This is a genomic window from Pseudoduganella danionis (assembly GCF_009720775.1).
In the GTDB taxonomy this organism is placed as follows: domain Bacteria; phylum Pseudomonadota; class Gammaproteobacteria; order Burkholderiales; family Burkholderiaceae_D; genus Rugamonas; species Rugamonas danionis.
This window is the reverse complement of sequence record NZ_WNKW01000001.1, coordinates 631,735-689,405: the sequence shown is the minus strand read 5'-3', so window position 1 is coordinate 689,405 and position 57,671 is coordinate 631,735. Positions and strand designations below refer to the sequence as shown.

At 62.6% G+C, this 57,671-nt stretch carries 39 protein-coding genes (2 of these 39 only partly in view); 19 read left to right on the top strand and 20 right to left on the bottom strand.

The window, feature by feature from the left end; all coding sequences use genetic code 11:
• Window positions 1–1,646, bottom strand: the 5' portion of a protein-coding gene (locus GM655_RS02930) for a TonB-dependent receptor (protein ID WP_229632348.1). It extends 1,120 nt beyond the left edge of the window; only the first 1,646 of its 2,766 coding nucleotides appear in the window; the start codon lies at window positions 1,644–1,646; its stop codon lies off the left edge, out of view.
• 617 nt (window positions 1,647–2,263) lie between these two features.
• Here GM655_RS02930 and GM655_RS02925 point away from each other — a divergent pair.
• Entirely contained in the window at window positions 2,264–4,138 is a 1,875-nt protein-coding gene (locus GM655_RS02925) for a glycoside hydrolase family 13 protein (protein ID WP_155433112.1), read from the top strand.
• Window positions 4,135–7,614 carry an alpha/beta hydrolase-fold protein gene (locus GM655_RS02920; protein ID WP_371866695.1) on the top strand — a complete coding sequence of 1,160 codons (3,480 nt, stop codon included), beginning with the start codon at window positions 4,135–4,137 and terminating at the stop codon, window positions 7,612–7,614. Before GM655_RS02925 ends, GM655_RS02920 begins: the two co-directional genes overlap by 4 nt.
• A 24-nt stretch (window positions 7,615–7,638) precedes the next feature.
• Here GM655_RS02920 and GM655_RS02915 read toward each other — a convergent pair whose 3' ends face one another.
• From GM655_RS02915 to GM655_RS02900, 4 genes are all read right to left on the bottom strand, one after another.
• The gene (locus tag GM655_RS02915; protein ID WP_155433111.1) at window positions 7,639–9,261 is read right to left on the bottom strand and encodes a methyl-accepting chemotaxis protein; all 1,623 of its coding nucleotides are present in this window, start codon (window positions 9,259–9,261) and stop codon (window positions 7,639–7,641) included.
• Between the two features lie 134 nt (window positions 9,262–9,395).
• Entirely contained in the window at window positions 9,396–9,914 is a 519-nt protein-coding gene (locus tag GM655_RS02910; RefSeq protein ID WP_155433110.1) for a GNAT family N-acetyltransferase, read from the bottom strand.
• 144 nt (window positions 9,915–10,058) lie between these two features.
• Complete coding sequence (locus GM655_RS02905) at window positions 10,059–11,345, bottom strand: amidohydrolase family protein (protein ID WP_155433109.1); 1,287 nt, start codon at window positions 11,343–11,345, stop codon at window positions 10,059–10,061.
• Window positions 11,346–11,357: 12 nt separating this feature from the next.
• On the bottom strand, window positions 11,358–11,606 hold the full coding sequence (locus GM655_RS02900) for a DUF2164 domain-containing protein (RefSeq protein WP_155433108.1): 249 nt from the start codon (window positions 11,604–11,606) through the stop codon (window positions 11,358–11,360).
• A 175-nt stretch (window positions 11,607–11,781) separates the two neighbouring features.
• Here GM655_RS02900 and GM655_RS02895 point away from each other — a divergent pair, with 175 nt between their 5' ends.
• The 4 genes from GM655_RS02895 (at window position 11,782) to GM655_RS02880 (ending at window position 18,456) form a co-directional block, all read left to right on the top strand.
• The gene (locus tag GM655_RS02895; RefSeq protein WP_155433107.1) at window positions 11,782–12,408 is read left to right on the top strand and encodes a phasin family protein; all 627 of its coding nucleotides are present in this window, start codon (window positions 11,782–11,784) and stop codon (window positions 12,406–12,408) included.
• A 178-nt stretch (window positions 12,409–12,586) separates the two neighbouring features.
• A complete protein-coding gene (locus GM655_RS02890) occupies window positions 12,587–14,341 on the top strand; it encodes an ATP-binding cassette domain-containing protein (protein ID WP_155433106.1) in 1,755 nt (584 codons plus the stop codon).
• Window positions 14,331–16,139 carry an ABC transporter ATP-binding protein gene (locus GM655_RS02885; protein ID WP_155433105.1) on the top strand — a complete coding sequence of 603 codons (1,809 nt, stop codon included), beginning with the start codon at window positions 14,331–14,333 and terminating at the stop codon, window positions 16,137–16,139. Before GM655_RS02890 ends, GM655_RS02885 begins: the two co-directional genes overlap by 11 nt.
• A gap of 196 nt (window positions 16,140–16,335) precedes the next feature.
• Entirely contained in the window at window positions 16,336–18,456 is a 2,121-nt protein-coding gene (locus GM655_RS02880; protein ID WP_308807394.1) for a diguanylate cyclase, read from the top strand.
• Window positions 18,457–18,509: 53 nt separating this feature from the next.
• On the opposite strand, the gene GM655_RS02875 is transcribed toward GM655_RS02880, so the two are convergent.
• On the bottom strand, window positions 18,510–18,962 hold the full coding sequence (locus GM655_RS02875; RefSeq protein WP_155433104.1) for a hypothetical protein: 453 nt from the start codon (window positions 18,960–18,962) through the stop codon (window positions 18,510–18,512).
• A gap of 167 nt (window positions 18,963–19,129) precedes the next feature.
• Between GM655_RS02875 and GM655_RS02870 the strand changes: the two genes are divergently transcribed.
• A complete protein-coding gene (locus GM655_RS02870; RefSeq protein WP_155433103.1) occupies window positions 19,130–20,227 on the top strand; it encodes a M29 family metallopeptidase in 1,098 nt (365 codons plus the stop codon).
• On the opposite strand, the gene GM655_RS02865 is transcribed toward GM655_RS02870, so the two are convergent.
• Window positions 20,224–21,174, bottom strand: coding sequence for a LysR family transcriptional regulator (locus tag GM655_RS02865; protein WP_229632347.1), 951 nt, complete (start codon window positions 21,172–21,174; stop codon window positions 20,224–20,226). The two genes, GM655_RS02870 and GM655_RS02865, sit on opposite strands and share 4 nt — an antisense overlap.
• A 117-nt stretch (window positions 21,175–21,291) precedes the next feature.
• Here GM655_RS02865 and GM655_RS02860 point away from each other — a divergent pair, with 117 nt between their 5' ends.
• Window positions 21,292–22,131 (top strand): phytanoyl-CoA dioxygenase family protein, encoded by an 840-nt coding sequence (locus tag GM655_RS02860; RefSeq protein ID WP_155433102.1) that lies wholly within the window; start codon window positions 21,292–21,294, stop codon window positions 22,129–22,131.
• A complete protein-coding gene (locus GM655_RS02855; protein WP_155433101.1) occupies window positions 22,131–22,946 on the top strand; it encodes a sugar phosphate isomerase/epimerase family protein in 816 nt (271 codons plus the stop codon). The genes GM655_RS02860 and GM655_RS02855 overlap by 1 nt, the downstream gene beginning before the upstream one ends.
• On the opposite strand, the gene GM655_RS02850 is transcribed toward GM655_RS02855, so the two are convergent.
• Together GM655_RS02850 and GM655_RS02845 are read right to left on the bottom strand one after the other, a co-directional pair.
• Window positions 22,937–24,850, bottom strand: a complete 1,914-nt coding sequence (locus tag GM655_RS02850; RefSeq protein WP_155433100.1) for a CHASE domain-containing protein — start codon at window positions 24,848–24,850, stop codon at window positions 22,937–22,939. The two genes, GM655_RS02855 and GM655_RS02850, sit on opposite strands and share 10 nt — an antisense overlap.
• A 12-nt stretch (window positions 24,851–24,862) precedes the next feature.
• The gene (locus tag GM655_RS02845) at window positions 24,863–25,978 is read right to left on the bottom strand and encodes an HD domain-containing phosphohydrolase (protein ID WP_155433099.1); all 1,116 of its coding nucleotides are present in this window, start codon (window positions 25,976–25,978) and stop codon (window positions 24,863–24,865) included.
• 149 nt (window positions 25,979–26,127) lie between these two features.
• On the opposite strand from GM655_RS02845, the gene GM655_RS02840 reads away from it, so the two are divergent.
• From GM655_RS02840 to GM655_RS02800, 9 genes are all read left to right on the top strand, one after another.
• On the top strand, window positions 26,128–26,580 hold the full coding sequence (locus GM655_RS02840; RefSeq protein ID WP_155433098.1) for a MarR family winged helix-turn-helix transcriptional regulator: 453 nt from the start codon (window positions 26,128–26,130) through the stop codon (window positions 26,578–26,580).
• An 8-nt stretch (window positions 26,581–26,588) separates the two neighbouring features.
• A complete protein-coding gene (locus GM655_RS02835; protein ID WP_155433097.1) occupies window positions 26,589–27,326 on the top strand; it encodes a 2OG-Fe dioxygenase family protein in 738 nt (245 codons plus the stop codon).
• 332 nt (window positions 27,327–27,658) lie between these two features.
• Window positions 27,659–28,342 (top strand): CerR family C-terminal domain-containing protein, encoded by a 684-nt coding sequence (locus GM655_RS02830; RefSeq protein WP_155433096.1) that lies wholly within the window; start codon window positions 27,659–27,661, stop codon window positions 28,340–28,342.
• A gap of 2 nt (window positions 28,343–28,344) precedes the next feature.
• Window positions 28,345–29,862, top strand: coding sequence for an efflux transporter outer membrane subunit (locus GM655_RS02825; protein ID WP_155433095.1), 1,518 nt, complete (start codon window positions 28,345–28,347; stop codon window positions 29,860–29,862).
• A gap of 12 nt (window positions 29,863–29,874) precedes the next feature.
• Entirely contained in the window at window positions 29,875–31,035 is a 1,161-nt protein-coding gene (locus GM655_RS02820; protein ID WP_155433094.1) for an efflux RND transporter periplasmic adaptor subunit, read from the top strand.
• Window positions 31,036–31,044: 9 nt separating this feature from the next.
• A complete protein-coding gene (locus tag GM655_RS02815) occupies window positions 31,045–34,191 on the top strand; it encodes an efflux RND transporter permease subunit (protein WP_155433093.1) in 3,147 nt (1,048 codons plus the stop codon).
• Between the two features lie 40 nt (window positions 34,192–34,231).
• Window positions 34,232–34,687, top strand: coding sequence for an AraC family transcriptional regulator (locus GM655_RS02810; protein WP_155433092.1), 456 nt, complete (start codon window positions 34,232–34,234; stop codon window positions 34,685–34,687).
• Between the two features lie 90 nt (window positions 34,688–34,777).
• On the top strand, window positions 34,778–35,890 hold the full coding sequence (locus tag GM655_RS02805; protein ID WP_196308694.1) for a glycosyltransferase family 9 protein: 1,113 nt from the start codon (window positions 34,778–34,780) through the stop codon (window positions 35,888–35,890).
• A 134-nt stretch (window positions 35,891–36,024) separates the two neighbouring features.
• Window positions 36,025–37,146, top strand: coding sequence for a branched-chain amino acid ABC transporter substrate-binding protein (locus GM655_RS02800; RefSeq protein WP_155433090.1), 1,122 nt, complete (start codon window positions 36,025–36,027; stop codon window positions 37,144–37,146).
• A gap of 23 nt (window positions 37,147–37,169) precedes the next feature.
• Here GM655_RS02800 and GM655_RS02795 read toward each other — a convergent pair whose 3' ends face one another.
• Both GM655_RS02795 and GM655_RS02790 read right to left on the bottom strand, forming a co-directional pair.
• Window positions 37,170–38,276: a response regulator gene (locus GM655_RS02795; protein ID WP_155433089.1), complete on the bottom strand. Its 1,107-nt coding sequence runs from the start codon at window positions 38,274–38,276 to the stop codon at window positions 37,170–37,172.
• Between the two features lie 48 nt (window positions 38,277–38,324).
• Window positions 38,325–41,960 (bottom strand): response regulator, encoded by a 3,636-nt coding sequence (locus GM655_RS02790; RefSeq protein WP_229632346.1) that lies wholly within the window; start codon window positions 41,958–41,960, stop codon window positions 38,325–38,327.
• A 224-nt stretch (window positions 41,961–42,184) separates the two neighbouring features.
• Here GM655_RS02790 and GM655_RS02785 point away from each other — a divergent pair, with 224 nt between their 5' ends.
• Window positions 42,185–45,247, top strand: a complete 3,063-nt coding sequence (locus tag GM655_RS02785; protein ID WP_155433087.1) for a two-component regulator propeller domain-containing protein — start codon at window positions 42,185–42,187, stop codon at window positions 45,245–45,247.
• On the opposite strand, the gene GM655_RS02780 is transcribed toward GM655_RS02785, so the two are convergent.
• The 9 genes from GM655_RS02780 to GM655_RS02740 all read right to left on the bottom strand — a co-directional run.
• Window positions 45,230–45,994, bottom strand: a complete 765-nt coding sequence (locus tag GM655_RS02780; protein ID WP_155433086.1) for a YoaK family protein — start codon at window positions 45,992–45,994, stop codon at window positions 45,230–45,232. The two genes, GM655_RS02785 and GM655_RS02780, sit on opposite strands and share 18 nt — an antisense overlap.
• Window positions 45,995–46,135: 141 nt before the next feature.
• Window positions 46,136–46,750, bottom strand: a complete 615-nt coding sequence (locus tag GM655_RS02775) for a response regulator (RefSeq protein ID WP_308807393.1) — start codon at window positions 46,748–46,750, stop codon at window positions 46,136–46,138.
• Complete coding sequence (locus GM655_RS02770) at window positions 46,747–47,868, bottom strand: sensor histidine kinase (RefSeq protein WP_229632345.1); 1,122 nt, start codon at window positions 47,866–47,868, stop codon at window positions 46,747–46,749. Before GM655_RS02770 ends, GM655_RS02775 begins: the two co-directional genes overlap by 4 nt.
• A gap of 19 nt (window positions 47,869–47,887) precedes the next feature.
• A complete protein-coding gene (locus tag GM655_RS02765; RefSeq protein ID WP_155433085.1) occupies window positions 47,888–49,699 on the bottom strand; it encodes a CIA30 family protein in 1,812 nt (603 codons plus the stop codon).
• A gap of 111 nt (window positions 49,700–49,810) precedes the next feature.
• The gene (locus GM655_RS02760; protein ID WP_155433084.1) at window positions 49,811–51,871 is read right to left on the bottom strand and encodes a glycoside hydrolase family 97 protein; all 2,061 of its coding nucleotides are present in this window, start codon (window positions 51,869–51,871) and stop codon (window positions 49,811–49,813) included.
• 4 nt (window positions 51,872–51,875) lie between these two features.
• Window positions 51,876–54,827, bottom strand: a complete 2,952-nt coding sequence (locus GM655_RS02755; RefSeq protein ID WP_155433083.1) for a GH92 family glycosyl hydrolase — start codon at window positions 54,825–54,827, stop codon at window positions 51,876–51,878.
• A gap of 52 nt (window positions 54,828–54,879) precedes the next feature.
• Complete coding sequence (locus GM655_RS02750; protein ID WP_155433082.1) at window positions 54,880–55,872, bottom strand: LacI family DNA-binding transcriptional regulator; 993 nt, start codon at window positions 55,870–55,872, stop codon at window positions 54,880–54,882.
• 155 nt (window positions 55,873–56,027) lie between these two features.
• Window positions 56,028–57,128 (bottom strand): carbohydrate-binding family 9-like protein, encoded by a 1,101-nt coding sequence (locus GM655_RS02745; RefSeq protein WP_155433081.1) that lies wholly within the window; start codon window positions 57,126–57,128, stop codon window positions 56,028–56,030.
• A gap of 18 nt (window positions 57,129–57,146) precedes the next feature.
• A protein-coding gene (locus tag GM655_RS02740; protein WP_155433080.1) for a sugar MFS transporter crosses the window boundary here: on the bottom strand, window positions 57,147–57,671 show its final stretch. The gene runs 729 nt beyond the window's last position; 525 of the gene's 1,254 nt are visible here — the last part of the coding sequence; the start codon falls outside the window, past its right edge — the gene reads right to left on this strand; its stop codon occupies window positions 57,147–57,149.

Below are 57,671 nucleotides of genomic sequence, written 5' to 3'. Positions count from 1 at the left end.
GACCAGTCTTTCGCCAGCACGCTTGCATCTACCCACTTAGCCATGGTGTAGATCGAACCCAGAGTGCCGGTTGGGTCGAACGAAACGATAGGAATGCCGGTGGTACCTGCAGTCGCCACTTCGCTGCCTGGAACGGTTGCGGTAGCGTAGCCGCCGGTGCCCTTCACAACCAGACGACCTTCTTCGCCGTAGCGTACTTTGTCACGCTTGGTGTAGTTCAGGCCGAACTGCACGGCAGCCACTGGGCCCCATTCCACTTGCTGGCGACCGGACAGGCGGATTGCATCGATCTTGTCGTCCACGTTAGGCAGCGCTACATAGCCAGCCTGTGGCGAGTTAGGACCACCACCCCAGCCGTCGGTGTCGGTCAGGAAGGTTTGCGAGCGGTTCGAGTAGTCGAAGCTCGAGGTCAGCTTCATGCCTGCCAGGTTTTTGCCGTCGAAACCGGTCCACGACAGCGAGCCGATTTGCGAAGCAGGCACATTACCAGCCTGGCCCGCAGTGGTTTCATAACGCGAGGCGTTCTTGGTGGCTTTCGAGTGCGACAGGTCGCCGGTCAGGGTCCAGTCAGCGACTTTGAGCTGGGTGTTCCAGCCGATCGCCGTCAGTTTGTCGTCGGCCGATTCTTTGTGGTTACGTACGTCGCCCTTGAAGTTGCTGTAGGTACCGCTGGTCACTACACCATTCTGCACGGTGGCATTGCTCAGAACACCAACTGGGTCGTAACCGCCCCACGAACCGCCGATCGAACCTTCCAGACCGGTTTTCTTCAGGCTGGTGCTACCGGCCGAGTAGAACAGATCGACCGAAGTCTTGAAGTCTTTGTTAGGACGGTATTGCAGCATGGCGGAAACGCCATCGCGATTGTTTTTCGACGTTTCGGTATCCGCTTTGAAACCGGAAGGAACAACTACTTTCTGACCATTGTAGTCTACCGTCTCGGTGCCGCCGCCTTCGAATTTCTGCTGGCCGCCGCCGTTTTCTTTGTAGCTGGTGATACCCACTGCCACACCGATAGTGCGGTTAGCGAATTGGTCCACATAGCTGAAGGTGTAGCGCTTGCCGTCGCCTTCTGGCGAGCCGGAACGCACGCCGGTGCGCTCGTTGCGGATACCGGCAGCCAGCACGCGCTTGCCGAAGTCCAGCGGCTGCACGGTGCGCAGGTCGATGGTCGAAGCCAGACCCTGACCGATCACGGTCGCGTCCGGGGTTTTGTAGATCATGGCGCTGCCGATCAGTTCCGCTGGGAACAGATCGAATTCAGGGCTACGGGCATTGCCGGTCGACGCCATTTCGCGGCCGTTGACCAGAGTACCGTTGAAGCTCGGTGCCAGACCGCGCACGCTGATGTCGGCTGCCTTGCCCGAACCGCGGCTACGCTGGGCGGTGACGCCTGGCAGACGGGCGATCGATTCCGCCACGCTGGAATCCGGCAGCTTGCCGATGTCTTCAGCGGAGATGGCTTCAACGATGGAGGTGGAATTCTTCTTGATCGAGATCGCTGCTTCGATACCGCGCCGGATACCGGAAACGACCACGGTCTGTACGTCGGCCGATTTAGCGTCGGCTTGAGCGGCCGTTACGTCTGCAGCCTGAGCTGCTTCGCCTTGCGCAGCTTCTTGCGCGTAGACGTTGCTCGCCATCATAGACAGGAATACAGCGCAGCCAGCTGCGACTGGATTCAACTGGAACGCAGCGCTTTGACGGCGCTTATTCGCGAAAATACTCATTTAATGTCCCCTCAACACACGACACAAAACATAATTCCCGCAAACATCAGCCGCTCCGCAAGCCGGGGCGTCTCAAACTACACGGGATCCAAGGAAAAACAACGTTCTTAAGACGTTCTGGAAAGAATTTTGTACTAAAACTAGATTCTGTGTCAAACAAAAGCACGGCCGACTACGCCTTAAAACGCGCATACAAGCGGGTTTCCCTAGCGAACAAGGGTGACTCGTTGTATTTCGGCTACAGGACAATAGCGTTAAACTTGTAGTGGAACTACAGATTTCGAGCTAAGACCACTTTTTTCTGCAAGAATTTTTCACCGTCCATCCGTTCAAATGGCACTAAACACGCCAGCAGAGGGTGGCTGGAAGACAAAAATCGGGCAAACTTTGTATTTTGACTAAAATTGCTTTTCTATTCGGCCACTATTTGCGCACCTTTTTGACGCAAACTATTGGCAAATAAAGCAAAATGGCCAAAAGACAAAGAAAAACACGCCTTGTAGTACGACTACTCATCTAAAAATGGAGACTGCATGAACAAGCGCCTGCTGCTGGCCGCCCTCGCCAGCCTGACTCTGGGCAGTGCCCGCGCCGATTACCGCATCGATCACATGGAACCGCCGAGCTGGTGGACCGGCATGCACGAGCGCAGCCTGCAGCTGATGGTGCATGGCCCGCAGATCAGCCAGTTACAGCCCACCCTGCACTATCCGGGCGTGCAGATCACTTCCGTCGAAAAGGTGGCCAATCCCAATTACCTGTTCATCAATCTGCGCATCGGCGCTCAGGCCCGCGCCGGCGAACTGGACCTGACATTCAGTGCGCGCGGCGAGCAGGTGCGCGGCGCGGCGGCCCCAGAGCTGCACTACCGCTATCCGCTGCAGGCGCGCGTGCAAGGCTCGGCCCAGCGTCAGGGCTTTGGCCGTGCCGACGCTATCTATCAGGTCATGCCGGACCGTTTTGCCAATGGCGATACGGCCAACGACAACGCGCCGGACATGCGCGAACAGGCGCAGCGCAGCGAAGGCTCCGGCCGCCATGGTGGCGATCTGCGCGGCATTAGCGACCATCTCGACTACATCGCTGCCATGGGCTACACCCAGCTATGGCCTACCCCGCTGCTGGAATCGAATATGCCGGCCTATTCCTATCACGGCTATGCGGCTACCCACCACTACCGCATCGACCCGCGCTACGGCAGCAACGAGGACTACCGCGCCATGGTGGCGCAGGCGCGCAGCAAAGGGCTGGGGGTGATACAGGATGTGGTGCTCAACCACATCGGCAGCCAGCACTGGTGGCTGCAGGACATGCCGGAGCCGGACTGGCTGACCTATCAGGGCAAGTTCGTCCCCACCGAACACCACCGCGTCGCCGTGCAGGATCCGTATGCCTCGCAACAGGACAAGCGCAACTTCACCGAAGGCTGGTTTGTCGAAAGCATGCCGGACCTGAATCAGGCCAATCCCCATGTGGCGCGCTATTTGATCCAGAACACGCTATGGTGGATCGAGTATGCCGGCCTGTCCGGCCTGCGCGTGGATACCTACAGCTATTCCAACACAGATTTCCTGAGCCGCTGGTCGGGCGCCGTGATTGCCGAGTATCCGCGCCTGAATCTGGTGGGCGAAGAATGGAGTCCGCACATTCCCGTGGTCGCACACTGGCAGCGCGGCAAGCGCAATGCCAACGGCTACGTATCGCACATGCCCAGCATGATGGATTTCCCGCTGGCCGACGTGCTGCGCCGCGCACTGGCCGCACCCGATGATGGCGACTACAGCCTGACCAGCCTGTACGAAGCGCTGTCGCAGGACTATCTGTATGCCGATGCGGGCAATCTGGTGCTTTTCGAAGGCAACCATGACATGTCGCGCCTGTATAGCGAACTCGGTGAAGACGATCAGTTGTACCGCATGGCGCTGGCCTTCGTGGCTACGGCACCGCGCATCCCGCAGTTTTACGCCGGCACAGAAATCCAGATGTCCAGCAGTACCAAGGGGCGCGACGATGCTTCCTACCGGCGCGACTTCCCCGGCGGCTGGCAGGGCGACCGCATCAACGCCTTTACGGGCGCCGGCTTGACAGCGCAGCAGCAGGCCGCGCAGGACTATCTGAAGAAGCTGCTCAACTGGCGCAAGCATGCCAGCGTAATTCACCACGGCCGCACCATGCACTTCGGCCCGGAGCAGAATACCTATGTCTACTTCCGCTACGATGGCAGCCGCAAGGTGATGGTGGCATTGAATAAAAATCGCACTGCAACGCTACTCGACACAGCGCGTTTTCAGGAAATGCTGCAAGGTGCGCAGAGCGGTACGGATATCATTACCGGCCAGCGTATCGCGCTCGGTGCACAGCTTACCCTGCCGGCCCGTTCGGCACTGATACTGGAGATCGCCCCGTGAAGCCCACCCCGCACATCCTCGCCGCCAGCTTGCGCACTGCGCTGGGCCTGCTGGCCCTGTCGTCCATGCCGGCATTGCCGGTACTGGCCAGCCCCGCCAGCAGTCCAGCCGACACGCTGACGGTCAGCTATCCCGTGCCTGCTGCCGCGCCTTATACGGTGCAATACAGCGTCACCCCACTGGAACACGATTTGCGCCGCTACACCCAGCGCAGCAGCATGCCGGTGCGCGTGGGCGAACAGGCAATCAGCTATAGCGAAGTGGCCGGCCAGCCCGTGGTCCGCAGCGGCAATCCGGGCTTCGACGCGCTGTTCACGCTGGCCGGTCTGGAAATGGCACAGAACTCCGTCAGCCAGATCCGCGACGGCAGCTACAACGGCGGCCAGCCTATCAGCTGCAACTGCTTCGAGACCGGCGAATACTGGCACTATGTCTGGACCCGCGACCTGTCCTACGCAGCCGCGCTGGGGCTGGGCATGCTGGACCCGCGCCGCGTGCGCAACTCGCTCGAATTCAAGCTGTCCGGCTACCGCAGCGGCATCACGCCTGCCAGCACGGTGGCCGGTAGCAGCGACGGCCTGCAGATCATTCAGGATACGGGCAGCGGCGGCAGCTGGCCGGTCAGCACGGACCGGGTCAGCTGGGCCTTCGGTGCAGACGAAGCGCTCAAGGCACTGGCGCCGGACGAGCGCCGCGCCTTTGCCCGCACAGCCTTGCGCGCACTCTCCAACACGCTGGAGAACGACCGTCTGGCCGCCTACGACAGCGGCGACGGTCTGTACACGGGCGAACAATCCTTCCTCGACTGGCGCGAGCAAAGCTATGCGCCGTGGATCACCGGCGATCTGGCCAGCATGGCCAGCAGCAAAGCGCTGTCCACCAATGCGGCTCATTACAAGGCTCTCACACTCGCAGCACAACTGGCCCGCGAGCAGGACCAGCCGGCGCTGGCGCAGCGCTATGAGGACTGGGCAGCCGCACTCAAACGCGCGATCAACCAGCATCTGTGGCAAGCCGATAGCGGCATGTACAGCAGCCTCACGGCTGGCCATTTCGATGGTGCTGCACTGTACAAATACGACTGGCTGGGCCAGTCGCTGGCCATCATCACGGGCATCGCCGATGAGCGTCAGGCCGCCAGCATACTGGCCCACTATCCGCATGGCCCGATGGGTGCGCCGGTGATCTATCCGCAGCAGCCTGATACGGCGATCTACCACAACCGCGCCATCTGGCCCTTCGTCACCGCCTTCGGCCTGCGCGCCGCCGCCATGGCCGGCAATGGCGCCGTGGCCGATGCCGCCTACCAGACCCTGATGCGCGGCGCCGCCACCAATCTGTCGAATATGGAAAACATGGAATGGCTGAGCGGCCTGCCCATGCTCAAGGACCAGCGCGATGGCAAAGACCTCAGCGGCCCCGTGATCAATTCGCGCCGTCAACTCTGGTCGGTGGGCGCCTATCTGGGCATGGTGGTCGGCAATGTGTTCGGCGTACAGACTACCCAGCACGGCATCGCGCTACAGCCCTTCGTGACGGCACGGCTGCGGCGCGAACAGTTTGCCGGCAGCGACAGCATCAGCCTGCGCCATCTGGACTTGCGCGGCAAGCAGCTGCAGGTCACGCTGCGCCTGCCCGCTGCCAGCCAGAGTGAAGGCTATTACAGTGTGGCCAGCATCAGCCTGAATGGCCAGCCGGCCAGCGCCAGCATAGACTGGGCCGCACTGGCCGACGACAACCACATCGTCATCACGCTGGGCGCACTGCAGGCCGGCCAGCAAAAAATTCAGCGCGTGCACGCTGCGCCGCTGGCACAGGACAGCGCCGTGACAGCACCGGCCGAACCGCAGCAGGTAGCGCTGGCACGGGGCAGCTTCGGCTTCCCTACGCTGAACTTCAGCGCGCCGCAGCAGGGCGTGCGCTACAACGTCTACCGCAATGGCCGGCTGGCCGTGCAAGGCCTCACCAGCAGCAGCTGGGCCGACCGCCGTGCCCCGCTGCTGGGCAAAGGCGCAGCCGACAATCTGTGCTACAGCATGGAAGCCGTGCATCAGGCCAGCGGCCAGCGCAGCCACCACACCCCGCCTGTCTGCCTGCACAGCGGGCTGGAAATCGCCGCCGATGATGCGCGCTTCCAGTCCAGCATCAGCGCCGAACAAGGCCGCATCGCCAACTGGGGCGCCAGCAGCGACACGCTGAGCGTCAGCGCGCTGCGGGTAGAACGGACGGGCCGCTATGCCGTGCAACTGAAATACCGCAACGCGGCGCACCAGATCAATCTGGGCATCAGCGGCGGCGTCAAATGGATGACGCTCAGCGATGACGCCGGCCGCGTCGTGGCGCAAGGTGTGGTGCAACTGCCGCACAATGCCGCCGTGAGCTGGTCCACGCCATTGACGGCGCAACTGCAAGCCGGCAGCTACCGCATGCAGCTCAGCGATTTTTACAACATGAGCTACCTGCAAAGTAATAGCAGCTATGCCGATGCGGGCGGCGTACAAGGGCCATCCAACCGCTTCGATCTGTACGGCTTGCGCCTGCTGCCGCTGGCCGCTGCGGCCACGCCCGGCACGGGCCGCGCCACAAACAGCGGCGCTGCGGCTGCCGTGACGCCATCGGGCCAGAGCGCTACGGTGAGCAGAACGGCAGCAGCGGCAACATCAGCCCAGTTGCCGGCGCTGCCGCCGCGAGGCAGTGTACAGATCACGGCGCCTATCGCTTCGCCCCAGCTAGGCAACCAGCGCCAGCTACGCATCTATCTGCCGCCCGGCTATGAACGCGCTACGGCGCAGCGCTATCCCGTGCTGTACATGCACGACGGCCAGAACCTGTTCGATGCGGCCAGCGCGGCCTACGGTGCGGCATGGGAAATGGCCAGCGTGATGGACCGCCTGATCGCCAGCGGCGAGGTGGCGCCCGTGATCATCGTCGGTATCGATAACAATGCTGACCGCATCGCCGAGTACACGCCCTGCTGCGACCCACAGCATGGCGGCGGCAAGCTCGATGCCTATCTGGCCTTTGTTGCCGATACCGTAAAGCCGTGGGTCGATGCCCACCTGCGTACCCGCCCCGAACGCGAGCATACGGCCATCATGGGTTCTTCGCTGGGCGGCATCGCTTCGGTGTATATGGCCCAGCGCCGTCCCGAGGTGTTTTCCATGGCAGCCAGCTTGTCCGGCTCATTCTGGTGGAACCAGCAGGCGCTGGTACGCCAGCCGCCGGCTCACTTGCCCGTGCGCTTCTACCTCGATGCCGGCACCAGCAGCGATGGTCTGGAAGACACAGAAAAAATGCGCGACGCCTTGCTGGCACAAGGCTATCGCGCACACACGGAGTTGGAATTCTATGCTGCTGATGCAGCCATCCATAACGAACGTTCCTGGGCGGCGCGGGTCGAGCGCCCCTTGCGCTGGCTATATCCCGCCAGTTCTGCCCATCCCACCCATCCTACTCCTGCCGCCAGCAGCCACTAAGCCTGTCATGCCGGCCTGAAACGGTCAGGCCGGTGCTGGCAGCAAGTTACGCTTGGGGGCAACCGCCAGCCTGACCCCGCCCTGCAGCTTGAACACGCTGACGGCATCCGTCAACCGCGCCGCCTGCTGTTCCAGCGCTTCCGCTGCCGCCGCCGATTCTTCCACCAGCGCCGAGTTCTGCTGGGTCACACTATCCATCTGGCTGATGGCGATGCTGATCTGCTCGATGCCATCGCGCTGTTCCACACTGGCCACGCTGATCTCGCTGACGATGGCCGTCACCCGCTGCACGCTGGCCACCACTTCATCCATGGTGGCACCCGCCTGCCCGACCAGCCGGCTGCCCGCTTCCACTCGCTCGACCGAATCGCCGATCAGTTCCTTGATTTCCTTGGCCGCCGCCGCCGAGCGCTGGGCCAGATTGCGCACCTCCGTAGCCACCACGGCAAAGCCGCGCCCTTGCTCGCCCGCACGCGCTGCTTCCACGGCTGCATTCAAGGCCAGGATATTGGTCTGGAAGGCGATGCCGTCGATCACGGCAATGATGTCGACAATCTTGCGCGAGGATTCATTAATCGAGCCCATGGTGCGCACCATCTGCTCGACCGCGTCGCCACCTTTGGCGGCCACGCTCGATGCGGCATCGGCCAGCCGGCAAGCTTCCGTGGCATTGGCATTGTTCTGCTGCACGGTGGTGGTCAGTTCCACCATGGCGGCGGCGGTTTCTTCCAGCGAGCTGGCCTGCTCTTCCGTGCGTCCCGACAGATCGAGATTGCCTTTGGCGATTTCGGACGAGGCCATATAGATGCTGTCCGTCCCTTCGCGCACTTTGCCGACGATGTCGCTCAGATTGCTCTGCATCTGCTTGAGTGCGCCCAGCAGTTCGCCGATTTCATCACCGCTGCGTACTTGCACTTCCGTGCGCAGATCGCCGGCAGCCACCGTCTGTGCCATATCCACCGCTTCGCTCAAGGGGCGGGTAATGCTGCGGATCAGCGCCACCACGGTTACCCAGCCCACTACCAGCGTCACGGCCAAGGTGATCGCCATGGCCAGCAAGGCCTGCTTGTAGGCGGACGCATTGGCCGCTGCCATTTCCTCCGTCAGCCGCTGCGATTCCTTGCCGATGTAGGCGACGATGTCGTCGATCTTCTTGGTCGGCTCACGGTCCATGCCTTTCACCAGCCCATCCACGATGTGCACACTCTCCGGATTAGCACTGTCGTACTGCTTGAGGGCTGCCAGATATTTGCTGACCAGCTCGTTCTGGGTGCGGATCGCATCATCCACCAGCGGCGTAGCCAGCTCGAGCTTTTTCAGCTGGGTGTCGAGCTGCTTGAGTTTGGCGCGCGTCTGTTCGCCGCCTTTGACGAAGGCCTCGGTGTATTTCTGCAGGGCTGCCGGGTCATTGCCCCGGATCAGAATGTTCTTCCATTCCTGCACCTGTATCTTGAATTCCACCTGCGCAGCGCGGGCCCCGTCGATGGCCTGGCTCAGCGCGACGGAACGGGCCATGGCCTGCGCACTGGTGACATTGGTGTCGTGCAGCGTACGCCATCCGCCTGTGGCGACGATGGATAAAGCGATGAAAAAGAATACCCCGAGTAAGCGCAGCCTGAGACCGATTTTCAGATTCGACAAATTCATGACTTCCCCCTTGGTAACAATTCGGAACCATCATGTCCGCCCCGGATGGAGAGCCCCATACCAACAGCGGAAAAAATTTAACAAACCAAGTTTTCTTGTGAAACTTTCAAAAGGCCAGCAAGCGAGCCTGCAGCTCAGGCTGGCGTGAACTCGATACGGTATTTATTGGTCGCTTCCGTATTCGGCGGAAACACTTCACTGCCGATATAACACAGGCCCAGCTTCTCCAGCAGGCGGATAGAATTCACGTTGCCGGGTTTGGTAATCCCCATCAGCGCGGGCAGCTTCAACTGTTCGCGCGCATAGGCCAGCACGGCGGCAGCCGCTTCGTAAGTGTAGCCCTGACCGAAATAGGCGGGCCGGATGGCATAGCCGATATCCACAGCAGGCAGGGTGTCGCGCTTGATCAGGCCGCACAGGCCCAGCGGCTGGCCATCGCTCTGGCGCTCCATCACATACAGCGAGTGACCATGCAGGGCCTGCATCGCCATGGGTCCGTCCTGTATCGCCGTCCGCGCACCTTCGACACTGCGCACGCCTTTGTCGCCTATGTTTTCCAGCCAGGTAGGGTCGTTGACCAGTTCGAAATAAAACGCTGCGTCTTCCGGATTCATGGTGCGCAGATGCAGGCGCTCGGTACTCAATATCTTCATGCTAGGAATAAACCTCAGAGAAAACAGGACGTCACGCGGCGCTACAGAACTGCAGGGCACTTTGCCAGCGCGCAACAGAAAGCACATCCCGATTGTCGAGGATTTCATACGGCAAGTCCAGCTTAGGCTGCCGTACTGTGGCGTCTAGCGCTGCAAACGGAAATCCACCTGCGCCGGACGGCCATCAATATGCAGACGACTGACTGCACGCGGCGCCTCCGCCAGCACCTTACCACGCCGCATAACCAGCCGGCGCGCAGCGCGCAAGCGGATGGCGGCCACGGGGTCGGGCGCATCGAGCAGCACCAGATCGGCGTAATTCCCCACTGCCACGCCATAGCCCTGCAGGCCGAGGATGCGGGCCGGGTTGCTGGTGACGGCCTGATAGCAGGCCCGCATGGCGTCCTGCCCCGTCATCTGCGCCACGTGCAGCCCCATATGCGCCACTTCCAGCATATCGCCCGAGCCCAGGCTGTACCACGGGTCCTGCACGCAGTCATGGCCGAACGCCACCTCGATGCCGGCCGCCAGCAGTTCCGGCACGCGCGTCATGCCGCGCCGCTTGGGATAGCTGTCGTGCCGCCCCTGCAGGGTGATGTTGATGAGGGGGTTGGCGATCGCCGCCACGCCCGCTTCGCGTATCAGCGGCAACAGCTTGCTCACATAATAGTTGTCCATCGAATGCATGGAAGTCAGGTGCGAACCGGCCACCCGCCCCTGCAGGCCCAGCCGCTGGGTTTCATAGGCCAGCGTTTCGATATGGCGTGACAGCGGATCATCCGATTCGTCGCAATGCATGTCCACCATCAGGCCCCGCTCGGCCGCCAGTTCGCACAGCAGGCGTACCGAGGCGGCGCCGTCCGCCATGGTGCGTTCGAAATGCGGGATGCCGCCTACCACGTCCACGCCCATATCGAGCGCACGGCGCAGATTGGCCAGCGCCGTCGGGCTGCGCAGCACGCCATCCTGCGGGAAGGCCACCAGTTGCAGATCGAGGTAGGGCGCCACCTGGCGCTGCACTTCCAGCAGCGCTTCCACTGCCAGCAGGCGGTCATCGCATACGTCCACATGGGAGCGTATGGCCAGCAGGCCGCGTGCCACGGCCCAGTCGCAATACTGCAAAGCCCGATCCACCAGCGCCTGCTGGGTCAGTTGCGGCTTGAGCTCGGCCCACAGCGCTATGCCTTCCAGCAGCGTGCCGGAAGCATTCACGCGCGGCAGGCCGTAGCTGAGCGTAGCATCCATATGGAAGTGGGCATCGACAAACGGGGCGCTGAGCAGATCACCCTGTGCATCGATTTCCTGTGCCCCGCGCAGCGGCAGGGCCGGGCCCAGCGCCGTGATGCGTCCGGCCGCGATGGCCACATCCACGCTGCGCTGACCATCGGCCAGGCTGGCATTGCGGATCACTGTATCGACCGAAACATCCATATGCGCTCCCGCTTATTTTTTCCAGTATGAGAATTCCGTCTCGTAGCACTCGGTCTGCAATTCGGCGATCCGGTCCTGCATGGCGGCCTGCGCATCGAGGATGGCCTGATTGTAGACAGAGGGGCCGATTTCACGCAAACAGAAATCCAGCAGCAGCCTGGCCTTCAGCTCCCCGACTTCCTCGTCTAGATGCTCGGCGCAATAACGTTGTATGGAGCCAATCAGGCGCTGCTCCGCATCTTTATCCAGCTTGATCGCCATGGTGGCGTCCTTTCATGAAAACCCGTAAATTATTGCGCCGCAGTAATTCATTGGTAACAAGATACGAAAATACTTTTCAAGCCCAATATTCAAGGCTAGAATCAAATTATTGCATCGCACCAAATCAACCGGCAGAGCGCAACCGTGCCGACATTCTAATCGCCCAGGAGAAACCATGTCTTCGATCACCGAGCAGTTTTCCGTAGCCACCCGCAGCCAGTTAGAAAACCAGATCACCCTGCTCAACACGCTGGCCAGCAGCGCCGTTGCAAGTGCCGAGAAACTGTTTGCGCTCAACCTCAACACCAGCCGCACCAGCGTGGCCCAAAGTTCCGCCACGGCCAGGAAACTGCTGGAAGCCCGTGGCCCGCAGGAGCTGCTCGAACTGAACAAGGCGGACACTCTCAATTTCGACCAGCTATTCGACTATGGCCGCGCGCTCTACAGCATCGCTGCCAGCGCGCAGACGGAACTGCTGCAAAACGCCAAGGCCAGCCTGCAGAAACTCACGCCATCCAGCGCCGCCGCGCAGCAGACACCGGCCAAAACAGAAGCCCCTAAACTGGCAGCCGTGAGCAAGCCCGTGGCCGAAAAACCGGCCAGTGCCAAGCCGGCCGCAGCCAAGCCGGTAGCTGCCGTCGCGCCTGCACCTGTCGTGGCCGTGGAAGCCGTGGCGGTGGAAATCGTCACCACCGCTCCCGTGCAGGCACAGCTGATCGACGCGGAAGTCGTGGAAGTCAAGGAAGTGCCGGTAGCCAAAGCCGCTACCAAAGCCAAGCCCGCCAGCAAAGCCAAGAAATAAGTAGCAGCGGCAGCGCGGCAATCGCCTGGCAATTGCACGCTATCAGGGCTCAGGCCCGACAAACAGCGGGTCCAGAAACGCATAGCAATGAGACGGGATCAGCGCGGGCGCCAGGCCTGCCCTGATCCCGCCTTGCTTTGGTGTATCCTAGCGGGCTGTATGCTTCATGCTGGGTTCTATGGCAACACTTTCTCGATTGATAGGCGGCTTTGTGCGCCAGCACAGCCGCGCTTATGCGCTTTCGGCCATCATGCTGGCCGGCGTGGCGACACTCTCCATCTGGGTGCCGCGCAAAGTGGGCGCCATGATAGACGGGCTGGCCAACCATACGCTAGGCAGTAGCGAGCTGCTGCGCGAAATCAGCTACCTGCTGCTGATCGGTGCCGGCATCTATTTCCTGCGCGTGGGCTGGCGCCAGATCCTGTACGGCGCCGCCTACCAGCTGGGCGTCTCGCTGCGCACCCGCCTCTACACCCGCTTGACGCTGCAGGGCCCCGCCTTCTACCAGCAGCAGCGCACGGGCGACCTGATGGCACTGGCCACCAACGATATCGACGCCATCGAAATGGCGGCCGGCGAAGCCATGCTGGCCGGCTTCGACGGTGCGCTCACGCTGGCCATGGTGCTGGGCGTGATGCTGCTGGGCGTGGACTGGCGGCTGGCCTGCATTGCCCTGCTGCCGTTCCCGCTGATGGCGTGGTCGTTCTGGTTTATCTCGGGCCATATCCACACGGCGGCCACGGCAACCCTCAAGCATTTCAGCGCCCTCAACGACCATGTGCAGGAAACCCTGTCCGGCGTGCGCACCTTGCGCGCACTGGGTCTGGAACAGCGCAGCGCGCAGCATTTCGCCACGCTGGCGCAGCACGCCTCCGATGCCAGCCTGCGTGCGCAGGTGTGGGAAGCGGCCTATGAACCGGCTGTCGGCCTGACCCTGACGGCGGCTGGCGGCCTGACGCTGGGACTGGGCGGCTATCTGGTCTGGCAGCAGCAGCTAACCATCGGTGCGCTGACCAGTTTTACCATGTATCTGGGCCAGCTAATCTGGCCCATGTTTGCGGCCGGCTGGGTACTCTCGCTGATAGAACGGGGCCGCGCTGCCTGGCAGCGTCTGCAACCCATGCTCGATGCGCCGCTGGTGATCGATGATCACGGCACGCTGGCGCAGGTGGCCAGCGGCGCGCTGGTGCTGCAGAACGTGAACTACCACTATGCGCAGCAGAGCGCGGCCGCGCTGGCAGACATCACGCTGACGCTTGCTGCCGGCCAGACGCTGGGGCTGGTGGGCCCTACCGGCAGCGGCAAGAGCACGCTGCTACGCGTGCTGCTGCGCCAACTCACGCCGCAATCGGGCAGCGTGGTCTGGGCCGGCCAGCCGCTGGCCTCCTACCAGTTGCAGGCGCTGCGCGCTGCGATTAGCTGGGTACCGCAGGAATCCTTCCTGTTCTCGGCCTCGATTGCGGAGAACATCGCGCTGGCACGCCCCGAAGCGAGCAGCGCCGAGATCGAACAGGCGGCCCGTCTGGCCGATATCCACGACGACATCCTGCGCTTCCCGCAAGGCTATGCCACGCCTGTGGGCGAGAAAGGCATTACCCTGTCCGGCGGCCAGCGCCAGCGCGTCGCCATTGCACGCGCCCTGCTGGCCGATAACGATCTGCTGCTGCTCGACGATGCCCTGTCGGCCGTCGATACGGGCACGGAAACCCGCATCCTGCAGCATCTGGAGCAGCTACGCCAGCAGCGCCACGGCCGCAGCGCCATCATCGCCAGCCATCGCCTGAGCGCCGTGGTCAACGCCGACCTGATCGTGGTGCTGCGCGCCGGCCGCATCTGCGAAACGGGCAGCCACGAACAACTGCTGGCCGCCGACGGCTGGTATGCCAGCCAGTGGCGCTATCAACAACTGGAAGCCAGTCTCGATGCATCCTGAATCCACCAGTAAAACCCCGGCCGCGCAGGCATTCCGTCCCGCACTGGCGCTGCTGCAGCGCGCCGCCCAGCCCGATCTGCACCACCTTTGGCGCGCGATCATCTGGCTGGTGCTGGCCGCCCTGCTGGAAGTGCTGGGCCCCATCATGGGCAAGGCGCTGATCGACGAACACCTGCTGCCACACCATCTGGACTGGCCGCGCATGGCCGCGCTGCTGGCCGGCGTGGTGCTGACGGGCTGGATCGCCAGCGGCCTGCGCTACCTACAACTGGTGCGCCTGTCCGGTCTGGCCATGCGCTCGGTGATGCGCTTGCGCGAAATGGTCTACAGCCATGTGCTGCAACTGCCCATGGCTTACTTTGACCGCGCCATCACGGGCCAGCTAGTGTCGCGCGTCACCAATGACACGGAAGCCGTGAAGACTCTGTACATCCAGGTACTGTTCGTGATGCTCGACAGTTCCATCGTGCTGATCGGCACGGTGGCTGCCATGGCATGGCTGGACTGGCATCTGATGCTGATCGTGCTGGCCCTGCTGCCCATGGTGTTGCTGATCGTCTGGCTGTACCAGCGCTGGAGCGCACCGGCCGTGACGCGTGCCCGCGCGCTGCGCAGCGACATCAATGCCCAGATGGCCGAATCGATCGCCGGCATGAGCGTGCTCCAGGCCAGCAATGCCGAGCGCCGCTTCGGCCAGCGCTTCGCCCGCACCAATCAGGACCACTACCACGCCCGTCTGGCCGAGCTGCGCGCCAATGCCTGGCTGCTACGCCCTGCGCTCGACCTGTTCAACATCATCCTGCTGGCAGCCGTGATCTTCCTGTTCGGCCAGCGCCCCATGACGGCGGCCGAAGTGGGCGTGCTGTATGCGTTCATCAGCTATCTGGCACGCGTGATCGAACCGCTGATCCAGATCACCATGCAGTTCAGCCAGTTGCAGCAATCGGTCGTGGCCAGCGCGCGCGTCGCCACGCTGCTCGACGAAGCCCGCGCCGACGAACATGGCGGCGACCACGCCGGTCCGTCCAGCGCCGCCAGCAGCAGCGCGTCCGCAGCGGCGACGGATGCTGCTGCCGTCAGCATCGAACATCTGAGCTTTGCCTACCATCCCGGCAGCACCGTGCTGCACGACCTGTCGCTGCAGATCGCCAGCGGCAGCTATATCGGCATCGTCGGCCACACGGGCAGCGGCAAATCCACCCTACTGGCCCTGCTCCTGCGCTATTACACGGCGCAGCAGGGCAGCATCCGCCTGTACGGCACGCCGCTGGCCAGCATCGCCAATCAGCGCTTCCGCGCCGAAGTGGGTCTGGTGCCGCAAGATCCCTTCCTGCTGGCGGCATCGGCACGGGAAAACATCGACATGGGACGCGGCCTGTCCGATGCCGCCATCGAAGCAGCGGCACGCGCGGCCCATGCCCACGATTTCATTTGCGCGCTCGATCAGGGTTACGACAGTCCGCTCGGCGAGGGCGGCTCGCGCCTGTCGGTGGGCCAGAAGCAGTTGCTGGCGATAGCCCGCGCGCTGGCCGGCCAGCCACGCATCCTGCTGCTCGACGAAGCCACCTCGCACATCGATTCGCAGACCGAGCAGATCGTGCAGACGGCACTCGATGCGCTGCGCGGCCGCGTGACGGTCATCGCGATTGCGCACCGCCTCTCGACCATCCGCGATGCCGACCGCATCATCGTGCTCAACCATGGCCGCATTGCGGAACAAGGTGCGCACGAGCAATTGATGCAGATAAACGACGGCATCTACCAGCGCCTCTACCTGCTGCAGCAACTGGCGGCTTGAATCTGAACCGTGCAAGCATTATATTTTTATAAGATTCACCTGTTCAGCGCTGCAGCAATCCAACAGTTAGCGCGCCGCCTCCTCCGAAACTGTGGCGTTTTCGCGAAAATACAAGGTTGCACGGGATTTCCAATCAGCAACAAGAATATAATCTACTACACAATTTAATCGCGCCATCATCCCAGGAGACCGATCGTTGGCAGCACGGATACACCGCCCACGGCAGCACCGTAGCGCGCTCGCGCTGGCTGCTGCATTGTTGTTGTCGCCGCTACTGGCCTCGGCACAAACCGAGGAATCCGGTATGTATCAGCGCATCCTCGATATCCGCGACCAGAGCCGCTTCGTCCCCGAAAAAGCCCTGACCCAGTTGCTGGCCCTGCAAGCCAAGGCAGAACAGGAACCGCCGGCCACCCGCGCCGAACTGATCAACCAGCTCAGCGTGGCCCACTTGCGCACGGGCCAGCTCGACGCTGCCATGGCCGATACGGAACAGCTGATCAGCTTCGGCCGCGCCCAGCGCGATGACGCCATGCTGGCCAAAGGCTTGCTCGCCAAGAGCTATGTGCTGTTCGAAAAAGCCGAAGCCCGGGCCGCCTACCAGCTAGCCTTCGAAGCGGAAAAACTGGCCAACAAGAGCAGCGATCTGGTCCTGCGTTCGCAGGCTCAGGTGACGGTGGGGCAAGCCTATGCCGAACAGGGTGACTTCCCTACCGCCCTGAGCAAGATGCAGCAGGCACTCGATACGGCGCGTCAGGCCACCAGCGATCCCGTCATGCTGTTCGGTGCCCTGAATGCACTGACCCAGCTATACACCCAGATGAAAGAGTACGACAAGGCCGACCTCACGCTGCAGGAAATGCTGGAGCTGGCCGGCCAGCTGCGTTCACCGGGGCGCATGGCGGCAGCCAAGACCACCGAGTATGTGCTGGCAGTGGGAATCGGCCAGTACAAACGGGCCATACAGGCGCAGCAACTGGCACTGGACCTGATGCGCAAACTGGGCTCAGAACGCGGGATAGGTATGGCGCTAGGCAATCTGTCGGACGCCTATCTGAAGCTGCACGATTATCCGCGCGCCGCCCAGTACGCCAACGAATCGCTGCGTTCAACCCAGAAATCCGGCGACCGCAGCATGGAATCGACTGCGCGCGCCAATCTGGCCCAGGCCTATCTGGCGATGGGCCGTATTGCCGAAGGCAAGCAGCAATACGAACAGGCGCTGAACCGCTACGAGCAGGAGAACAACAAGCCGCTGCTGCAGGATGCCCTGCGCGAATACGGCGAGGCGCTGGAACGGGTGGGCGATACGGCCGGTGCCGTCTCGGCCTATCACCGCGAGCGCACCATTTCCGACCAGTTGTTTGAACGGCGCCGCCAGCAGGCCGTGCTGGAGCTGCAGGAGAAATACGAGACAGAGAAGAAGCAGCGCCAGATCGAACTGCTGAGCCGCGACAACCAGCTCAAAGGCACGGAGCTCGATAACAAGCGCCTGCAGCAGCGCGTATGGTGGCTGCTGGCACTGGTGACGGCGCTCGGCGCCCTCATCGTCGGCATGCTGTACCGCCGCGTGCGCCATGCGAATGCCCAGCTGGAAGTGAAGAATCTGGAACTCAAGGCCCAGTCGGTGCGCGATCCGCTCACGGCGCTGTACAACCGCCGCCACTTCCAGGACTTCATGCGCGCGCTGCCGCACAGCGAGGCGCGCGAGTCCGATCTGGTGGGCGCCCTGCTCCTGCTGGATGTCGACCACTTCAAGCATATCAACGATAGCTACGGCCATGCAGCCGGCGACGCCGTGCTGAAAATGCTGGCCGAACACCTGCGCGTGGCGCTGCGCGAAACCGATATGATCGTACGCTGGGGCGGCGAAGAATTCCTCGCCTATCTGCCGGCCGTGTCACGCCACGGCATCGACGATGTGGCGCGCCGCATCCTACGCAGCATCGCGGCCCAGAAAGTGGAATATCAGGGCCAGAGCATTACGGTGCAGGTCTCGGTCGGCTATGCGCCCTTCCCGCTGGCCCCCGACGGCACCCCGCTGCCATGGGAGCGCGTGGTGAATCTGGTCGACATGGCGCTGTATCTGGCCAAGGCGCATGGCCGCCACCGTGCGTATGGCCTGCGCGGCTTCGCCAACTTCGAACACACCACGCTGGAAGCCATCGAGCAGGATCTGGAACGGGCGTGGAGGGCCGGCTTCGTCGATCTGTCGGTGGTGCTCGGCGATGCGCCCGATGCCGTGCCACCTAGCCCGAACGAAGCCAATAACGTGGTCCACATCAAGCACGCGCAAAAAAATAGCCACGCTACCTGAGGCGGTAGGGTGGCTGTTTTGCGTGCCGCGTATGGTTTCCGCGCACGCCGGGCTTATTCGGCGTTGATCTTCTTCGGTGCTGCCGGCGGTGCAAACGCGATGGTTTCCGCTTCCGGCGCGCCATCCAGCGCGTCCGACTGATCCAGCCAGTTGCGCAGCTTTTCCATCCGGCGTATCAAGATGCCCTTGTGGCTGATGTAACCCACCTGCTCGAAGTTCTCGGCCTTGACCGTCATTTTCGAGACGGTAGGCAGATTGTCGACCAGCCGGTCAAAGGCCTTACGCGCCTTGTGTTCCCACTTCTGCAGATGCGCTTCGTTGAAACGGTTGCTCTCGTAATAGATCGTCAGCGTGCGGTCGTGATTACCAAAGCCGACGATCGCCGCGCCCTTGCGCACGGTTTCCAGCACATCAGGCTTGATGTTCGGGGTCGGCACAAACAGGGCCGCGCGGCCCGTTGCATCCGGCCGCTCGTACGGCAAATCCTGTCCCATTAATACGCTCATCACGCTTCCTGTTGTTATGTTGCTGCTAGGCTATATTTCGATTCTATCCTGCGATTTTGCACAAGACAAGGAGAAAGCGTAGGAACGTGGCGTTGCGGATAATCAAGCTGGCGCAAGCCGTATAATGCCGGCTGTCCCCATTTAACTGCTTTGCTGCCCTTGCCACCATGAACTCCCCTACCCCTGCCAGCACCACTCCTGCCAGCCCTTACGGCGTGATTCCGGAATCTGCAGTGGATACGGCAGCCATCAATATCGGCAACACGGTGCGCATCGCCATCGGCCTGACCGAGCAGCAGGCCGCCCTGATCGTGCATGACCAGCGCACCGATCTGAACCGCGCGCTGACCGAAGGCTACCGCCGCAGCCTGCCGCAAGCCGAATTTATTGACTTCGACAGCGTTACGCCGGAGCAGGTGCTGGCTGCATTCGACCGTTATCAGGCCGGTGATCTGGTGGTACTGATCCAGTCCACCAGCTTCCGGCTGGAAGCCTTCCGGGTCCGCATCGAACTGTTCAAACGGGGTCTGAAAGTGATCGAGCACGTGCATCTGGCGCGCATGCCCGATACGGCGCAGGGCCTGCTCTACATCGACGCGCTGGCCTATGATCCGGCCTATTACCGCGGCGTGGGCCACGCGCTCAAGGCGCGCATTGATCAGGCGCCGTATGGCGTGGTCGATAGCGGCGCGGGCGAAAAGCTGGTATTCGGTTCGCCGTTCGAAACGGCCAAGCTGAATATCGGCGACTACAGCGCCATGCAGAACGTCGGCGGCCAGTATCCGTTGGGTGAAGTGTTCACGGAAGCGCAGGATCTGGAAGCCGTGAATGGCCGCGTGCGTATTTATGTATTCGGCGATACCAGCTTCCGCGTCAACCATCCGGCCACGCCGATTACCCTGATCGTGGAAAAAGGCCGCGTCAGCGGCACGGAAAACAGTACGCCCGAATTCGACACCGTGCTGGAACTGATACGCGCCCATGAAGGCGAAGTCTGGCTGCGCGAACTGGGCTTCGGCATGAATCGCGCCTTCTCGCGCGAACGCATGGTGGCCGATATCGGCACCTACGAGCGCATGTGCGGCATCCACCTGTCGCTGGGCGCCAAGCATGGCCAGTACGCCAAGCCGCAGTTCCGCCGTGCCGACACGCGCTACCACATCGACGTCTTCGCCATTACCGAAGGCGTGTATCTGGGCGAAGAATGCGTGTACCGCGACGGTGCCTGGCAGGTCAGCACCGGGCAGGCCAGCCCCGCCGCCTAAGCGACCAGCAGCCCCGCTGCCATCAGCTCGCGATCCCACGGCGGCACGGGCTGGTATTCAGCCAGCAGAAAATCGATCAGCGCGCGCACTTTGGCCGACGGCTGGCGGCTGGCCGGATACAGCGCGCTCAGATGGTTGAGCGGCAGCGCCCAGTCCTGCAGCACCGGCACCAGCGTGCCGGCCAGTAGCGCGCGCCATGCCAGAAAAGTCGTGTTGTAGACGATGCCCAGCCCGCGCTGGGCCGCCTGCTGCAGCACCACGCCGTTATTTGCCGTAAAACTGGCCGTCACCCGCACCGATTCGCGCTGCTCGCCCCGTACAAACTGCCACAGCGTGCCATCCGTCAGATGACTGAAATGCAGGCAGCGGTGCTGCTGCAATTCCTGCGGGTGGCGCGGTACGCCGTAGCGCTGCAGATAGTCGGGCGAGGCACACAGCATGCCGCGGCACGGCGCCAGCGGACGCATGGCCAGCGCGTGCACATCCGGAATTCCGCCGACACGGATGGTCAGATCAAATCCGTGCGCAATCGGGTCGAGCAGAGCGTCGTCCACGTACAACATCGGGGTCAGTTGCGGATGCAGTGCGGCGAAGCGTGCCACGGCATCGGCCAGCCACTCGCTGCCAAAGCTCGACGGGGCCTGAATGCGCAGCGGCCCCGCCAGTCCCGCCCCGGCCGTCGCCTGGCTGACCTGATGCAGCGTGCGGGTAGCTTCCTGCGCCTGCGCCAATGTGGCCTGGCACGGCGCCAGGTAGGCCAGCCCCGCATCGGTCAGGCTGACCTCGCGCGTGGAACGGTGCAGCAGCCGCGCCTGCAAACGCTCTTCCAGCTGAAGTATGTGCTTACTGACCATGGCCCGCGTGAGGCCCAGCCGGCGGCCGGCCTCGCTGAAGCTGCGCCAGCGTGCCACTTCGACAAAAATTTCCATCGCGCGTAACTGATCCATGCCGCCATTGTCTCGATTCTGGCGACAATGTGTCAACCATCGCCCCATTGTAGGCGTCTGCTTGTCGCCCTAAACTGCCAAATTGCACTGTATTCGCCCTCGAAAACGGAAAAAGCCATGCTGACTGACATCCAGAAACAACAATATCAACGCGACGGCTACATCGTCCTGCCAAACTTCAAATCGGCCGAGCAGATCGCTGCCCTGCGCGCACGCGCCGAACAGATCGTCGATGCCTTCGATCCCAGCCAGCGCTCCGGCATCTTCAGCACCATCGAGCAGGAAAAGACCAATGACGCCTACTTCCTCGGCTCGGACAACACCATCCGCTGCTTCTTCGAGGAAGAAGCGTTCGGCCCGGACGGCCAACTGAAACAGCCCAAAGCCCTGTCGATCAACAAGATCGGCCACGCCATGCACGATCTCGATCCCGTGTTCCGCAGCTTCTCCAGCGATGCGCGGCTGGCCGAACTAGCGCGCGATCTGGGACTGGCCGAAGCGCAGGTATGGCAATCGATGTACATCTTCAAGCAGCCCGGCATAGGCGGCGAAGTGCGCTGGCATCAGGACGCCACCTATTTCGATACGGATCCCATCAGCGTGACCACCTTCTGGTTTGCGCTGGAAGACGCCACCTTGCAGAACGGCTGCCTGTGGGCCGAACCGGGCGGCCACCAAGGTCCAATGCGCGAACGCTTCCTGCGCAACGGCGACGAGCTGCGCATGGAAACCCTGAGCACCCAGCCCTGGCCCGACAACAGCACGGCCGTGCCGCTCGAGTGCAAGGCCGGCAGCCTGGTGTGCTTCCACGGCCTGCTGCCGCACTACAGTGCGCCGAATCGCTCGCCCATCTCGCGCCATGCCTACACGCTGCACGTAACCGACGGTGCCACCGCCTATTCGCCATACAACTGGATACAGCGCGACGCCAGCTTCCCCGTGCGAGGCTTTATCTGATGAAGATCGAAATCTTTGCCGCCCACTGGGGCAATAACGAACTGGCGCCAGACGTCTTCATCGAGCGCGTCAAACAGGCCGGTTTCGACGGCATCGAAATGTCGCTGCCGCTCGACGTGGCAGCGCGCGAGGAATGGACCACGCGCATTGCCGAGGCGGGGCTGGGCCTGATCGTGGCGCAATGGGAAACCGTATTCCATAGCGACTTCGCGGCGCACCGTGCGGCACTCGAGCAGCTACTGCACAACGCCTGCGCAGCACGCCCGCTGCATGTCAATTCGCATACGGGCAAGGACTACTACACGCGCGAGCAGAATCTGCAGCTACTGCAACTGGCGGCCGATATCTCGCGCCAGCATGGCATCCCCATCGTGCACGAAATCCACCGCAGCCGCTTCAGCGGTCATCCGATGTTGCTGCTGCCTTATCTGCAGCAACTGCCGGAGCTGCAGCTCACGGCCGACCTGTCGCACTGGTGCTGCTCCTGCGAATCGCTGCTGGAAGACCAGCCGCATACGCTGGCCGCCACCCTGCCTCAGGTGCGCCACATCCATGCCCGCGTCGGTCATGCACAAGGCCCGCAGGTGGCCGACTTCCGCGCGCCGGAAGCGCAGGCTGCGCTGGCAGCGCATCTGGGCTGGTGGGATGAAATCATCCGCCTGCGCCGCGCCGCCGGTGCCAGCCGCATGACGCTGACGCCGGAGTTCGGCCCCGTGCCTTACACCCAGACCCTGCCCTATACGCAGAAGGAAGTATCGAATGCGTGGGAACTGAATGTCGCCATGCTGGAGCTGCTGCGTCAGCGCTATGCCTGAAGCGGCTGCTCTTCCGGCGGCAGTTGCAACGGCAGCACCAGCGTCACCGTGGTGCCCTGGCCGGCTTGCGATTCCACCTGTATGGTGCCGCGCAGCACGCCCGTGACGATGTTGTAGACGATGTTCATACCGAGGCCGGAACCGCCCTGCCCCAGTTTGGTGGTGAAGAAGGGATCGAAGATCTTGCGCAGCGTGCCCGGCGACATGCCGACGCCGTCATCGATGAAGCGCAGCGTGACGGCATCGGGACTCTCCAGCCGGCCCTCGATGCGGATGGCACCGCAGTCGCGCCCATCGAAGCCGTGCAGCAGCGAATTGCCGATCAGATTGCTGAGCACCTGACTCAGACTACCGGGATAGGAATCGAACTCCACACCGGCCGGCAGATCCACCGTGACGTTGCAGGCGCTGCGGCGCAGCTGGGCTGCATAGGTGGCCAGCGTATCGTGCACCACGTCATCGAGCTTGAAGCGGCGGCGCTGGCCGCTGGCCTGATCCACCGCCACCTGCTTGAAAGAGGTAATCAGGTCGGCAGCGCGGGTCAGCGAACTATTCATGATGTCGCAGGCTTTGCGCGCATCCTGCATATGGGCTTCCAGCGCCGAGCGTTTCAGGCCGCCATCGTTGGCCAGCTTGTGTTCCAGTTCGCGCACCATGTCGCTCAAGGCGCTGGCAGTCAGCAGGCTATTGCCGATCGGTGTATTCAGCTCGTGCGCCACGCCCGCCACCAGTGCGCCCAGCGACGCCATCTTTTCTGACGTCAGCAGATTGGTCTGGGCCTGCTTCAGGGTCTCCGTCAGCGCGGCCAGATCGGCGCGCGCCTGTTCCACCTTGAGCTTCTGCCGTTCCAGTTCGGCCAGACTGTATTCCAGCCCGTGCCGCGCCACCGTCATGCGCCGGGTCGAGACCAGCAGCGCTGCAATCAGCGCACTGATGATCACCCCGGCAATACCGATCAGGACCACCGGCCACGGCGCGCGCGTGTAGCGGCTACCGGCATGGCCCTGCACTTCCACCTGCCACTGGCGCATCCCCACCACCATGGGCATCTGCGCGGCCAGATCTTCCAGCGCCGCGGGCGCTGCTGCTGCTGCTGCGCTGCCGGCCCGGCTGTCGTACATCAGCGTGTGCGCACTGGGCGTCAGCGGTGTGGCATCCTGGCGGTAGCCGCGGTCCTGTATGCGCACATGCAGGTGCTCCAGCATGGCCGGGTCTATCACTTCGCGCATCAGCGTATTGACCTTGAAGACGATGGCCACAAAGCCCACCAGCGCTGCTTCGCGCTGGGCTGCCGTCTGTAGCAGCGCGCCGTTACGGTACACGGGGGCGCGGGCCACAAAGCCGGGTTCACCACTGCTATCCTGTACCAGCGTGATGCGCTCGGTGGCGACGATCTGCCCGCTATCGCGCCCCAGTTGCAGCGCACGCAGATGGGGTGGCAGCGCCGCCAGATCCAGCCCGAAGGCAGCCTCGTTGCCTTTCAGCGGTTCGGTATATTCGATCACATAATGCAGCGGCAGGCTGCTGGCCGGATGCACGCTGAAGGCCGGATAGCCAGCCTTGCGTATACTGTTGCTGAATTCTTGCAAGCGCTGCTCGGGCACACGCCGCACAAACTGTATGGCCTGAAAACCGGGATAGCGCTGGTCCAGCTTGAGTTCGTTCACATAGCGCTGGAAGCGCTGGCGGTCCATGCCGTCATCGAGCGCATACACGCCCTTGATGGCCAGCAGCACATCGAAATAGGTCTGCAGCCGGGTTTCCGTATCGCGCACGACTTTTTCCGCATCGCGCTCGAAGTTGCTGCGGATCTGATGGCGCTGCGCCGTCAGCACGATCTGGCAGGTTGCCAGGGTCAGACATAAGCCCACGATAAATGCCAGATAGCCGCGCGATTTAAGCATGGGTGCTAGCGCCTATTCCAGCGCAGCGGGCGCACAGGCGGGAGTATCAGCCTCGTCGCGGTAGCGCGCGGCGATCTCCATGAATTCCTCTTCTATGGTCAGCATGGCATCGACCACATCGGGATCGAAATGTTCGCCGCTCCCCTGGCGTATCATTTCCATCGCCGTCTCGTGGCTGAAGGCCGGCTTGTAGACGCGCTTGGAAATCAGCGCATCGTACACATCGGCCACCGCCATCAGGCGCGCCGAGATGGGGATGGCATCGCCCACCAGCCCTTGCGGATAACCGCTGCCATCATATTTTTCCTGATGCGAGTAGGTGATTTCGCGCGCAAAGCGCAGGAAGGTGTTGGAGTAGCCAAGCTGGTTTTCCACCGCCACGATGGCATCGCGGCCAAACACTGTATGCTGTTTGATAATGGCGAATTCGGCTTCCGTCAGGCGGTCCGGCTTGAGCAGGATGGCATCCGGTATCGATACCTTGCCGATATCGTGTAGCGGCGCAGCCTTGAACAGCGCCTTGATATTCGCTGCGCTCAGCTCTTCGGTAAAGCGCGGATGGCTGCATAGCTGACGCCCCAGCGCCGCCACATAGTGCTGCACGCGGCGCAGGTGGTTGGCGGTTTCGTATTCGCGCGTTTCGGCCAGCGAAGCCAGCGCCCAGATCATCGCATCGAGCATCTGGCTCAGTTCCACCGTCAGCTCTTCCACCACATGCTCGAGCAGGTTGCGCTGCTGCTTGAGCAGCTCGCGCGAGTGGCGCAGTTCGAGGTGGGCCGCCACGCGGGCGCGCAGCAGATCGGCCAGCACGGGCTTGTGCAGCACATCGACGCCGCCCTCGAGCAGGGCGCGTGCTTCGTCGGCTTCCTGCTGCAGGAAGATCACGGGGATTTCCGCCGTATCGGGACTGGACTTGAGCTGCTGGCAAACGTTGTAGCCATCCATATCGGGCAGCGCCGTATCGAGCAGTACCAGATCCGGCCGCGGCACCTGCTGCATCAGCTGCAGCACACCGGCGCCCTGATTCGCCAGCAGCACTTCATAGTGCTCCTGTAGCATCCCGTTAATCGAGATCAGGTTGTCCGCCGCTGCATCGGCAATCAGTACGATGGCCTTCCTGGTGTTCATCCGCTGCTACTCCCAAGGTTAATCCCTAGCGTTATATTAACCGACCATAGTGCCTGCCAGACATTTTTCTCCGCTTAATTTGGTGACCCGGCAACGCCAGCAGTGCCGCTTTGCTTGCAATTGTATCGCGCACTACTTATACTGGATGCATGACTACTCAAGCTCCCCCTTCCGGCGTACCGCAACTGGACCAGCAGTTGTGCTTCGCTCTGTACTCGACCTCGCTCGCGATGAGCAAGCTGTACCGCAAGCTGCTGCGCGGCCTGGGCCTGACCTATTCGCAATATCTGGTCATGATGGTGCTATGGGAGCGCAACGAACTGACCGTATCGGAAGTGGGCGAACGCCTGTTTCTTGATTCAGCCACCCTGACCCCGCTGCTCAAGCGCATGGAGCAGGCCGGCCTGCTGACGCGCGCGCGTGCTGCCAGCGACGAGCGCCAGGTCATCATCAGCCTGACGCCGCAAGGCGACGCGCTGCGCCACGAAGCCGCCAAACTGCCGCCCTCCATCCTGCAGGCCACGCATTGCAGCGTGGATCAGGTGGTCGGTATGAAAACCCAGCTGGACGCCCTGCGCGCCAGCTTGATGTCCGCCAGCTAGACCCGACCATGACCAGTCCCGCACCGTTCTACACCCACCCCTCGCAAATGGCTGAAGCGCTGCGCAAGGATGGCTATGCCATCCTGCCGCCGCAGGATGTGGCCGCCCTGGCCGGCGTGCCGCTGGCCACGCTGAACCAGCTAATCCCCAGCTGGGAAGGGCTGGAGCCCGATCTGTACATGAAGGACGGCGGGCGCTACCGGCGCCGGCGCCATTCCTGCTTCATCCTGCATGGCAGCGAACTGCAGCAGACGCCGCACCGCGCCCACTGGCAGCCGCTTGAATACAACGCGCTGCATGGCGGCATGAACCGATTGTTCGAACCCATGCTGGCCGAGACCGTGGCCCTGCCTGCCTGGCCGGCCCTGCTGCAGGGACTCGGGCAGCTGTGCAGCGCTGCGCGGCGCAGCAGCACGCCCTGGTACGTCGAGGCGCACCAGTTCCGCATCGACACGACGGACGGCATAGGCCGGCCCACGCCGGAAGGGGCGCACCGCGACGGTGTCGATTTCGTCGCCGTGATCCTGATCGGGCGCAAGGATATCAAGGGCGGCGAATCGCGCCTGTTTGAAGCAGACGGCCCCAATGGCAAGCGCTTCACGCTGAGCGAGCCATGGACCCTGCTGCTGCTCGATGATGCCGCCGTGATCCACGAATCGACGCCCATCCAGCCGCTGCAGCACTACGGCCACCGCGACACGCTGGTGTTGACCTGGCGCAGCAACGGTTTCCAGGGCCAGCCCTGAAGTCAGGACCGCAGCGCAGCAGAGGATTTAATTTTTTACCAATCTGGCGAGAACGACAGCGTAGTTCTACGGTATTGCACCGCAACATAAACAGGACTATAGTAGAACTGTCTCCTCCGTATGTCGCCTGACATTGGAACTATGCCCGCCCATCTGGTCGCGGGCATTTTTTTTATTCTCCCCACAATATTTCCCTTAGCCATACGACTGCACTGCATCAGTTGCTGATTCAGGCAGGGGGACGACTTCGTTCCCATGGCGGCTTACGCGCCTTAATTTAAACAACTGATTTAGTTATATCAATCGTTTAAATTATGTGATGTAATGGCGCCATGAACGCAAAATCATCCTCTCTACCCGCTCACGACGACAGCCGCAAACCCCGTTCCGATGGCGAGCAGTCGCGCACCCGCCTGCTGCAGGCGGCCACGCGTCTATTCGGCAATCAAGGTTACAGCCGCACGTCGACACGCGAAATCGCCCAGGCGGCCGGTGCCAACGTGGCCGCCATCAGCTACTACTTCGGTGACAAGGCCGGCCTGTATCAAGCCTGCTTTGCTGCCATGTGCGAGCCGGCGCCCGACAACATCGCCCAGTTCGACCAGCCGCACTACACGCTGCGCCAGTCGCTCGACGGTTACTACCGCCAGCTTCTGGCGCCTTTGCTGGCGGGCGAGGATGCCCAGCAGCTGGTGCGTCTGTTCTACCGCGAAATGCTGGAGCCGACCGGGCTGTGGGAACGTGAAATCCACAACAACATCAAGCCCGAACATCTGGCGCTGGTGGGAGTACTGAGCCGCCATCTGGGCCTGGCCCAGCCTGACGACCGCGTGCACCGGCTGGCCTATGCACTGGTCGGCATGGCCATCCAGCTACTGGTCGGGCGCGACATCATTCATACCATCACACCTCACCTGCTGGCCACTCCGCAAGCCGTGGCCGATTGGCTGCAGCATCTGGGCGACTACGCCGAGGCACTGGTGCAGGCCGAGAAAAACAAACTTCAACAAGGATAAGCATGAAGCTACTTCAACGCACGGGAGCATTAGCTGCCGTGGCAGCGCTGAGCGCCTGCGCCACCCCGGTGCCTGCGCCCCATGTGACGGCGCAGGTGCCGCCACAGTGGCAGGCGCCGCTGCCCCATCACGGCAATCAGACCGAGCTGGCCAACTGGTGGCGTGCCCAGAACGATGCCCTGCTGGTGCAGCTGATCGATGCAGCGCAGGCAGCCAGCCCGAATGTGGCGGCAGCAGCCAGCCGCATTGCCCAGTCGCGCGCCGAACGTGTGGCAGCCGGTGCCGCGCTGGCGCCCTCGCTTGATGCGGCCACCAGCATCAGCCGCGCCAACCAGCAATCCACGCTACCTATGGGCACCGTCTCGCAGGCTGCCCTGCAGGCTAGCTGGGAGATCGACCTGTTCGGCGCCAACCGTGCAGCGCGCGATGCGGCGCAGCAGCGCTACGATAGCGCCCGCGCGGGCTGGCATGATGCGCGCGTCTCCGTGGCGGCCGAAGTGGCCAACCAGTATTACGGCCTGCGTGCCTGCGAACGGCTGCTGGCCGTGGCCAGACAGGATGCCGCTTCGCGCACCGATACGGCACGCCTGACCGAACTCAGTGCGCAGGCGGGCTTCCAGTCGCCCGCCAGTCTGGCACTGGCACGCGCCAGCGCTGCCGATGGCAATAGCCGCGCCATCGCCCAGCGCGCCGCCTGCGATGTCGATGTCAAAGTCCTGGCCGCACTGACGGCGATCACCGAACCGGAACTGCGCCGCCAGCTGGCAAGCGCCAGCGGCAACGCTGCTGCAGCTGGTGCTGGTGCTGCTGGCACTGACGCTGGCGCAGCAGCTAGCGCCCCAGCCATTGCGATTGCCGAACTGCCAGCCAGCACCCTGAACCAGCGCCCCGACGTGTTCAGCGCCGAACGCGCCGTCAGCGCCGCCAGTGCCGACGTCGGCACAGCGCAGGCCGCGCGCTATCCGCGCCTGACCCTGTCTGGCTCGGTCGGCGTGGCGAATTTCCGCGCCGGCGGCGACAACACCAAAACCGATACCTGGACGATCGGCCCGCTGTCCATGACGCTGCCCATCTTCGATAGCGGCAAGCGCAGCGCCAATGTGGAAGCCGCACGGGCCCGCTACGACAGTGCCGTCAGCAGCTACCGCGCCACGGTACGTCAGGCAGTCAGCGAAGTGGAACAGGCACTGGTCAACCTCGATGCCAGCGCCGCGCGCAGCAGCGATGCCCAGACCGCCCTGCAAGGCTATCGCGTCAATTTCAGCGCCGTCGAACAGCGCTACCAGGGCGGCCTCGCCAGCCTGTTCGAACTGGAAGACGCACGCCGCACCCGCCTGGCGGCGGAACAAAGCGTGATCAATCTGCAGCGCGAGCGTAGCGCTGCCTGGGTGGCGCTGTACCGCGCCGCCGGTGGCGGCTGGTCCAGCGCCAGTACTGTACCGAACACCGGCACCGGCCCTGCGGCTGGCACCGATACCGCCAACCGCCACGGCACTTCCGCCCTCGCCAGCCCCCAATAATCCCTGTACGCCATGAAAACTCTGAAAACCTCCTACAAGCCTGTCGCCTTTGCCCTGCTGGCGATCTTTACTGCCGGCGTGGTCGGCATGACGCTGTTCTCGCCTGCCTCGCACGCTGCCAGCGATGCCAAACCGGCGGCTGCCAAGCCAGCCCTGACCGTCACCACTGCCAAGCCCGAAGCAGCACGCCTGCCCATCAAACTGGCCGCCAACGGCAATGTGGCCGCATGGCAGGAGGCCAGTGTCAGCAGCCAGTCGAATGGTTTGCGGCTGGCCGAAGTGCGCGTCAACGTGGGCGATGTAGTCAAGGCAGGCGATGTGCTGGCCGTGTTTGCCGCCGAAACAGTGGAAGCGGATCTGGCTCAGGCCAAGGCAGCCCTGCTGGAAGCCGAAGCCAATGCGGCCGAAGCCGTGGCCAATGCCGCCCGCGCCCGCAGCCTGCAGAACACCGGCGCGCTGAGCGCCCAGCAGATCAGCCAGTACACCACGGCCGAACAGAGCGCCAATGCGCGCATCGCTTCCGCCAAAGCCGCACTGGCCAGCCAGCAGCTACGCATGAAATACACCAAGGTCGTGGCGCCCGATAGCGGCGTGATTACGGCGCGCAGCGCCACCGTGGGCGCCGTATCCGGCACTGGCACGGAACTGTTCCGCATGATTCTGCAAAGCCGCCTCGAATGGCGTGCCGAAGTGGTGGCCGCCGACCTGCGCCAGCTCAAGCCAGGCACCACAGCCAGCGTCAAGGCCGCCAACGGCAGCGTCGCCAGCGGCAAGATCCGCATGATTGCCCCCACCGTGGACGCCCAGACCCGCTCGGCGCTGGTGTATGTCGACCTGCCTGCCAGCGCAACCAGCGGCAAGGATGCGCCATTCAAAGCCGGCATGTTCGCCAGCGGCCAGTTCGATCTGGGCACGTCCGACGCCATCACCGTGCCGCAGCAGGCCATCGTGGTGCGTGACGGCTTCAGCTTCGTGTTCCGTCTGAATGCGGATAACCACGTCAGCCAGATCCGCGTGCAGCCGGGCCGCCGTCTGGGCGAGCGCATCGAAGTGCTGAATGGTCTGAACAGCGATACGCAGATCGTGGTGCGCGGCGCCGGCTTCCTCAACGATGGTGATCTGGTACACAACGTCGCCGACAGCGCTGCCGCAGCCAAAGTGGCCGCCAAATAAGGAACGCCGATGAACTTCTCTGCTCTCTCCATCAAGAACCCGATACCGGCGATCATGCTGTTTGCATTGCTATCGCTGGCCGGCATGATGGCTTACAAAGCCAATCCGGTGCAGGACTTCCCGGATATCGAACTGCCCATCGTCACCATTACCGCCACGCTGGATGGCAGTGCGCCCGCGCAGCTCGAAACCGAAGTGGCACGCAAGCTCGAAGATTCGGTCGCCACCCTGCAAGGGGTAAAAAACATCTACACCACGGTGCTGGACGGCGTTTCCACCACCACGGTGGAATTCATCCTCGAAAAGCAGATCGCCGACGCCGTCAACGATGTGCGCGACGCGGTGGCACGGGTGAAAGCCGATATGCCGGCCGAACTGCGCGACCCCACCGTCACCAAGGCTTCGACCGCAGGCCGCGTGGTGCTGACCTTTACTGCCGCCGCTTCCAACGCTGCGGGCGAAAAGCTCGATACGCAGGAACTGAGCTGGTTTGTCGATAACACGGTATCCAAGCGCCTGCTGGCCGTACCTGGCGTGGGTGCCATCAAACGCGTAGGCGGCGTCAAGCGCGAAATCCGTGTGGAACTCGATGACAGCCGCATGGCAGCGCTGCGCGTGTCCGCCATCGATGTATCGCGCCAGCTACGCCTGGTGCAGAAAGAAGCGCCCGGTGGCCGTGGCGACGTGAGCGGCGCCGAACAGGCAGTGCGCACCATCGCCACCGTCAAGAGCGCGGCCGAACTGAGCGCGATGGAACTGCCGCTGGCCGACGGCCGCCGTGTACGTCTCGATCAGGTAGCCACGGTGACCGATACCGTGGCCGAACCGCGCGCTATCGCGCTGCAGGATGGCGCCCCCGTGATCGGCTTCGAAATCTTCCGCACCAAGGGCGCCAGCGAACTCGCGGTGGCCAAGGGCGCGCGCGCCGCCATTGCAGAACTGGCGCAGGCTAATCCGCGCGTCGAACTCAAACAGGTGATCGACAACGCCTTCCCCGTCGAAGAAAACTTTGGCGGTTCGATGGAACTGCTGTACGAAGGTGCCATCCTTGCCGTGCTGGTGGTGTGGTGGTTCCTGCGCGACTGGCGCGCCACGCTGGTGGCCGCCGCCGCCCTGCCGCTGTCCGTACTGCCGGCCTTCCTCGGCATCTATCTGTTCGGCTACACCCTGAATACCGTGACCTTGCTATCGCTGGCACTGGTGGTAGGCGTGCTGGTGGACGATGCCATCGTGGAAATCGAAAACATCGAGCGCCATCTGCGCATGGGTAAAACCCCGATGGAAGCGGCGATGGAAGCGGCCGACGAAATCGGCATGGCGGTAATCGCCACCACCTTTGCGCTGGTGGCCGTGTTCCTGCCTACCGCCTTCATGGGCGGCATTCCCGGCCTGTTCTTCAAGCAGTTCGGCTGGACCGCCGTGGTAGCCGTGCTGGCTTCGCTGGTCGTCGCCCGTCTGCTCACGCCGATGATGGCGGCCTATCTGCTCAAGCCTGCCGCCCATGCGCAGCAGGCCGATGGCTGGCTGATGACGCGCTACATGAAGGTGATGCGCTGGTGTTTGCAGCACCGTCTGGTCACGGCCAGCGCTTCGATGGCCTTCTTCGTTGGCTCCATCATGCTGGTGGGCCTGCTGCCGACCGGCTTCGTACCGGCCGCCGACCGCTCGCAGACCCAGATCAATCTGGAACTACCGCCCGGCTCCACGCTGGCCGAAACCCGTGTGGTGGCCGAGCGCGCCCGCACTGCGGCGATGGAAGTCCAAGGCATCAAGTCCGTGTTCAGCTCCATCGGCGGCGGCTCCAGCGGCGACGCTTTCGCCCCCGGTGCGGCAGCCGAAGCACGCAGCGCCGTGCTGACCCTGACCACCGTGCACCGCAACGAACGCAAGGCTTCCATGGCTGATCTGGAAGGCGAAATCCGCGACAAGCTCAATGCCATCCCCGGCGCCCGCTTCAAGGTGGGCCCGCCCGATAACGGCGTGAAAATGCAGCTGGTGCTGCGCAGCGAAGATCCGGTGGCGCTGGCAGAAACGGCACAAAAGGCCGAGCGCGAACTGCGTACCCTGAAGGGCGTGGGCAATGTGCGTTCCAGCGCTTCGCTGGTGCGGCCGGAAATCATCGTCACGCCGGACTTCGCCAAGGCAGCCGATCTGGGTGTGACGGCAGCAGCCATAGGCCAGACTGTGCGCGTGGCCACGGCCGGCGATTACGATACCGACCTGACCAAGATGAACCTGCCCGAGCGTCAGGTGCCTATCCGCGTCAAGCTGCCGGACGCCGTGCGCGCCGACCTCGATGCGATTGGTCGCCTGACCGTGCCGGGCAAGAATGGCCCTGTGCTGCTGGCCACGGTGGCCAGCATCGCGGTGGAAAGCGGTCCGGCCCAGATCAACCGCCTGAACCGCAGCCGCAACGTCACGCTGGAAGTGGAGCTGGGCAAACGCGCGCTGGGCGAAGTCAATGAAGAAGCGCGCGCCCTGCCTACCCTGAAGAATTTGCCGCCCTCCGTAAAGATCGCCGAACTGGGCGACACGCAGGAAATGGCCGCGCTGTTTGCCAGCTTCGGCATCGCCATGCTGATCGGCGTGCTGTGCATCTACTGCGTGCTGGTACTGCTGTTCAAGGACTTCATGCAGCCGGTGACGATTCTGGCCGCCCTGCCGCTTTCGATCGGTGGCGCCTTCGTGGCGCTGCTGATTACGGGCCGCGCCCTGTCCATGCCATCCATGATAGGCCTGATCATGCTGATGGGGATCGTTACGAAAAACTCTATCTTGTTAGTTGATTATGCTATTCTGGCGCGTCAGGAAGGCATGAGCCGCTTCGAGGCACTGGTAGACGCCTGCCACAAACGTAGCCGTCCCATCCTGATGACCACCATCGCCATGGGCGCGGGCATGATGCCGCTGGCGCTGGGTCTGGGTGCCGATCCGAGTTTCCGTTCGCCGATGGCGATCACGGTGATCGGCGGGCTGATTACCTCGACCCTGCTTAGCCTGCTGGTAGTACCGGCCGTGTTCACCTACATCGATGATCTGGAACACCTGCTGAAACGACTGATGGCCAAACTGCGCCGCCGGCCAGCCCAGCATGACGATGATCAGGATGGCCGTAGCGTCACGCCGCTGCGTCAGGTTGCCGGAGGTGGCCACTAACGCAAATATCGAACAAGCAGAGTAAGCAAAGGGGCAGGACATGGAATACGACATCAGGCAGCTAGCACCGGTACGGGTAGTCTATCTGCGCTACAAGGGTCCGTTCGGTCCTGCCATCGGCGAATTCTGGCAGGAAGTCTTCACGCCGTGGCAGAAAGCCATGGGGCTGGTGAACAAAGTCACTTACGGCGTGGCGCTCGATGATCCGGCCAGCACCCCTGCGGCCGAATGCCGCTACGACGCCTGCGTGGAAGTGTCGGCCGAATACCCAGTGCGCGAACCAGCCCGCGCAGCCGAACTGGCGGGCGGCAGCTACGCCGTGGCGCAGTTCCATGGCACGGCGGCCGAAATCGGTCCGGCCTGGGGCGCTTTCTTCGCCCAGTTGCAGGCCGACGGCAAACCGCCGGCCGGCCCCTGCTTCGAACGCTATGCGGCCGATTACGCGATGGATCCCGCTAGCGGTGCGTTCAGTGCGGAACTGTGCATACCGCTGTAACCGGGCTGTAAAGAAGCTGATACAAATCGGGCCGCAGTGTTCACCATGAATATGCGATACTCCGAGCCAGTACAGGAACTATTTCAGAACATGGCGTTTTTCCGCAAGCTGCAGCCTTTACCCGCCACGGCAATGGCGCCGGGCCGGCGCATTATGCTGGCCAAGACCACACAACTGGGCGATCTGGTCATCAGCCTGCCCATGGCCGCTGCACTCAAACAGCACGACCCGCACTGCACTGTCATCCTGCTGACCAACCGCCGCACGGCCGACATTGCGCGCCACTGTCCCGACGTGGATCAGGTCTACGCGGCGCCGGAAGATGGCGCCGAACTGACCGCACTGCTAGCTGCCGTGCGGCCCGATATCTTCATCCAGGTCAACCCTTGCCGCCGGCTGGCCCAGAGCGCCTACGATGCGGCGCTGCCCATCCGTATCGGCTCGCTGTTCCGGCTATATAACTGGCAGCGCTGCACCCATCTGGTGCCTATCTCCTCGCCCAACTCGGGCCTGAACAAGCGCCTGCTCGATCTGCAGTATCTGCGCCCGCTGGGCATCGTCATCAATGACGCCACCCAGATACCGGCGCTGTATCACCTCGCGCCGCCGGCAGCGGCAGCCATGCCGGCCGGCGCAAGCACGCCTGCAGGCGCGCTGCATCCGGCCCAGTTTGCACAGGGCCGGCGCACGGTAATCCTCAGCCCCGCGCTGGTGACGGCACGTTCGCACCAGTGGCCACTCGAATTCTATACAGAGCTGATCGAGCGTATCGACCCACGCGAAGTACACTGGTTCATCTGCGGCACAGCCGAAGACCGCGCCAGCCTGCAGCCCTTACTGCAGCGCCATGCCCATGCGGCGAATGTGACGGATCTGGTGGGCCGCTTGTCGCTGACGGAATTCATGGCCTTTATCAGCCAGTGCGACGGACTGGTGGCCGGCAGTACAGGGCCGCTGCATCTGGCCGCCGCGCTGGGCATCCACACGCTGGGCCTGTTCCAGTCGCGCCGCAGCGATGTGCAGCGCTGGCGCCCGCTGGGCCCCATGGCCAGCGTGATTCACAGCCATGTGCGCTGTCGCGGCGAACGCCGGCTAGCCCATGGCGCCAGCGTGATCCCCTGCCCCTGCATGGCGGCGATTCCTCCCTCCACCGTGGCCGAGCATGTGCGTAGCTGGTTCGCCATGCGCGGACAGCCGAACTAAATTCGGCTGCAATGGCTATTCTCAGGATGGGGCCGACAAAAAAGGCCCTCTGCGCAACCAAGTCACACGATAATATTTTCCGTTTTTAGCGATAATCCTGCTATCGTTTTACCCTACCAAAACTCGGAGATCACATGAAATTGAAGCACATCGTACTGGCCGCTGCCCTGCTGGCCACCGCTCAGGTTCAGGCTCAGGAAACCGTGGTGAAGATAGGCCACAGCGGCCCGCTGTCGGGCGCGCAGGCTTTCTCGGGCAAGGACAATGAAAGCGGTGCACGGCTGGCGGTGGAAGAACTGAACGCCAAGCCTATCACCGTAGCGGGCAAGAAGGTGCGCTTCGAACTGCAATCGGAAGACGATCAGGGTGATCCGAAAGCCGGTGTGGCGGCAGCCCAGAAGCTGATCGATCAGGGTGTGAAATTCGTCGTCGGTCCGTACAACTCGGGCGTGGCGATTCCCGCTTCGCGCGCCTACAACGACGCCGGTGTGCTGATCGCAACCGTGGCCACCAACCCGAAACTGACCCAGCAAGGTTACAAGGGCATTTACCGCGTCAACGCCAGCGACACCCAGCTCGGTGGCAAAATGGCGTTGTATGCGGCCAATGAGCTGAAACTCAAAAACGTCGCCGTAATCGACGACCGCACGGCCTTTGGCCAGGGGCTGGCCGAAGAATTCAAGAAGCAGGCCAAGGCGGCCGGCATGACGGTGGCAGGCCATGAATTCACCACCGACAAATCGTTCGACTTCACTTCCATCCTGACCAAGCTGAAAACCAAGAAGGTGGAAGCCATCTTCTTCGGCGGCTATGCACCGCAGGCGGCACCAATGGCACGCCAGATGAAACAGCTGGGCATCAACGCACGCCTGCTTGGTGGCGATACCATCTGTACGGTGGAAATGGGCAAGCTCGGTGGCGATGCCGTAGGTGAAAACGTGCTGTGCCCGCAAGGCGGTGCCTTGCTGGACAAGGCTGCCAGCGGCCCTGCCTTCAAGAGCAAGTTCAAGGCGCGCTTCAAGCAGGATGCCGACGTATATGCCGCCACCTACTACGACGCCACCATGATGTATGCGCAGGCCATGCAGAAGGCGAATTCGCTCGACCCGCAGAAAGTCGGCGCCGTGATCAGTGGCGGCGAATACAAAGGCGTCGCCGGCAACTACAGCTTCGATGCACGCGGCGACATGAAGCAGTCGCCCGTCACCATCTTCAGCTTCAAGGCAGGTCAGCCTAGCGCTATCACCACCTACTGACCTACTGATAAGCAGGCGCCTGTTCAGGCGCCGTGCTCCTCGTCCGCATAGCGCGCCGCAATGGCGCGGAACTCGTTCTGCAGCGTGATGAAGGCGTCGAGGATATCGGCGTCGAAATGACTGCCCCGCCCTGCACGCATGATGGCCAGTGCTTCCTCGTGCGTCTTGGGTTCCTTGTAGGCGCGCCGCGAGATCAGTGCATCGTACACATCGGCCACCGCCATCAGCCGTGCCGATAGCGGAATCGCATCACCCTGCAGTCCTTCCGGATAACCACTGCCATCCCACTTCTCCTGATGCGAATAGCAGATTTCCTTGGCCGTCTGCAGGAAGGGCACGCTCACGCCCAGGCCCTGTTCAGCATGCACGATGGCGTTGCGGCCCAGCGTGGTGTGGGTTTTCATGATTTCGAATTCATCCGCATCGAGCTTGCCCGGCTTGAGCAGGATGCGGTCCGGAATACCGACTTTACCGATATCGTGCAGCGGCGCCGATTTGAATAGCTGGGTGATGTAGCGCGGCGTCAGCGTGGCGGCAAAGCGCGGATGCGGTGCCAGATATTCGGCCAGCAGCTTGACGTAGTGCTGGGTGCGCAAAATGTGGTTGCCCGTTTCGTTGTCGCGCGTTTCGGCCAGCGAAGCCATGATCAGAATCGTGACATCCTGCAGCGCCTGCACTTCATCCGTACGGCGCTGCACTTCCTGCTCCAGATAAGCGTTCTGGTCGCGCAGGAAATCAGCCGAGGCTTTCAGCGTCAAATGGGTCTGTACCCGCGCCAGCACGATGGGCGGGCTGACCGGCTTGGTGATGTAATCGACGGCGCCCAGATCGAAGCCCATCTGCTCATCTTCACGCTCGGTCTTCGCCGTCAGGAAGATCACCGGAATTTCGGCCGACACGGGATCCGCCTTGAGCCGGCGGCAGACTTCGTAGCCATCCATATCCGGCATCATCACATCGAGCAGGATCAGGTCAGGCGCCTTGTCGCTCTGGGCGATTTTCAGCGCGCGGGCACCGTTGGGCGCTACCTTCACGGTATATTGTTCGGACAGCAGATCGCTCATCAGCGTCAGCTTTTCCGGCGTATCGTCCACAACCAGGATGACGGGCTTGCGTGCGGTGATGCTCATGCATTTTCCTTATTCGCGCTTTTGGCTTATTTATAGGCTATTCAGTGGCTATTTATTGATGGCGCTCTCGCTGGCATTGTTCAACAGCTCCAGCGCCAGCTCCATATCGAATTCGTTTATTGCCTGTTCCAGCGCACCAAACTGCTGCGGGAAACTCGCTGCAAACAGGGCTTTGTGTTCATTCAGCAGATGCGCGCTGCGCGCATCATCATCAGCCAGCAGCGACATCAGCTCGCGCACCAGCTGATCGCGCTCGGCTGGCGTATATTGTACGGCAGCCGCCGCCTGCTCCTGCGGCAAGGCTGCTTCGATGGCGCTGATCTGGCTGGCCAGCACCTGCGCCAGCTGCGCCAGTTGCGGCTCCAGCTGCTCTACCAGCACGGCAGCGCGGGTACTGCCCGTCTGCGCCGGCGAGAGCGCATGCTCGATGGCGTCGGCCAGCAGTTGCAGCGCATCGGCACCGATATTCCCGGCCAGGCCTTTAAGCGTATGGGCTGTGCGCTCGGCACCGGCGCGGTCGCCCATCTCGAGCTGGGTGCGCATCTGCTGTACGGCGCCCGCCTGATTCGTTGTGAACGCGCGCAGCATGCTGATGTAGCGCGCCTGCCGCCCCATCACGCGGCGCATGCCGCCCACCATGTCCAGCCCCTCGATAGGGGCTAACGGTGTTTGCGCCGGTGCGGCATATTCAACGACAGCTTCGGCCGCGGGTTGCTCGGCTGCCTCGGCAGCGCTGCGCACCGGTATCCAGCGCAGCAGCACGCGCCACAGCTCATCGGGCTCGATAGGCTTGACGATGAAATCGACCATGCCCGCTTGCAGGCACAGTTCGCGGTCCGCCTGCATGGCGTTGGCCGTAATGGCCACCACGGGCAGTGGGTCCAGCGCCGGCAGCGCGCGGATGGCACGGGTGGCTTCTATGCCATCCATTTCCGGCATCTGCATATCCATCAGCACCAGTTCATAGCCGCCGCGCTGGGCCATCGCCAGCGCTTCCAGGCCGTTGACGGCAATATCCACCTGCAGCCCCGCATCGAGCAGCAGTTCGGCGGCAACCTGCTGGTTCAGCTCATTATCTTCCGCCAGCAGCACGCGTGCGCCGCGTATCGTGCCCAGCGCCGCCAGCATGCTGAGCGGTGCCACCCGCGCCTGCGCCGCATCGTCCACGGCACCACCGAGCAAGCGGATCAGGGTATTGAACAGGACCGAGGCGTTGACGGGCTTGATCAACACATCATCGAAGCCGGCGCTATGGGCTTGCTGGATCACTTCTTCGCGACCATAGTCCGTCACCATCAGCAGGCGTGGCGGCGCGGCCAGCGCCAGTGCGCGGATGGCACCGGCCGTATCCACCCCGCTCAGGGCGCCCATCTGCCAGTCCAGCAGCACCACTTCATACGGCTGATCGCTCAACGCGGCCACGCGCACCATGGCCAGCGCTTCGGCACCGGAAACGGCCGTCTCCACTGCGAAGCCCATGCTGGCCAGCATACCGGCAATCACGCTGCGTGCGCTGGCATTATCATCGGCCACCAGCAGACGCCGGCCGCGCAGGTCGGGCGATGGCAGCAGCGTCGGGCGCTGGCTCTGGCCTATCGCCAGGCGGGCCGTGAACCAGAACGTCGAGCCTTGTCCCAGCACGCTCTCCACGCCCGTCTCGCCCCCCATCAGCTGCGCGAGTTTGCGCGAGATCGCCAGGCCCAGCCCCGTGCCGCCGTATTTGCGCGTGGTGCTGGCATCACCCTGCTGGAAGCTCTGGAATAGCTGGCCGATCTGCTCTTCGCTCAGGCCTATGCCGGTATCACGCACGGCAAAATGCAGCACCGCATGCTGCGCATCGCGGCTCTGCACGCGCACCGTCACGGCCACTTCGCCGCGCTCGGTGAACTTCAGCGCGTTGTTGGCGTAGTTGATCAGAATCTGGCCCAGCCGCAGGGCATCGCCTTCCAGTGCGGTGGGCACGTCCGGCGCCACATCGAACACCAGTTCCAGTCCTTGTGCGCTGGCCTTGTCACCGATCAGCGTGGCCAGATTTTCCAGCAGCTGATCGAGTTCGAACGGCTGCTTGTCCACCTGCAGCTTGCCCGCTTCGATCTTGGAGAAGTCCAGAATATCGTTGATGATGCCCAGCAGGTGCTGGCCGGCGCGCTGGATCTTCTGCACGTAATCGTGCTGGCGCGGCGTCAGCTCCGTCTTCAGCGCCAGATGGCTCATGCCGATGATGGCATTCATCGGCGTACGGATTTCATGGCTCATATTGGCGAGGAATAGCGACTTGCTGCGCGTGGCCTCTTCCGCCGTTAGCTTGGCTGCGCCGAGTGCCTGCGCGGCCGCATGTTCCGCCGTGACATCGGCCAGATAGCCGTTCCACACCTGTTCCTCGGCGCTTTGATGCACGCAGCTACAGTGCAGGTCGACCCAGCGCTGGGTCAGGCCGCCTTCGGCACCGAAAGCGATACGCCGGTGTACAAACCAGTGCTGGCGTGTGCTGTCCGCAAACTGGGCCAGCAACCCGCTCTGCCCTTCCGGATCGAGCAGCGCGAACAGGGTTGCACCATCGGCCAGCACGTCGCTGGCCTGCAGACCCGTGATGGCCGTGATGGCTGGGCTCATGAAACGGAATTGCGGCTGGCCACTGCCATCCACCTTGAACTGGTAGACCGCGACCGGCAGGTTGTTGGTGATCTCACGCATGCGCCGCTCGTTTTCAAAGCGCACCTGGCGTGCATGTTCTGCCGCGCGGGTGCGCCCCGTTACCACCAGCGCAAACAGCCACACCGCAGCGGCGCAGCCAGCAGCCAGCGCCAGTTGATGCCACAGGGGCAGCCACTGGCTACGGTCCTGCATGATCAGTACGCGCCACTGACCGCCGTCATCGGGCCAGCTCAGCGTGGCACTGGCTATGGCATGGGTCTGGCCCGCGATGCTGGTCTGGCTGCCACGGGTTTCGAACGGTAGCTGCAAAGGCCCGCTGGCGGAAAACACATCACCAAACTGGCGCTCCTTTTCCAGTTGCGCCATGCGGGCCGGCGCAATCTGGCCACTCACCATGTAGAGGTATTCATTGCGGTTGGTGGCGAACACCACACCGTCGGGCGATAGCAGCAGCGCAGGATCCTTGCTGCGCACCAGGATGCGGTCGATTTCGGCGGCCGGCATCTTGATGGTGTAGACCCCGGCTATCGGCGTGTCGCGCGAATTCCCGCTATACACGGGAGCGGCGAAATACAGGCCGCGCTCGTGCGAATTGCTGCCGATGGCGGCATATACATTCGCCTGCCCGGCCAGCGCACGCCGTACATAAGGGCGGTAGCGCAGATTGCGTCCCACGCCTATGGCCTTGCCTTCCTTGTTCAGATAAGCGACGGTGCTGCCATCACCAGCCAGCACGAATACGGTATCCGCGTTGTACTGGTCCAGCACAGCGGCGAAATTCACATGCAGGCGATAGGCATCGGCACTCATTGCGCCGGCCAGCAACTGCTTGACGCTGTCCTCCACCAGTCCCATCAGAATGGCGCCGCCCATCACGCGGCCATCGGTGCTATCGATCTGGATTTGCCGGGCAATGTCGTCGGCGCGCGCGCGCAGGTCGCGGCCATGCTGCTGGTATACCACCTGCCGCTGGATCAAGACGGCGCTCGCCGCCACCAGCAAGGCCAGTCCGGCCCAGCGTATCAACATCAATTTACGCCAGCCGCGCCGCTGCAGGCTGTTTCGGAAATGCTCTAGCGGCCGGACAGGCAGAGCCGCCGTTCGCTGAGGTTTTCCGTCTGCTGGTCCGTCCATTGCACCTGGCATTGCGTGAATATTTGACAATGGAGTATAACTGAAAAGTACACTGCAAACGCTTCCACCCCGCCCCATTCTGTGATTTACTCCCTAGGCTGACACCGCGAGGATAGACCATGCTGCGCAATTCCGGACGTATATACACGGCTTTACTACTGCTGGCGGCCCTCGGTGGGCCGGCCCCCGCCGTGGTCGCCGCACCACGTCCGCTCGCATTTACCGCCGTCGATTCGCTGGGCGCCGATAGCCGCGCCATCCTCAGCATCCTGCAGGACCGGCAAGGCTTCGTCTGGATAGGCACGATAGAAGGAGGCCTGTTCCGCCATGATGGCCACAAGCAGGTGCGCTTTCTCAGCGATCCCTCGAATCCGGCCAGCCTGCCCGGTGGCCGCGTCACATCGCTGTTCGAAGATGAAAGAGGACAGCTGTGGGTAGGCACCGACGAAGGTCTGGCGCGCTTCGATCCCGTAACTAACGGTTTTGTCCATTACCTGCCCAAAGAGGGGCCGGCCAATGCACGCATCGTCCGCCGCATCATCAGCGATAACCGTGGCGGCATGTGGCTGGCAACGTGGGGCGGCTTACAACACTTCGATCCGCGCAGCGGCGCATTCTTGATCTACCAGCATGAAGATGGACGGCCGGATAGCCTGCAATTCAACGATGTGAATGCGGTGGCAGTGGATAACAAGGGCGGAGTCTGGGCCTCGACCTGGCCGGGCGGGCTCGATTATCTGGCGCCCGGTGCCAGCGGCTTCCAGCATTTCCGCGTCGATGACACAGCCCGTCCCAACCCCAAGGCCAACGATGTGCGGGCGCTGTACTTCGATAGCGCCACCACGCTGTGGATAGGCACGGCCGACGGCGTCTACACGTGGAAGGCCGGCCAGCCGTGGGAGCAGCGCACGCTAATGCCGGTAGCGGCCAAGCGCGTGACCGATATCGACGAAGACCGTGCCGGCGATGTCTGGATCAGTACCCGTACGGCCGGCCTGATACGCTACGACCGCGAACTGCGCCAGTTCCAGAGCTATCGCCACCGTGCCGAAGATGCGCATAGCCTCAACAGCGACGCCATCAACACCACCATGCGCGACCGCGCCGGTACGCTGTGGGTAGGTTCGCTGACGGACGGCGTGAGCCGCGCCAATTTGGGCTACCACGGCTTCGAACGCTTTGTACCGCGCGATATTGAACCGGACTTCGTCAAATCCAGTAACTTCGTACGCAGCATAGGCGCAGCCGCCAATGGCCAGCTATGGCTGGCGCTCGACGATGGTCTGGCATTATTTGATCCCGTCAAACGCGCCATGCTGCGCACCTATAGCGCCATCCCGAAACGGCCCGGCGCACTCAGCTCCAACGTCATCTACAGCACTTACCACGCGCCCGATGGCACGCTCTGGGTGGGCACATCGGAAGGCTTGAACCGGCTGGATAATCCGGACGGTCCGTTCAAGGTCATCCAGTTCGGCAGCAAGACCAGCAACTTCGTCAACTCCATCGCGCCGGGACGGGGCGGTATGCTGTGGGTGGCCACGGGCGCGGCGCTGCTGCGCTACGATCCCGTCAGCGGCGCCACCGAGAGCTTTACCCACGATGCGAAAGATCCCGATAGCCGCAGCGTGAACGGCGCCACCACCGTGATCGAAGACCGCGCAGGCAGGGTCTGGACGGGCGAGTTCTATCGCGGCGGCGGGCTCGATATGCGCGACCCCGTCACGGGCAAATTCCACCATTTCCGGCTCGATCCGAATAATCCGGCAAGCCTGAGCAGCGACCGTGTCAGCACTATGCATCTGGATGCCGATGGCAGCATGTGGATAGGCACCTCGAAAGGCCTGAACCACATCGTGGCCGGCAAGGACGGAAAATTTACCGTCACCCGCATCCAGGAAAAAGGCGAACTCGGTACCCGTCTGATCGAAGCCATACGCACCGACAAAAATGGCTTCATCTGGGTGACGACGGCGGCCGGCATGAGCAAGATCGACCCGGCATCGTGGACCGTGACGGAATACGCGGTAGAAGACGGCCTGACGGAAGGCTTCTACATGGACTCGGCCGCCAACAGCAGCGACGGCCTGCTCTACTTCGGCAGCAGCAGCGGCGTGACGGCCGTCAATCCGGCCATCCACAGCAGCGCTTCGCGCCCGCCACAACTGGCGATTACCGACCTGCGCGTGCTGAACCGCTCGCTGGGCACGGGCGCACTGCCGGAAGGCGTGCAACTGGAAGGCACGTTGACCCAGCCGCGCGCGCTCACCGTGCCATGGAGTGCCAACACCATTTCCTTCGAATTCGCTGTCCTGCACTACGCCGAACCGCGCCGCAATGCCTATACCTACTGGCTGGAAGGCTTCGACAAGCAACCGGTGCAGGCCGATGCCAGCCGTCCGGTCGCCACCTACACCAATCTGGCGCCGGGCAAATATCACTTCCACCTGCAAGGCACCAACAACAAGGGGGTGGCTGCGCGCGACGAAATCATCCTGCCCGTCACCATCACGCCACCGCCATGGCAGACTGGCTGGGCCCGCGCTGCACAGGCCCTGCTGGTACTCAGTGCTGCCGCCGTACTGGCGCGCTGGCTGATGCGGCGCTGGCGCGCCCGCGCCCACGAACTGGAAGCGCTGCTGGCCGAGCGCAATGAGGAACTGCGCAAAGCCCAGCACAAGCTGGCCTATCTGTCGTCCAATGACAGGCTGACGGGGCTGGCCAACCGGCGTCATTTTGACGATCAGCTAGTGCGCGAATGGCGCCGCGCCGCGCGCGAAGAACAGCCTGTGGCCATGGGCCTGATCGCCTTGCAGCAGATGGACGTGTATCAGGAACTGCATAGCCAGGCCGCCAGCGACGAACTATTGCAGCAGGTGGCGCAGACGCTGAAGAACTGCATGCACCGCGCGGGCGACACGCTGGCGCGCTACGGCTCCGACCAGTTTGCCTTCCTCGCGCCGGGACTGGATGCCGATGCAGCCCATGTGCTGCTGCGCCAGATAGGCGCTTGTCTGGAAGCTTGCGGCCTGCCACGTCAGGGCGCGGGCAGCCTGCGCTTCAGCGTCGCTGCACGTGTCGCCAGCCCGTATCAGCAAGCGGACGTGCTGCAGCAGGCCGCCGAAGAAACGCTACGCCAGCAGCACGAACACGCAGCGCAGGCTTCAGAAGTTGAAGGGTGACTGGCGCCGCCGCACGGCCTGCCAGTCATCAAAGACAGGAATGATAGCTAGCGTGAGCAGGGCCAGCGCCAGCGGCACGGTGACGATGTAGCCTATGTATTTGAAGCCGAAAGCACCGGCCAGACCACCACAGAAAAACATCGCCAGCAGGGAGCTAAGCAAGCGCAGTTTATCGCGGTCCGCACACACGGGTTCCAGCGTGGGATCGTCGCTGACGCGATTCCAGTACAGCATCTTGCCCAGCTCGATGCCGATATCGGTCACCAGACCGGTAACGTGAGTGGTACGGATTTCGGCGCGCGAAATCTTGGTGACGATGGCGTTCTGCAGGCCCATCACGAAGCACAGCAGCGACAGGATCGCTTCGATATGGCCGGAAGCATCAAGCGTCGCCCCTACCAGACCAAAACTCAGTAGCAGCATGGCTTCCAGTATCAGCGGCAGGGCAAACTGGCTTTGCGCGCGACGCCGCTTGCCCCAGTTGACCATGATGGTGGAGAACGCCGCGCCCCAGACAAACGACAGCAAGGACATCAGGCCAGCCTGCAGCACCGGCACATCGCCCAGCGCGGCACCATCGGCCAGCGACGAAACAATGCCCGACATGTGCGAGGTGTACTGCCCCACGGCGAAAAAGCCGCCGGCATTGACGGCACCGGCGACGAAGGCCAGCGAACGGCCCAGATGACGATTACTCAGATGTGTGCGATGCGGGCTGGTTAAAGCCCGGAGGTAGTGCATAGGCATGGCGAACCCGATGTGGCAGACGGCTAAACCATTGTAGCCTAAGCCGCCCCCAAGCTAGCAAGCGGAGGGCAAAGCTCCTGCCAGCACACGGCATCGGCGCTACATTCACACAACACCGCTGCGCCGCGCTGGCCCGCCGTTCTATAGCCAGCCGGCGTCACGCGCCAGCCGGAAGGCTTCGACCCGGTTACTGGCAGCGAGTTTGCTGATCGCCTCCGACAGGTAGTTACGCACCGTCCCTTCGGACAGATGCAGCATGCGCGCGATTTCGCCGCTGCTTTTGCCTTCGCCGGCCAGCCGCAGCACCTGCCGCTCGCGTTCATTCAGCGGGTCCTGCTGGCCACTCCAGCTTTCCAGCGCCAACTCTGGCGCGATGGCGCGCCCGCCTGCATGCACGCTGCGGATAGCGGCTGCCAGCGTTTCGGCCGGAGCATCCTTGAGCAGATAGCCGCGCACGCCGGCTGCCAGTGCCCGCCGCAGATAGCCGCTGCGGGCAAACGTGGTCACGATCATCACCCGGGTAGACAGGCCCTGTTCGGCCAGTGCTGCCGCCAGTTCCAGCCCCGTCATCAATGGCATTTCAATATCGGTCAGCAGCACATCCGGCCGCAGCGACTGGCACAGCGCCAGTGCTTGCTGTCCGTTGCTGGCACGGCCCACGACTTCGATATCGCCTTCCAGCCCCAGTAGCGCCACCAGCGCTCCCAGCAGCATGGCCTGATCTTCCGCGATCACGATACGGATCATCGCCGTCATATACCGACTCCCCCCACCGGCAACGCCACTTCCAGCGTCACTCCTTGCTCCACCCGCAGCAGCAGACGCCCACCCAGTGCTGCCACCCGCTCCTGCATACCACGCAAGCCGTTGCCGTATTCCGGCATGCTGCCATCGGCCAGACTACGGCCGTTATCGCGCACCTGCAAGGTCAGCATAGATCCTGCCAGTTGCAGCGCCACCACGCATTCCGTGGCCTGACCGTGCCGCAGTATATTGGTCACGGCTTCGCGCAAAGCCAGCGCCAGCACATTTTCCGCCACGGCCGGCATCTCGCAAGCGGCCAGGTGTTCGCGCAAACCTATCTGCGCTGCAGCCAGTGCGGCGCGGGCTATCGCCATCTCGTGCGCAAAGCCGCTCTGGCGCATACCGCTGACCGCAGCCCGCACTTCGGACAAGGCCGTGCGGGCACTCTGTTCGATATCGCGGATTTCATTGCGGCAGGCTGCTAGGTCACGCTCCAGCAGCTTACCTGCCAGCTCCGCCTTGAGTGTAATCAGCGACAGCGTGTGGCCCAGCAGATCATGCATATCGCGCGATATGCGCTCACGCTCGGCTATCCGCGCCAGATACGCTACCTCTTCCTGCTTGCGCAACAGTTGTTCGCGCGAGCGCCACACATTGCCCTCCATAACACAGGCTATCCCGATAGGCAGGCCGAAGATCAACACTGGCAGCACGAAGTTCTGCTTCAGATGCAGCACATAGCCGGCCAGCACGGCACTGGCCACGACCAGCACAATGGCAGTATAGGCATGGCGCCCGCGCTCGAAGCGTGCGCACATGCTGGTCGCGAAAATGAAGAAGCAGCTGGCACCGGGATTCCACGGTGCCCACAGCAATCCGATCAGCACCACGCCCAGCAGATGGGGCAGCACGGCCAGATTGCGATGCCACAGACTATTGAAGTAAATGAGCAGGAACAGCGGCACGGACAACAGCAGCAGCGCCAGCTCCAGCACCGTGGGCGGGATGAAGTAATACTTCCACACCATGAACAGCAGCGAGAAAGTCCACACATAGGGCGCCTTGCCCATCGCCGGCGGCACCCATGCAGCGCGCCAGCCGCGCATCAGCATTTCCCGTATAGACTTCATCGCTGCACGTTTGCTCCGTTTATTGGCTTACCAGCCGCACATCGGCGATCTGGAACTGATAATCGCCTGCCTGCGGTCCCGCATTGAACGCTATCATGGTGACGGCCCCGAAGTCTACACCGCGGAAATCCTCCAGACGCAGCACCACTTCCTGCCAGCTATCGCTGGTGGCGAAGCCCACATTGACGGGAATCCGGCTGCCGCTGGACAGCATGGCCACTACATAGCGCTGGCCATCGCCTTTAACGCGGAAGCGCAGCAGCTTGGCGGCGCGCAGGTCAGCCGGCTGCAGCGGCTGCGCACCGGGCATGTAGGCCACACCAGCCCACGGGAATGCAAAACCTGTGGCCACTTTGGCGCGGATTTCCAGCGGCCGCTGACCATCTGCTCCGGCTTCCAGCACCTTCAGATCTACCTGCGACTGGCCGCCCATCATCTGGTCGGAAGAAGCCATCCAGCCCATGCCCAATGCACTGCCCAGATGTTCGGGCGTGAACTGGCTGATCCGGCCGTCGTGCGGCAGGGCCGCATAGCCTTGCTGGCGTTGCTGCAATGCCTGCGCAACCTGCTGCTGCTTGGCCTGACGCGTGTCCGTCAGTACCGCACCATCTTTCCAGACTTCGACGATGTGGTGCAGCGCTGTCACATCGCTGGCCGCATCGCCCTGCACCAGCACGAGGTCGGCCTTGTAGCCCTTGGCGATGCGGCCACGGTCCTGCAGCCGGAAAGCCTTGGCCGGTGCTGACGTTGCGGCGGCCAGCGCCTGCACCGGTGTCAGGCCGGCCTGCACCAGCGCGGCCACTTCATGCAGCAGGCTGATCCCGTACAGGGTGCCGGGATTGCCGGCATCCGTTCCGGCCAGCAGCGGCACACCTGCCTTGGACAGCGCCGCAACCAGTTGACGCGGCGAGGTCATGATGGCCGCAGCCGGCTGCTGGCCAAAACTGACTTTGAGTGGCGCCAGCTCTTCATTGGTCAGCAGTGCCGTCAAGCCGGCATCAGCCAGCAGATCATCAGCGCGCAGCCCCGCCACACTCTCCAGCACACTCAGGGTGGGGACGATAAACGCGCGCTTTTCACGCGCCAGCCGCACAAAGTCCTGCACTTCGGCCTCACTCAGGCCACGCCCGACAAACAGGTGCGCCAGACCATCGGCACCCGCTTCCAGCGCGGCACGGGCGTTGGCGAGATTGCCGATGTGGACCACGGCGAGTTTGCCGCGCTTGTGTGCAGCAGCGATCACGGCGCGCACGGTGGCCAGATCGAGCGATTTGAACTTGAACTTGCTGCCGCCATCTTCCATCACGATCTTGATGAAGTGGGAGCCTTCCGCAATGCGGGCATCGACAAAACTCTGCGCGTCTTCGGGCCGGGTCAGCGTGGGGATGGTCATGCCGTACTCGGTGCCGTGGCCATCGGGCGCCGTTACCAAAGTACCAGCGGAAATGACATCGGCCCGCGTGCGGTTATCGTGGCGCCGCATCCTGTCGTTCATTTCCTGCAGCACGCTGACGCTGGTGAACATGTCGAGCTGGGTAGTGACGCCGAACAGCAGCGGTAGCTCGAACTGCTGGAACGCGTGGACATGGGCGTCGATCAGGCCCGGTAGCAGGGTCCGGCCAGCACCTTCCACGATGCGCGCATTGGGCGGCACTGGGCCGCGAAAGTCCGCGTCAACGATTTTTTCATCCTGAACCAGCACCGACCGGCGCGCGTGCAGCTTTTCGCCATCAAACACCCGCGCGTCGCGGATCAGCCAGGTGTCGGCCAGCGCCGGCAGAGAAAGGGCGAGGCCGCAGGCCAGCAGCAATTTGCTCAATACAGGTTTCATTGCAATCTCCGGTGTAGGTATGGCACCAGTGTGCCGAAGACTGCAATGCTGCAAAAGAAGCAATTAACATGAGTTTGACATGACAATTGTCATGTCAGCTTATGCACACCACTAATCCAGTACCTTGAAACGGATCGCCGCGCCGCCACCGGCTGCCAGATGCAGCGCCAGCACATCACTGGCACGCACTTCGCGCTGCTCGATTACCAGGTCGTAGGGCGCTGTCTCCCAATTGGCGGCTGCACCGTCACGGTAGATCTGCGCCTGATAGCGCCGCTGCGGATCAAGGAAATCGAGCTTGAACTGCACATCACGCGCACGCTCATTGGTCAGCGCACCCAGATACCAGTCCGCACCACCACGCTGCTGGCGTGCCATCACCACGTATTCGCCCACTTCGCCAGCCAGCGCACGGCTCTGCTCCCAGTCGGTCGGCACATCGGCAATGAACTGGAAGGCATCGGGACGGGCCTCGTAGTTCTCGATCAGGTCTGCCGCCATCTGCACGGGCGAGTACAGCACCACGTACAGCGAGAGCTCCTTGGCCAATGTGGAGCGCACGCGGTTCTCGTGGCCTTTACCGTTTGGCTCCAGATTAAAGATGCCCGGAGTGTAGTCGAATGGACCGGACAGCATGCGCGTGTATGGCAGTATCGCCGTATGTTCGGGCGGATTGGGCGGATAGCCCCAGGCGTTATACTCCTGCCCGCGCGCGCCCTCGCGCGACAGCCAGTTGGGATAGGTGCGACGCAAGCCCGTATCCTTGATCGGCTCGTGGGTATCGATGGCAATATGACGTTTAGCCGCCTCCGTTACGGAGCGCAGATATTCCGCCGCCATAAACTGGCCATCGTGCCACTCGTAGCGCACCTGCCCATTCGCGTCGATGCGCTTGATCCGTTCGTTGTCCGCCACATAGCCCGTCTTGATGGTGTCGATGTTATTGGCACGCGCGTAATCGTAGGCTGCCCCCATCTGGCTGGCATAGTGGCTCACGGCGCCGGAGGTCTCGTGATGGCCGATCAACTTCACACCTTTGCTGCGGCCATATGCTGCTACGGCAGCCATATCGAAGTCCGGATAGGGTTGGGAGAACTTGAACTTCTCGCCGTTGTCCGGCCAGTCGCCATCCCAACCTACATTCCAGCCCTCGGCCAGCACGCCAGTGAAGCCATATTTGGCAGCGAAGTCCATATAGCGCTTCACTTCCGCCGTGGTGGCCCCGTGCTTGTCACCGGAAGCCCAGGTCTTCTGCCACAGATGCATGCCCCACCAGATGCCCACATATTTACCGGGCTTGACCCAAGAGACATCGCCGAGTTTGTTCGGCTCATTGAGGTTCAGGATCAGATCGGAATTCAGCAGGCCTGCTGCATCGGGCGCCACCTGCACGGTACGCCATGGCGTATTGAACGGCGCACGCAGTTTTACCTTGCTGCCGTCCGACCAGGGCGTAAGGTCAGCCTTGAAGACGCCTTCGCGACGCTGGTTCAGCGTCATCGACGCGTAGTTGGTCAGCGCCGCTTCATGCAATGCCAGATGCACGCCGCTGGCCAGACGCACCGTGAACGGCGTCTCGACATGCGGCGCATCGTGCAGTGCAGTCTTCTGGTACAGCGCTTCGTAACTGCGCCAGTAGCGCGCAGGTATCCACCAGGCACGCGCCTTGGCACTATCGGCAAAGCGGAACTCGGTGCGTTCGTCGCTAATCTCTACCTGCTCGACGCCGCGCTGACGCGGTACTTCGTAGCGGAAGCCCAGGCCATCGTCGAACACGCGCAGGCGCAGTGCAAACTTGCGCGGCGTTTTGCCGCCACGCGCCAGTTCCACCAGCAGTTCGCGGTGATGGTCACGCACTAGCCGGCGCTCGCCCCATGGCTGCTGCCACGTCTCGTCCTTATCCGCCGTGCGGCTGGCGGCGATGGTATAGCCTTCACCCAGTTCCGGCCCGTCGCGCAGCACCAGACCGAGGCGCGCCGCCGGCATGATTTCCTTGCCCGCATACTGGACACGGTAATCCGGTGTGCCGTGTTCGTCGCTGACGATCACGGTCAGCTTGCCATCAGGCGAACTGACACTGACTTCTTTGCCCTGCACCTGACCACAGACCAGTGCCACGGCGGCCAGCAGCAAAGCACTGCCCTGTTTATTCCATTGCAGCTCACTACGCATCGTCTTACTCCACGGTGATTTCATCAGCAAAAATAAAACTACGGTTGCCCTGGCCCTTGTGCCAGTCCGGACACCAGACGGGTGCAACACCCCTGACCCGCACATAACGGGCCACTTTGCCATCCGTGGCCACACTCAGCTCACGGATGATACTGCCATCGGCATGTTCGTCCACATTATTCGCCACCGCGCCAAGGGTAACCCAATGACTGCCGTCGCTGCTGGCTTCGACTTCCAGTGCCTTGGGCATGAAGATCCAGCTATTCTGGTCCTGCAGGAAGTTGACGGCCACGCGCTTGAGCGCACGCGGCTCGCCCAGATCGATCACACCCTCCAGATCGACGCCATAGAAACCCAGCCAGCCACCGAGCCGGAAATCATTCCCGCCACGGATGCCATCAACCAGCGCCGCCGCGCCACCCGCTGCATACTGCGGATTCGGCGCATGCCTGAGCGTGATCTTCAACTGCTCGCTCAACTTCACAGCAGGTGCTTCCGTCACAGGGCTCCAGTACGTGCCACGGCGTGCACGCAGCTTGAGCATGGTACTGGCATGCACCGTCATAGGACCGTGCCAGCGCGGGCTGGCCGCATCCGGCACACTGCCGTCGGTGCTGTAGTGGATGGCGTCCACCGCTTCCAGCGCCTGCGCATCCAGTACGGCCGACTCCTTGAAACGATACGGGCCGCTGGCGACCGGCGCCAGTACTAGCGCTTCCGCCGTCTGTACCTGACCAGTGCTGGGACGGTCTGCCACCGCGCTGCCCCACTGCGACGGCGTAGTAGCCATGCTGAAGCGCAGTTCACCACCCTGCATGATCGCATCATGTGCCAGCCAGACGGGGCTCCAGGGTTTGCCATTCAGTTGTGCGCGCTGCACATACGGGCCGCTGCCGTCAGCACGGATGGTGAAACGCTTGCCATTTTCCAGATGAATGGTGGCGCGCCGGAAGCGCGGTGTGCCGATCACATAGTCCGGCTGGCCCGGCGTGACGGAATACAGACCCAGTGCGCTCATCACATACCAAGCGCTCATCTGGCCACAATCTTCATTACCGGCCAGACCGTCCGGCGTATCGTCATACATTTCATCCATCAAACGCCGAACCAGCGCCTGTGTCTTCCACGGCTGGCCGCCAAAAGTGTACAGATAGGCCATGTGGTGGCTCGGTTCATTGCCATGCGCGTACTGCCCCACCAGCCCCGTGATATCCACCTGATGACGGCCGCTCAGTCCCTGCTGTGCGTTGAAGCAGTCATCCAGCAATTGCAGGAATTTTTCATTACCTCCTACGCGCGCGATAAAGCCGGCGATATTGTGCGGCACGAAGAAGCCATACTGCCAGCCATTGGCCTCCGTGAAATTCGCGCTCACTTCGGCCGGATCATAACCCTCCATCCAGCGCCCCTTGGCACGCGGATGCACATGGCCTTTTTCGTCGATCAGATTGCGCCAGCCTTCGGCACGGGCAGCGAAACGCTGCGCAATCTCTTTCTCGCCCAGCGCAGTGGCCAGTACGGCGATACACCAGTCGTCATAGGCATATTCCAGCGTCTTGGAGACGCTTTCCGCTTCCTCGTCGCCCTGCAGATAGCCCTGTTTGCGATAGGTCGTCAGGCCATATTTATCCACTTCGGCAGTCTTTACCATGGCCTCTAGAGCGGCTCTGGCATCGAAGCCCCGTATGCCCTTGACATAGGCATCGGCAATCACGCTCACCACATGGTAGGCGATCATGCAGTCGGTTTCGTTACCCCACAGTTCCCACACGGGCAGCCGGCCAGCTTCCTTAAACTGGGCTATAAAAGTCTTGATGAAGTCTGCGCTACGGCGCCGCTCGACGATGCTGTACAGCGGGTGGGCGGCACGGAAGGTATCCCACAGCGAGAACACCGAATAGCGCGTGCCGTCGTGCGACTGATGCACGCGTCCGTCGCGCCCGAAGTAGCGTCCGTCCACATCCTGAAAAGTATTCGGTTGCACGAAGCTGTGGTATAGCGCGGTATAGAACACCCGCTTGTCCTTCTCGCTACTGCCTTCGACTTCGATACGACCCAGTTGGCGGTTCCATGCAGCGCGCGCTTGCTGGCGCACACGTTCGAAGGAAAAGCCCTGCTGTTCGGCCGCCAGATTGGCCGCCGCGCCTTTGCCATCCACTGCCGAAATGCCCACCTGCGCCTGCAGCACTTCGCCCTCCTTCAGGTCAAACGCCAGCGCAGCCTTGATCTGTTGCTGCCCCATCGGCCCCGCGACACGTTTGAACGGATGATCGAAGCGGATAACAAAATACACCGGACGGTTGGCCGCCCATGCCTTGGTACGGCGCCAGCCTGCCACCGTATAGTCATCGACGATATTCAGACCGGAAGCCAGCAGTTCGCCACGATGCGACAGATCGAGCATCACATGCGCCTGCTCGGCGCGTGCAAATGTCCAGCGATGCAGTGCCGTGCGCAGCGTCGTGGTGATCTCGGCCTTGATGCCGTAATCTTTCAGCGTCACAGCGTAGTAGCCGGCTTCTGCCCGTTCACTGGCTTTATCGAACTGGCTACCATAGCCGCTGGCATCGAAGGGCAGCGGATCTTCGCCCTTGTAGCGGTAGCCGCTGGCCCATTTCACTTTGCCCGTGGCGGGCAGCAGCAGTACGTCGCCATAATCGGATACGCCCGTTCCGGACAAATGAGTATGACTGAAGCCATACACCACGCGGTCGCTATCGTGGTATCCGCTACTGCCATCCCAGCCCGTCAGGCGGGTATCAGGGCCCGGCTGTATCATCCCGAACGGTAACGTCGGTCCAGGAAAGGTATGACCATGGCCGCCCGTACCCACCATAGGGTTGACGTAGCGCGCCAAATCGGACGATGTCGCGGCAGGTGCAGCAAAAACAGGAACAGAGACAACAGACAATGCAGCGGCCCATGCTGCGGCGAGCATGATGGAGCGGTATAACATGGAGAACGTCCCTTTCTGATGGTAGTGGGCGCAGCGACAGCTATTTTTGCGGCTATTTATTCGGTCGGCAGACGGTACTCTCGCGCACCACCAGATTCACCGGCAGCACCCGCTCTATCACTTCGTCCGTTTCACCGTTGAGCAGCAGTTCCACCCCGACCGCACCGAGCGCGCTCTTGTCCACACTGAGAGTAGTCAGTGGCCGGCGCGCATGGGCGGCAGCGGCAATGTCGTCGAAGCCGACTATGCTGATATCGTAAGGCACCTTGAGACCAGCGCGCATGCAGGTATCCATCGCCACCAGCGCGGCAGCATCGTTGTAGCAGAACACAGCATCGGGCGGATGGGGCAAAGCCAGCAGCGTTTCCATGGCTTCGCGCGCAGCCGCTTCCAGCTCCACGCCCTCCTGCATCATGACTTCAAGGCGCGGATCGGCCAGCACACCGGCATTGAACAGCGCCTGACGGAAGCCACGCGCGCGTTCGCGGATACTGAAGTGCGCCAGCGAGCCGGAGATGAAGCCGATGCGCTCGCGGCCGATGTCGAGCAGATGGCGCGCGGCCAGATAGCCGCCCATCATATTGTCCGGATTGGCCGAGGTGTAGCCGGCCAGCTTCATATCGATCAGCACCAGCGGCTTGCCTATGCTACGCAGTACGACCAGCAGCTCCGGCTCGAAGTAACCGGCGCACAGGATGGCATCCGATTGGTGCAGGCGTATCTGCTCGACGATGCCATCGGCCGGCCCCACTGCCGTAAACGACAGAATGATGCCGTGCTTGCGGCAGGCCTCTGCCGCGCCATGCAGCACTGGCGTGTAGAACGGGCTGCTGGACATATTGTTATGCTGGCGGTGCAGCAAAAAGGTCAGGCGGCGCAGCTTCTTCTGGCGCAAACGCCCCATGTCGTAGCCCATGCTGCGGGCTTTTTCCACCACCATGCGGCGGGTGTCTTCCGTCAGGCCGCCTTCATTTTTCAATGCGCGCGAAATGGTGCCGCTCGAAAGCCCCGTGGCTTTGGCGATATCGCGGATGGTAATGCTCATGTGTCTCGCTCCCGTATTTACTAAACCCTTGCCATCTGTGCCTCTGCGGGCTGCTATGCCTGCCAGTATAGTCATGGCCTCTGCACCGGCAAGCACCGCTGGGGCCATAGATAGCGAGTTTATCGGGAATTTACTAAACAAATCCATCACTCCACTCAGTGCAGCAGACCATCGTGGTCGATCTGCAGCACGGACTGCCCGTCGCGCGCCTGCAAGCGGGCCGAGAACTGGTAAGGCGTCGCATCGATACGGGGTGGCCAGACATAGCCCGCCACTGGCGCCAGCTTCAGCCCCAGTTGCTGCAGGCTGGAGGCAAAGCGCCGGTGTTTAGTGAAATAGCTGCGCTGGGCGTAATACACCTCACGCAGCGCCCAGCGCGCCGCCTGTGCGGGATCGGCACGCCAGGTATCGCGCGCACCGCCTACGCTGTGGCCGGAAAACTGCACCACGCCCCACATTTCGGGGTAATGCATATTGATCACGCCCTGCGGCGACCAGACCCAGTTGTCCTCCGCCAGCGGCTTGCCGGTGGTGGCGTCGGTCAGTTTGCGGTAGCGCCCGTCTACACTGCTGGTCTGCCACTCCACCCGCGAAAAATTCAGGCGCCACTGCTCGCCCGCAAGCGGATGCAGCACGGCGTCATGGCTTTCACGCAGCGCGCGCCACGGTATCGCCACCTCCACGGTCCAGCCCTGATCCCTGTCGCCGGGCTGGTTCAGCGTGCCGCGCAACTGGCGGCCAATTTTCAGGCCGTGCATATCCCAGCCCGTATAAGCCACACGGTCACCATCGCGATAAGGCTTGGTCAGCAGCAGATCCCATGCCGTGCCGTGCTGATTAATTTCGAGTTCCATGTAGCGGTGCGTGCTGCCTTCGGGATCGATGAACAGTTCGATATCGTTATCGTGATAGATCACGCTATCGCGCTCAGCCAGCGTGGCCCACAGATCCGGCTCTTCCATCTCCACGGCGAAATACAGGTACTCGTCATCCCACAGCATCTTGGCGCGGGTGCGGAAGCGCGGTGCCGGCTTGGCACTGCCCTCGATATCGACAAAGTCTTCCGTCCATTGGGCTTTCTGCCAGTCCGCCTCATCTAGCTGTCCATCGATCTGCGGCGCCGTGGTGGTGCGGTAGGCAATGTAGTAGCGCGGCTGGAAGGCGATGGCAGGATGTGCCACCGCCGCTAGCTGGGCATAGGCCCCCGCCCCTGCCAGCGCAGTGCAAACGGCGAACACAGGTTTCAGAATCCGCATGGCGACAGTCCGCGTGCCTCAGGACTGCTCGCCCGCGCTATACAAGCCAGCGTATTTCACACCGAAGTACAGCACGAAGGCATAGCACACCAGCGGCATCAGGAAGGATAGTTGCAGGCCGATAGAGTCGGCCAGCAGGCCCTGCGCAAACGGCACGATGGCGCCGCCCACGATGGCCATGCAGAGTATGCCCGAAGCCTGTCCCGTCAGATTACCGAGGCGGTACAGCGCCATGCTGAAGATGGTCGGGAACATGATGGAATTGCACAGCCCCACCGCCAGTATCGCCCACATGGCTATCGGGCCGTGGCCGAAGATGGCCACCAGTATCAGCGCCATCGAAGCCGCCGCATTAAAGGCCAGCGTTTTGCCGGGGCTAACATAGCGCATCACGAGGAAACCGATAAAACGGCCCACCATGGCGCCACCCCAATAGTAGCTGACGTAATGCGCCGCCACATCCGCAGGCAGGCTAGCGATATTCGGCTCGCCGAGGAAGTTGATCAGGAAGCTGCCGATACTCACTTCGCCGCCCACGTACAG

Coding starts and splice junctions, on each gene's coding strand:
- GM655_RS02755 (WP_155433083.1), bottom strand. CDS start 54,827: ATGTTATACCGCTCCATCATGCTCGCCGCAGCATGGGCCGCTGCATTG.
- GM655_RS02860 (WP_155433102.1), top strand. CDS start 21,292: ATGCTGACTGACATCCAGAAACAACAATATCAACGCGACGGCTACATC.
- GM655_RS02845 (WP_155433099.1), bottom strand. CDS start 25,978: ATGAACACCAGGAAGGCCATCGTACTGATTGCCGATGCAGCGGCGGAC.
- GM655_RS02850 (WP_155433100.1), bottom strand. CDS start 24,850: ATGCTTAAATCGCGCGGCTATCTGGCATTTATCGTGGGCTTATGTCTG.
- GM655_RS02905 (WP_155433109.1), bottom strand. CDS start 11,345: ATGGATGTTTCGGTCGATACAGTGATCCGCAATGCCAGCCTGGCCGAT.
- GM655_RS02835 (WP_155433097.1), top strand. CDS start 26,589: ATGACCAGTCCCGCACCGTTCTACACCCACCCCTCGCAAATGGCTGAA.
- GM655_RS02820 (WP_155433094.1), top strand. CDS start 29,875: ATGAAAACTCTGAAAACCTCCTACAAGCCTGTCGCCTTTGCCCTGCTG.
- GM655_RS02885 (WP_155433105.1), top strand. CDS start 14,331: ATGCATCCTGAATCCACCAGTAAAACCCCGGCCGCGCAGGCATTCCGT.
- GM655_RS02770 (WP_229632345.1), bottom strand. CDS start 47,868: ATGAAGTCTATACGGGAAATGCTGATGCGCGGCTGGCGCGCTGCATGG.
- GM655_RS02775 (WP_308807393.1), bottom strand. CDS start 46,750: ATGACGGCGATGATCCGTATCGTGATCGCGGAAGATCAGGCCATGCTG.
- GM655_RS02870 (WP_155433103.1), top strand. CDS start 19,130: ATGAACTCCCCTACCCCTGCCAGCACCACTCCTGCCAGCCCTTACGGC.
- GM655_RS02745 (WP_155433081.1), bottom strand. CDS start 57,128: ATGCGGATTCTGAAACCTGTGTTCGCCGTTTGCACTGCGCTGGCAGGG.
- GM655_RS02810 (WP_155433092.1), top strand. CDS start 34,232: ATGGAATACGACATCAGGCAGCTAGCACCGGTACGGGTAGTCTATCTG.
- GM655_RS02790 (WP_229632346.1), bottom strand. CDS start 41,960: ATGTTGATACGCTGGGCCGGACTGGCCTTGCTGGTGGCGGCGAGCGCC.
- GM655_RS02900 (WP_155433108.1), bottom strand. CDS start 11,606: ATGGCGATCAAGCTGGATAAAGATGCGGAGCAGCGCCTGATTGGCTCC.
- GM655_RS02750 (WP_155433082.1), bottom strand. CDS start 55,872: ATGAGCATTACCATCCGCGATATCGCCAAAGCCACGGGGCTTTCGAGC.
- GM655_RS02815 (WP_155433093.1), top strand. CDS start 31,045: ATGAACTTCTCTGCTCTCTCCATCAAGAACCCGATACCGGCGATCATG.
- GM655_RS02855 (WP_155433101.1), top strand. CDS start 22,131: ATGAAGATCGAAATCTTTGCCGCCCACTGGGGCAATAACGAACTGGCG.
- GM655_RS02785 (WP_155433087.1), top strand. CDS start 42,185: ATGCTGCGCAATTCCGGACGTATATACACGGCTTTACTACTGCTGGCG.
- GM655_RS02795 (WP_155433089.1), bottom strand. CDS start 38,276: ATGAGCATCACCGCACGCAAGCCCGTCATCCTGGTTGTGGACGATACG.
- GM655_RS02865 (WP_229632347.1), bottom strand. CDS start 21,174: ATGGATCAGTTACGCGCGATGGAAATTTTTGTCGAAGTGGCACGCTGG.
- GM655_RS02895 (WP_155433107.1), top strand. CDS start 11,782: ATGTCTTCGATCACCGAGCAGTTTTCCGTAGCCACCCGCAGCCAGTTA.
- GM655_RS02915 (WP_155433111.1), bottom strand. CDS start 9,261: ATGAATTTGTCGAATCTGAAAATCGGTCTCAGGCTGCGCTTACTCGGG.
- GM655_RS02830 (WP_155433096.1), top strand. CDS start 27,659: ATGAACGCAAAATCATCCTCTCTACCCGCTCACGACGACAGCCGCAAA.
- GM655_RS02875 (WP_155433104.1), bottom strand. CDS start 18,962: ATGAGCGTATTAATGGGACAGGATTTGCCGTACGAGCGGCCGGATGCA.
- GM655_RS02890 (WP_155433106.1), top strand. CDS start 12,587: ATGGCAACACTTTCTCGATTGATAGGCGGCTTTGTGCGCCAGCACAGC.
- GM655_RS02825 (WP_155433095.1), top strand. CDS start 28,345: ATGAAGCTACTTCAACGCACGGGAGCATTAGCTGCCGTGGCAGCGCTG.
- GM655_RS02780 (WP_155433086.1), bottom strand. CDS start 45,994: ATGCCTATGCACTACCTCCGGGCTTTAACCAGCCCGCATCGCACACAT.
- GM655_RS02800 (WP_155433090.1), top strand. CDS start 36,025: ATGAAATTGAAGCACATCGTACTGGCCGCTGCCCTGCTGGCCACCGCT.
- GM655_RS02805 (WP_196308694.1), top strand. CDS start 34,778: ATGGCGTTTTTCCGCAAGCTGCAGCCTTTACCCGCCACGGCAATGGCG.
- GM655_RS02925 (WP_155433112.1), top strand. CDS start 2,264: ATGAACAAGCGCCTGCTGCTGGCCGCCCTCGCCAGCCTGACTCTGGGC.
- GM655_RS02910 (WP_155433110.1), bottom strand. CDS start 9,914: ATGAAGATATTGAGTACCGAGCGCCTGCATCTGCGCACCATGAATCCG.
- GM655_RS02765 (WP_155433085.1), bottom strand. CDS start 49,699: ATGAAACCTGTATTGAGCAAATTGCTGCTGGCCTGCGGCCTCGCCCTT.
- GM655_RS02840 (WP_155433098.1), top strand. CDS start 26,128: ATGACTACTCAAGCTCCCCCTTCCGGCGTACCGCAACTGGACCAGCAG.
- GM655_RS02760 (WP_155433084.1), bottom strand. CDS start 51,871: ATGCGTAGTGAGCTGCAATGGAATAAACAGGGCAGTGCTTTGCTGCTG.